We start from the raw sequence: 57,671 nt of genomic DNA on the forward strand, positions 1-57,671 counted from the left end.
TATTCTGCCCCTTTGATATTTCATGAAGAAAAAGGAAGCAGTACGGTTTCCAATTATTTTTACCTGCATAGGGATTATCTGGGAAGTATCTTATCAATTACCGATAGCAATGGTAATTTTAAGGAAAAGCGCCATTTTGATGCCTGGGGGAAAATTGTAAAACTTACCGATGGCAATAACAACAACCTTACCAGTTTTAACATATTGGACCGGGGGTATACCGGGCACGAGCATTTACTGGGGGTAGGGATCATTCATATGAACGGGCGTTTATATGATGCCATGCTCCACCGGTTCTTAAGTCCCGATAATTATATGCAGGATCCATCCAATCCCCTCAACTTTAATCGGTATTCCTATGTACTGAATAATCCGTTGAAATATATTGATCCTAGTGGGGAACTTTTTGAAGAAATAGGAAGATGGATCAAGAAAAATGCTAAAATCATTACATTTGTAGCTACGGTAGCTGTTGCCGTTGTTGCGACAGTTGCAACGGCTGGAATGGCAAGTCCTTTACTCGCAAGTGTAATTGTAGGCGGTGCAGCTGGATTTACCGCTGGGGCAGTCGGCACTTGGACAACTGGAGGGAGTTTTTGGGATGGCGTAGGCAATGGATTGATTCAAGGCGGTATTGGGGCCGCGGCCGGGGCGGCCGGGCCCTGGGCCGGGGGATGGGCTTCGAAGCATGTAAGCCAGGTCGTAATCAATGGAATCAGAGTAAATGGAGCCGCTATTAAAGGTTTTTTTGGAGGTGCAATTGGTGGAGGATTTGGAGGCTTTGCAAGTGGGACTACAGCAGGTCTTCTATCCGGAGAAAAATTTAGCGATGCCATTGCCATGGGAGCTAAAAGCGCCATGTACGGAGCCGCATTAGGCGCTGCAGCTGGTACGGCACAGGGATTTAGATATGCTAAGGACAATAATTTAAATCCTTGGAATGGCGATTTAAAAGGTGCTAGTGGAAGTAAGTATGCCTTTGGTCTTAAGAACGTAGTTTCAAAGTTTGCAGATGATATGGTTGTAATACATTTAATGAAAGATCCCAATTGGAAGAGTAGCTTTATTAAGGCTATCAATGATCCGAACAACGAGCTTCATTTTAATCTTAACGGAATAGATAGCAAGCCAATGCAGATGATTATGAGTCCTGGTCGGTCAGGTATCAACTGGGAAATGAATGCATTGTATCAGAACTCAGCTGCGTTTGAAAGAACCATATTCCATTATGGAGGTAATACTTATAAAGGATTTGATGTATTTAAAATAACTCTATAAAAGATTGACATGGCAATTTATAGTAATCAAAATCAGGAATTTCAAATTGTAGACTTTTCAGCTACTCATAGTCAGTTGCTTTTGAGAAGTTTTAAAACAAAAGATAGAGAATACAATATTGATATCATAGTTAAGGGTGTTGGGCTTTTACTTCTGCCCACATCTTTTCTTGGGATAGAGATATCTTTATTAGAAAATAAGGAGACAATATCTTTCCTTAAAGACAAATTCTCTTTCAATAATGAATACGATAATCGTATTTTTTCTATAAAAGACAATCAAGGCAGAGTGTATTATATCAATGCTTTATGCTTTGGTGTATACCACAATAAATTAGATATTCTTGAAACAAGCATTGGGCGATATGACATGGAAAGTTTGGGCGAACTTGAAAAATGGTATGCAGATTAGTCTTTAGTTATTTTAAGAATATGATGCCCTGTCAGCAATGATGGGGCTTTATCATTTTATATAAGCTCTTTTGACTTTAAAATCCTTAAAGCCCTATCAATCATATTTATATAATTAAACCTTTTCCTGTTTCATCGGGAACTTCAGCACCATATTTTTTTTCAAAGTGGTGGAGGAATTCAATATAAAACACCTTATACTATGAACCAATTAATTAAATTAGGTTACCTTAAAAAATTATAGCATTATGAATATTGAAAGTCTTAAAAATAAATTAGCATTATTAGATATACCTAAAATTTACTCTATGAACTCATTTAAACTTTTTTCTTCTTAAATTTTTTTAGTGCAATTACCACGAACGCGAGATAATTGAAGCCTTTCCAGCTTGTCACTGAACCTGTTGAGCAATGAACGGAAGCTATCCATCCATGCATTGGTGCGTTCAATTGAATATCTCTCATCGTAGAGTTCCTGGTCGAAGTAATCATCCCTGTCTTTATCGCCATTGCGCTTGTTTTGACATACATTCGCATTGATCTCCTTTTTCTCGCAAGCCCTGCGGAACTCCTTTGTGTCAAAACCTGCATCTGCATTAAGGAACAGCCCTTCTACTGGTATTTGTGCTTCTTCAAGGGTTGCTGTCACAATCTCGAACTGTACCTCAATGTCGAAGATATCGTTGTGATTACCGGCTACTGGCTCAGACATTGCTAAAGGAAGCCCTTGTCTATCAATCAAATAAAGAGCGTTGGTAGTATTACGTTTCTTCCTTCCCTGATATTCGACCTGTTCCCCACCTCTGATCGCTGGGGTATGACTGCCGTCAAGGTCGACACTGGAAAGGTCGAGATTGGATTTGTAGCGTTCCAAAAGCTTTGTCCAGCACTCATACCAGAAACCACAGAGGCACCATTTACGGTAATGATGATAGACCGATTGCCAGCTTAAATATTTCTGGCCAAAAAGGGCTTTGACAGGTAACTGGTGCCATTGCACTCCAGTCTTTAGTTTATACAAGATCCCGTTGACTATTTCAGTCAAGGGAGCCGTGGGCTGGAAACCTCTACTTGTTCTTGGAATAAATGGCACAATTTCAATTTCTATTATATCTTTGTCTAGTACTGTGTACATAAAGGGTTGTTTTGGATTGTTTTATGTTTTGCAACACAAATATCCGCAACCCTTTTTTATTTCTGGAGAAAGCTTAAATCCCTTCATCTAAAGAAGAAAATTCAAAATTTTGTTTAGTGCAAGAAAATAATTTTTGGCTTTTTTTTAAATTAGAAAACAACAATAGAAAATTCTTAAAATTTTTCGAAAACGAAATTGATACTACTACTTTTTTTTGAATTTTATGGAAGACAATTTTAAGATTGAAAAGGAAATAACTTTTATAGCCAGCGTAGCTTATAAAGACATTTTTTTAATTAATAATTTTAACATATGGAATATGGAATGGAATCAATTAAATAGATCATTTTTGGTTAAAGACCCAAAATACCATAATATGCATTTATTTAATTTTAGAATTCATAATGAAAAGTCCATAACTCTAATTGCTGGTGAATTCTCCAATAATATATGGTTTTTTTTAATTTAACATTTAATTATTAAATTTCAAATTATTGTAGTTTTAAGACATTTCGAATAGGCTGTCTAAACTATTTAGATAGCCTTTTTTAATGATAAAGTTTTGAGAAGTAGTTTTCTTTCTTAAACTAATTTCGCTCTTTTGACATTTTTTCTTAAAACTATGTAAGTGGAAAAATAGGCAAGTTTTAAACCACATAATATTTGATTAGGAGGCGCATTAGTTGGAGGCTTAGCAGGAATGATTGGCGCCGGTGTTGGAAGTGTGGTGGCTGGAGGATCATTTTTTGGAAGTTCAGTTGCTACAACCTTAGGTTTTGGTAGTGGTTTCATGTTTGGGTTTGCAGGTGGCATGGTTGGTGGCGCAGGTACAGCCTGGATAAACGGAGCGAATTTTGGTGATGGCTTAAGTGCTGGCTTGAAATCTGGAATAATTGGAGGAATTAGTGGAGGACTAATAAATGGAATCGCAAGTGGGATACGTGCCAATAAGATTGGATTAAACTTTTGGAATGGTAATGGTACCGCTGAAATGCCATTTGATAACTCATTCGCCGGTATTGGCGACAAGGTTGAATATTCTAACGAATCAGCAAGAAGTTTTTCAGATTCTCATTCGGAATTAAAGCGACTTTCCTCTAATGTAGATGATCTCTATGCAGATGGATCTGTTCCCTCCCATAAACCATATTCTAGTTCAAACGGATATTTAAGGAATCCAGATGGTAGATTAATAAATGGGGTTACGGTAAAAGCAGGAAATACTATCACCGTTTATCTTTCAAAATCTGCATTTCAAAGTTCTGCTCAGTTATATATGACAATGCATCATGAATATATGCATGCCTATTTTTTCTCCTCGAGTGGGCTAAATTTCAGTAGTGCTACACAACATAGAATAATTGATAATTGGCATTACGATCAAGCGCTTCAGTGGAGAAGTTTAGGGCCATTCCCATACGATGTATTTAATAATCCTTATTTTAACTTTTCAAAAGCATTTTTACCTGTAATGAACAATCATTACTCTAACTTCGGATTTAAATTAATAAATAACATGCCATGAGAAATTTTTTAATAATATGCATTTTTTTAAATATGACATTAAATATTCAGAGTCAGGAGACTACTTTTTTAAAAACTATTAAACTTAATGCAAAAAGAAATTTAGATAAGCCAATAGTATTTGAAGATTCTGAATCTATTACTATAGTCCTAGAGAAAGAAGAATTTATAAATGCTATAAAAAATGAACTCTCTAATTTAAATTCAGAAAATAAAATATTTGAAGCATACGCAAATTTGTTAGATTATTTTCAAGAAATAGAATATGCCAATAGCTCTACTCTACAGGAAAAATTATTATTGAAACCATTTTATTATATATTATCTCAACTAATTCAAATGGAGTGTAAATTGACTATTAACCTTAACTCTAATAGTCTTAAAACGATTGATAAATATGAAAAAAAAATATCCAACTCTAAAGAGGGGATGTATGAATCCTACTTTGTTTATAAAAGTGGTCAGATAATTCTTTTTCAAACTTTAAATTATTCAATTATTGAATAATTATTCACATTCAACCCTGATCATTATGTATCACCCCATCCAATCCCCTAAACTTTAACCGGTATTCGTATGTATTGAATAATCCGTTGAAATATAATGATCCAAGTGGGGAGTTTATTTTTGCTGTTTTGGCTGCAATCGCCTATGGTGAATTAATAGGTGCTGCTACTGCGGCAGCTGTATATACTATTAGTGCCATCGCAACAAATTCATGGAGCTGGAATGGATTAGGTACTTCAATCCTATATGGAGCTATTGGAGGTGCAATATCCGGAGGTCTAAGTATTGCAGCTACTCTTGCCAGTACAAGTACATCCTCTTTTTTGCAAAGTACAACTATGAATATGTTTTCAGAAATAGCATCACAAGTGGGCACAAGTGCAGTTATGGGCGATAAAATATCCGTTGGGTCAGTAATTGGGTCTATGGCGGGAGGATTTGTTGGAGCCAAAATTGGTAATTGGAGTGGTACAAAAGGAGGTTGGTTTAAAAATGCTATGGGTAAAATTGGATTTAACACATTAAAAGGCGGCGTTAGAGGTGCAGTAACCGGGGGTGTTGGAACAGCTATAAATGGTGGCAACATCGGGAAAAGCATGCTTCTAGGTGCTAAAAATGGAGCTACAGGCTCATTAATACAATCTTCTTTCATGATTGGAATTTTTGGAGCTACTTATAAACCATCCGGAAATCAATTGAAATATGCGAACAAAATGGCTGAGTCTTTTGGGCTCTCAACTGGTGATGTGGCTTGGCGAAAAGGGGGGCTCTATCAAGTTTTACAACCTTTTTGGACTGATGGATATGAAAGAGAAGTAACTTGGCGTAGGAACGTGGCTACTTTTTCCAGTACAGATCCTTCTACAATGGCTCATGAATATGGACATATAATACAAGTAAATCAACAAGGTTGGGCAGCTTTTCAGGGAAGAGGAATTTTTGAACAATTGATTTATGGCGCAAATGCCTATAGCTTCGGCTTACATCCAAACTCTAATGAGGTTGGTGCTCGCATAATGGCGAGAGACTTGGGAGGAGCACCTTATTATTAATCTTATAACTTTTTTATGAAAATTAAATTTCTGATAATCCTAATTTTGATGTTGGTTGGATGCTTGGTCTTGCCAGCTCCAGATTTTTATGAATATAAACCAATTTACCCAATTCATAATAAACCTCGATTGAGAGTTCATGCAACAGTTGGTAAAAATCAACTGGTAGATATTTCAACTTCTATTTCTATAATTTTGAAAAGCGATGAAAAGAAACTGATTGAAAACGATTTTATGTTGGAGACTAATTATAAAGATATTAACTTTTCAACTATCCATACAAATCCTAAAAATTACACATCTATGATTGGGATAGAAGAAATTGATACTCTAAAATTATTTTTTATATCTACACCGATGAGAAAAATCAACAAAGATGAATTTCTTAATTTATGGAGAAAGGATACATTAATTATTAATTTTAAATTTGGTGCAAAGACATATCATTATCTATTCATGGGCTATCAACCTAATAAATAGAGTGAATTTTTTTTATAATAATATGCATTTTTTCAAATATGACATTAAATAGTCAGAATCAGGAGACTACTTTTTTAAAAACTATTAAGCTTAATGCAAAAAGACATTTAAATAAGCTAATAGTATTTGAAGATTCTGAATCTATTACTATAGCCCTAGAGAAAGAAGAATTTATAAATGCTATAAAAAATGAACTCTCTAATTTAAATTCAGAAAATAAAATATTTGAAGCATACGCAAATTTGTTAGATTATTTTCAAGAAATAGAATATGCCAATAGCTCTACTCTACAGGAAAAATTATTATTGAAACCATTTTATTATATATTATCTCAACTAATTCAAATGGAGTGTAAATTGACTATTAACCTTAACTCTAATAGTCTTAAAACGATTGATAAATATGAAAAAAAAATATCCAACTCTAAAGAGGGGATGTATGAATCCTACTTTGTTTATAAAAGTGGTCAGATAATTCTTTTTCAAACTTTAAATTATTCAATTATTGAATAATTATTCACATTCAACCCTGATCATTATGTATCACCCCATCCAATCCCCTAAACTTTAACCGATATTCCTATGTATTGAATAATCCGTTGAAATATAATGATCCAAGTGGGGAGATTTTTGGTACTATTTTTACAGCAATTACTTCTGGTTTTAAAAACATTTTTAGGCACGGAGTAAATTTTGATCATTACAATTGGAATAAATTAAATAATGCCTGGCAAATTGATAAAGGTCTATTTACAGGTAATTTTGGACAAATATTATCAAAGTTCACATGGGGAAGGTTCAATACATTTGTCGGAAATTTAACTGCTCATGTTTTAAATATATCAGGAAAAGTTTCTGGAGTGTCACATTTAGAAGGTGCTGTTGCCTTATCTGGAGTTACCTCCGGGGATAACGAAGCTTTTACTTTAGATAATTATATCTTTGGCCCAAAAGGATTTAGAGCAGACTGGAAAGACCATTTATTTGTTCACGAATATGGACATTACATACAAAGCAATTGGTTTGGTCCCGCTTACCTTCCTATTGTAGCTAAAACAAGTATTATTAGCGCTGCTTTTGATCAAAACCATGAAAGCAGATGGTTTGAGGTACAGGCTAGTGCAATGGGCGCCAAATATTTTGATAAAAGGTATGGTAGCGGAGCAAGTGATTATTTTATTGGGAGTCCTGATCATTTTGACATGCAAACTTTTAGCACAGGTGGAAATACACGGTATTTGAATCCAAGAACCGGAAGTTTCGATCAAAACGACCATCCTATCAATGGAGCAGGGTTTCATTGGTTTGATCTTATCGTTCCATTTACAGGACTAGGAGAGAGTTTTACTTTAGCACTTTTATTTTAAAAACTATAAAAATGAAAAACTGTCTATTAAAATTATGTATTATTTCCATTTCTCTTTTGCTGATGGGATGTCCTGAATATGATGAGTTTGATATTAACTTCAAAATTATAAATGAGACTCCAAATAAAATTTATATTATTTACGATCATCAGGTAGATTTTAACCCAATAAGATATCGTTATCCGAGCGATAGTATTGCTGGTATGGGTATGGATACCTATGCTACACAAAGTGAATGGTTTGATCAAAATCGAATTTTGACAATATTAATTGTTCAAGAGCATATTTTTTCAAGTTACGAGTGGGAATATATTGTGAGTAAAGAACTATATACCCGTACAGATCTTACGAAAGAAGGTTTACAAAATATCGATTTTGAAATTGTTTATAATGGGGAGTAATTTATTTTAGCAGAGCAAGTGCAGCTTCCATATCGGTTCCCATTTTAGCCACTACAATTTAAGGAGCAGCCATTGCTCGAGGCTTAACTACCACCGGTTCTGTTATTAGTGGTGTAGGGCATGGTATATTTACAGGAGATTGGAGTCGTCTTGAAAATGCTGGAAAAATTGCGTTAGGGAATTTTTATCTAGATGAGAACAGAAGTTTCTTTGGTGGCGTATTACAGGGCATTAGCAGGTCGACATGGGAATTACCCCAAAATACGCTTGGATATTCTTATTCACAAATAAGAAATACGTTTGGCAAAGTAGATGATGTACGCTATTTTGGAGGAGCTACTTTTGCCATTAACGAGCATTCTCCTAAAAGAAATGGTATATCTTTTAGCAATTATATTAATGTAAATATCAGACAAGAATTGCAGGTTAATGATCCTCAAGGTTGGATGTATAGTGAAGACGGATTGTTTTGCCGTAAATATAGGCATACTTTTCAATCAGAACGTTTTGGGCTCTCTTACCTATTTGGAGTGGGTATGCCAAGTATTTTAACAGCGAAATCAGATAATCATGACTTTGAATGGTATGAACCCCAAGCCAACCGATGGGCTTGGCGATATGCAAATAAACACGGATTTATGAATAATTGGTTATATCCTAATGATAAGCCCTTACGTTGATATTATTTTTAAAATGAAATCATAGATTATGAAAAAAAGTATTTTATTGATAGTACTATCTGTTTTCTTGTGGGCTTGTCCTTCTGATATTGGAAGTGAATCAATTGCTATTAAAAACAATTCTGATCATATTATATATTTTTGGTATTCCTCCGAATATGAAAAATTCCATTTTCCAAATTCACTTCCTACTAACATTCCTTTAATAATTAATTCTATTGATGCAGGTACGGGTACTGGAGGAAGCGCTGGTCAATACCCGAGTTGGCAAAAGATATTTTCCAGATTACCGGGCGATAAATTTACCGTTTATTTTTTTGAAACTTATCCGGAAACACAGGAAGAATGGGATGAGCTTCTTGAAAACGAGCAGGAAAAAGTATATCGAAAAGATGTTACCTATGAAGAGTTACAAGCTACTGATTTCTATATATATTATCCTTAAAATATATCAAAAGAGAGATTATGAACTAAATTGGGTTATTAGATAGGTAGCAGTTTTTGTGAGACCCCGATCATTGGTTAGCATCCTTATGATATCGATTTAAGTAAATCTAAAAGACAGAGAGAAATCTTTGTATGATTTCTCTCTGTCTACACTTTGACCCAAATTACCTGCAATAATCAAGTTCAGGTTTATAACAGTGTACTTGGACAAACGTACGCTGTAACCGGAATCGTAGTTTCTTTAATCGATTTAAAGCCTCCAATAACATCGGTTAGCTGAGACCAGCCACGTTGTTGTAAAATGGATGCTGCAATCATACTTCGATATCCACCAGCACAATGCAACACAAATTCCTGTTCTTTTGGGAACTTCTCTAAATGTTGATTTATCTGGTTTAGCGGAACATTTACAACACCTTTAATATGCTCTGAATCGAATTCACTTTTCTTACGCACATCAATAATCACAATATCCTGCTTCATTTTTTGTTCCAGTTCTTCCGCAGTAATCCGATTTATGGTATCAACATCCTTACCGACTGCTTCCCAGCTTTTCATTCCGTCTGCTAAATATCCCTGCGTGTTATCGTAGCCTACTCGGCTCAATCTTGTAATCGCCTCTTCTTCTTTTCCTACTTCAGTAATCAATAAAATAGGAGTTTCCAGATCAGGTATCATTTCCCCTACCCAGGGTGCAAAACTTCCCTGTAAACCAATATTTATACTATTGGGAATATGAGATTTAGCGTACTTATCGGCTTCCCGGGTATCTAAAACCAGTGCTCCTTCTTCATTGGCCAAGAGTTCAAATTCATCAGGAGTTAAAGCTTTTGCCGCCTGCTTCATTATTTTATCAAAGCTCTTATAACCACCAATATTCAACAAAACATTTTTCGGAAAATATTTTGGTGGTGCAGTAAGCCCGGTTAAAAGTTCTTTTATAAACTCTTCTTTGGTCATATCTGCCCTTAGTGCATAATTCGTTTTTTTCTGATTGCCTAGGGTATCTGTAGTTTCTTTACTCATTTTTTTACCACAAGCCGATCCTGCACCATGATTAGGATAGACTATAAGATCATCATCTAATGGCATTATTTTATGGCGAAGGGAATCAAATAAATATCCGGCAAGTTTATCTTCAGTTAAATCTGAAATCACGTGTTGCGCAAGATCCGGTCTACCCACATCACCGATAAATAGGGTATCACCTGTAATAATCCCGTGTTCGTTACCCTTATCATCAATCAATAAGTAGGTAGTACTTTCCATCGTATGACCTGGAGTATGAATTACCTTTACCTTGTAATCACCGATCTTGAAAATCTGACCATCTTCAGCAACTAAAGCCTCATAACCTGGCTTGGCATTAGGCCCAAAAACTATTTTAGCTCCGGTTTTCTTTTGTAAATCTAAATGACCGCTTACAAAATCGGCATGAAAATGAGTTTCGAAAACATACTTGATTTTCGCATGGTCATTTTCTGCTTTTTGAATGTACGGATTAACCTCTCTTAACGGATCAAAAATTGCTGCTTCGCCTTTGCTTTCGATATAATAAGCGGCATGAGCCAGACAACCGGTATATATTTGTTCTACTTTCATAACTTATAAATTAATGAAGCGATATTGTTAATTTCTAAGTGTAAAAATAATAGAACAATAATTTTTAGACGGTAACTATTGTTACAATTTCAATATTTAATCCCTATCCCTCATTGAGGTTTTCATTACCCAAGGCTTGCCTCGAAGTTATAAAAAAGTTTTTTCGATTCATATCTCGCGGGCTTGTCCCAAGGTTCTTGATTCCAGGGTCTCATAGCTATCGCTTAACTTATGAAACGTAAAACCTCATCCCTATTTCCAGGTATCACGACAGTTCTGGATTAAGGTATCATAGCCTTTGGTGATGGCAAAATCAAATATCATTTATAAAAAATAAAAAAGGAGATTCCGTAGAACCTCCTTTATATAGTTAAGCGAAATAACCGAAAAAGCCTGTAAAACCAAGCATGTATTGCTTTTACGGTTGTAAAACTAACTAAAAACCTAGCTTAACTAATCTTATTCAGTAACATTAAAATGAGCATCTGTAGTGGCAACATTTCCCTCGTGGTCTGTTACCTCTAGTGATAAATGATATTCACCTGTTGCAGCATCTGCAGGTACATCGATATGCTCATGAAAATCTACACTGGTTACCTCTTCGTAATCAAAAGATTTTTCAAACTCCCATCCATTTTCTCCATCTTCAAAGTGAATATGTACTTCTACTGTCTCTATACCATGGTCTCCTGATATTGCAGCTTCAACGTGCAATTCTTCTCCGGCTTTTACATTTTCATCTACTGTCATGTCTGCAATTGTAATCGCATCAGCATCGTTATTTCCATCGGTAATATGAAAGTGAGCACCTTCTGCATGCGTATGTCCTTCAGCATCAACAACTGTAATCGTCATATGGTATTTTCCTAAAGCTGCATTTTCAGGAATATCGATATGCTCATGAAACTCGGCTGAAGTACCAGAGTAATCTTCATAAGTTTCATCGAAAGTCCATTCTATCTCTCCATCTTCAGGATCTAGACCGTGACCATGGATATTTACAGAAACAGAGCTTATTCCATGTTCTGCAGTTAATTGTGCTTCAGCATGCAACTCCCCTCCACGAACGGCGTCTTCACTTTCGATATCTGTGATTGAAATCCCATGTTCTTCTCCTGTATGATCTTCACCTATAATAAACTGTACATAAACCTGGTTTTCGTTACCTGACACATCGATTACAGTAATTCCCAAATGATAAGGACCTTCTGCTATGTTATCTGGTATTTCGATATGCTCGTGGGCATGATAAGTCTTAGGTGTTCCCTCTATTTGGAAACTTTGATTATAGGCCCATGGGCTAATTGTACTAGCCTGTTTTGTTCCTACAGTATTATTTAAAACACCGGAGTGTGTATGACCGTCAAAATTGTTATGAATGTCAACTTTATAAGATGCTAAAGCATCGTTATCACTTAAATCGATATCAAAATGCAATTCTCCACCTACCTGAAAAACTTCGTTTTCTACCGGATCGTTAATGGTAATTTCTGGTTTTTCACTATCCAGAATTTCATCGTCATCATTGCTACATGAAGCAAAAAAAGTAAGTGTAAAAAGTGCTATAAGTTTTATTGATAAATTCTTCATCTTAAAATTTAGTATTATAATTAATTATCCTTTCGAAGGATTCACGCCGTTGGGGCTATATTATTTAAATTTGGTAATCTGTATGTGTACTTAAAAACAACCATCGGCGGCCCCCGAACGTAAAATCTTAAGTAATAAAATGCTTTATGGCTCCTACTAATATCATAGAAAACATTCTTAACCACTATCAGTACAGATTCTTCTATATAATCTATCTTAGGAAAGATCCCGCGATATTCTGCCTGCAAAAAGTGATTACAGATATGTGGTGAGGCTATTTGCTGAAAACTAAGCTCATGAACCTCGAAGGAATTAGCATGCTCGTTTAAAATGATATGTGCGGACCATAAAATTGGACCCACCGGCAATAAAGCCAGCAAAAACAGACTACTATATTTTAACCAAAACTTTTTCATGATTGCCCAAAAGGAATTTTAATACTCAGTTGAATATTTCTTCCCATTTCTGGGATCTGCAATCGTCTGTAAAAACTGGTGTGATTAAAGTATTTAGTATTCAATAAATTATCGATCCTAAAATTAATGTTGGCTTTAAAACCATCAAATTCCAGAAGGGTTTGATAACCTACTCCCCACAGAGAATATCCTGGTGTAATTTCCTCTCCTTGCGCAATTCGATCTTGCTGCATTACCGATCTATTACTAATACTTACTTCTGTAGCATTAAAAATTTTAGAATCGGTAAAAAGCTGATATCCTACCTCTGTAAACACATTATTGGCCGGAGTAAACGGCAAAGGATAATTTCGCGACCGGTTGGAAGTGAGTTGTTGATTGTAAATATATTCTCCTGCCACACCAAAATGCCAGCGTCCAAGCTCTTTATCAACCTGAAGTTCTACTCCGCTAAGCAGCGCTTCAGATTCAGTATACTTATATAATTGGCCTGAGTGCGGTAATAAAGAAAAGGTTCCACTAGGACGCAGAAAAATATAATTATTGAAAAAATAGGCATAAGGAGTTAGATTAATATTCCAAGAATTTTCCCTGTAATTTAAACTCACATCTGCCATAAATCCCTGCTCGGGATCCAGGTTAGGATCACCCTGCTCATGTCTAAACGAACCATGATGAATACCATTGGCCCCAAGTTCTATGGCTGTGGGTAAACGAAAAGCGGTTCCCAAATTAATCTTGCTGCTAAATTGATCATTAAACTGATGGTCCCAGCCCAATCTTATATTAAAACTTGTAAAATTCCTATCAAGATCCTGACTACGTTGTGCGTAAGAAGTCGCGGTTTCTTCAGATTGATTATTTCCTATCAAAAACTCATAAAGGTTAGGATCGTAATAGCCCTTCATATCTATCGTACCGTAATCAAAACGTAGTCCTAAAGTCCATAAGTTCTCTTGCGAAGGTTCGAACTCATGGATGGCGAATATGGCATAGTTAGCCGATTGATATTCTGGTAAAAGAAAATTGAATCCTTTGATTTTGTTAGATTTCCATTGGGTATCCAGTCCTAGGCGGGTTTCATGTTTTTTGCTAAAAGTATGATGGTATGTTGCTTTGGCTCCATAAGTATCTAAATCAAAATCCAATTCCAAATTTGGATTAATTTCAGGGGGTTGCTGTCCCGCGTAATGGGTATGAAACAAACTCCATTCCTGGCGATGATTTCTTTGGAAAGAAAGATCTATATCCAATTCTCCATTCTCAAAGACAAAAGTCGAATTATTAATAATCTTAAAGTGGGTAGCACGTTGAAAGGGTTCTTCTATATTTCGAGTATCCCCATCAGGCTCTACCCTGCTTATATCAGGAATTCCGTGTGAGCCGGGAAAGAATCCCGATTTTTGATATACTTTACTTAGACTTATTGTTGAGGAAAATCGTTCTTTTACGAGCCCAATTTGGGTATACCAATCCAGCTCTTTACCTGCGGTATTTTTTAATTGCTCGTCGTAAATAGGAATATCGAAATTAAGATATGAAATTTGATCTGTAGGTAATTTATAATCTCCAAAAGAAAGCCCCGTTAGCTTTCCTTTTACAAACCAATCATCTTTCTTATAAGCGATTTGGGCAGAGCCACCTAAACTATTATTTACGCTTTTCGCAAAGGTATACACACTACCAGACAATCCCTCGTTAGGAATATTGTTGTTTTTGATACGTACTACCCCTCCTAGAGCATCACTACCATAGGCGATAGATCCTACGCCTTTAATAATTTCAAGATCCTCTACCTGTAGAGCGTCAATCTCCAAACCATGATCGGCACCCCATTGCTGTCCTTCCTGTTTCACTCCGTTTTCTGCTACTGCAACACGATTTAAGCCAAGACCACGAATAATAGGTTTTGAAGCTCCAGAACCAATTTGCATCGCATTAAATCCCGGTAATTTTTCGAGACTAGAGGCTAAAGAACCAGAAAATTGATTTTGCAAATAATCATTATCAACATATAAAACTTGCTGACTGGTCTTTTTATGCTGATGCCCCTCCAACATCACTTCATCCAGACCATTTATCGATTGCTTTAAAACAAAATCTAATGTTCTATTTTTATGAAGTTGAACTACGGTATCTACCGGTGTAAAGCCAATAATTGATACATGAACTTTATAATTCCCTTCAGGTAATTTTGCCGAATAATTGCCTTCTTCTGAAGTCCAGAAATATTGTTCACCAATTTTAACATAAGCCCCATCCAGGGCACTCCCTTTAGGCGATTTTACGTGACCTGATAACTCAAAAGTCGAGTTTTGAGCAAAAGCATTTAAATTAAATAGGGATAAGCATACAACTATCCAAAAAACTCTCATAAGATAATTCCGTAACTAAACATGTAACATGACCTGAAATAGAAGAAACAATTTTCAGGTATTTAAAACATTAATTAAGCACGGATAACCGGGGGAGCCCGTAAAGAAAAATAAGGATCTGGAAACTCCCAGATAGTTTGTGTAAGTGAAAGTGAATAAACCAATTCTTTAGTCGGAATAAAAAGATCGAAAGTGAAAAACTCGAGGCTATTAAAGCCGGAAAAATGAAAATCACAGATTTTACAATCCATACCAGACTTCACGATATTCTTGTCCATCTGAACAATGTGAGTATGATCTTTTAATCCCGAATGCTGAGCAAAGCCGTGTTCAAAAATATGAACATAGGGATATACCAACGCAAAAACAATTAAGAGCGCGGTAAGAATAACAGTATATCCTGATGCTTTTTTCATTGACCGCAAATGTAGGAACTATTTATGCGCTTACAAGAAATTTCTTCTTAAAATATATAATCGATTTACCTAATTTGGTTAAAAATCAAGATATCCTAGTTTTAAAAAAAACGAAATGCATTGACTTTCAATACTGTATGTTTTAAAATAACTTTTGTGGATTGAAACTTTTATTCGTCTTCTTTTTTCAGCCAGAGTTGTTCCATATCTTCTAGTGACCGGCCTTTGGTTTCTGGTACAAACTTCCAAACAAATACTGCAGAGATTACCGCAAAAGCACCATACACCCAATAAGAAAATCCATGATTAAAGTTTTCTACTAAAAATGGATTATTGTTCATTATTGGGAACGTCCAGGAAATAACAAGATTCGCCAACCACTGTACCGCAACCGCAACCGCCATCACTCCTTTAATCGAATTTGGGAAAATTTCTGAAAGTAATACCCAGGTTACCGGTCCCCAGGAAACCGCAAAAGCAGCAATGTAAACCAACATAAGTATTAGGGACGTAAAGCCTACGGTACCGGCAAATAAAGAAAAACCTAAACCTATCATGCTTATTCCCATCACCACACTACCTATCAGCAATAACTTTTTACGTCCAAAATTATCTACCGTCATAATAGCAATTACCGTAAAAATCATATTTATAGCTCCTACAATTATAGTTTGCAACATCGATGCATTGGTATCTACACCCATTCCTTTAAAAATCTCTGGAGCGTAATACAAAACCACGTTTATTCCTACAAATTGCTGAAAAACCGAAAGTAATAAACCAACAATAATTACCGGCCATCCATAAAATAACCAGTGTGCTTTCTTGGTTTTAAATGAGTTTTTAATCTCAATAAGAATACGATCTGAAGAAGCTTTCACATTCAATTTATCCAAAATCGACTTGGCTTTATCTTCATTTCCTTTCATAACTTCAAAACGCGGGGTTTTCGGCATAAAAAGTAAAAGCACAAAAAACAGAAAAGCAGGAATTACCTCAGATAAAAACATATAACGCCACCCCAGATCTGTAATCCACTCTTCGCTTTGTCCCTGTACGATAAAATAGTTTACAAAATATACCACCAACATACCGGTAACAATGGCGAGCTGATTACAGGAAACCATTTTTCCCCTGATATTCGCAGGAGCCATTTCAGCAATATAAAGTGGTGCCAACATACTGGCGATCCCAACACCCATTCCGCCAATAATCCTATATATGATAAATGAGGAAAGGGTCTGAATCCCAAAAATATTAAAAGCCTCAGGATATCCAGATCCTAAAGCCGATAGTAAAAACAGAACAGCCGAAATCACCAAGCCGTTTCTACGCCCAACAGAATTCGCTATAAAATCGCCGAAAGAAGCTCCTAAAATACAGCCCACTAATGCGCTGCTAGTCATAAAACCTAATATCGAATTTCTTAGATTCTCGGTTAAGACATCGGGAAGATCTAAAAAGTATATTTTAAATAACGGAATCGAAATAAGAAGAAAAATAATAATGATAGCGATGGATGTCTTTTTTTTAAAAAACTTAAACAGAAAGTAAAAAAATAAGACTAAAATTCCCATAGAAGTAATGCTAATAATACTCTTAAATTCGATAATAGCGCTAGAAGCTAAAACGTTATCGCTATCGAGCGGATTAATGAAATAAGTATTCATGGCCCCTACCGCACCAGAAATCACTGCGGTATCATACCCAAATAACAAACCTCCAAGACTTGCTACAAGTGTGATTAGGATAATAAGTTTATTGTTGAAAGAGTTATTGTTTTTCATTCTACTAATAGTTATTTAGACTACAAGTATAATCTAAATTTATATATTTTTCAATAAATAAGCTTCTTTTTTATCAGTTAATAATTTTAACTGCCGCAATTCATTCAGAGCGTCAAAAATTCATGTTTAAAATTGCCAATATTTGCTTGCCCATGCAATCCATGTACTCCAATTTGGGCCGGTACTATGGCCGCCTGCATGCTGTCTAAAGGCAATTTCTCCATCTACTAGAGCGGTACCCATTTTTGGAAATCCTGAAGTTTCAAGTCCTTTTTTCCCTAACAGTTCATACACCGGTGTGGCGTAAACACTAGACAAAAACATTCCTTTGGCGTCTACCCACTGTCCTTCGATAAGATGTGAACCAGCACTTATAAATACTGGTCTTGGTGCACAAAGAGCAATTAATTGATGGGCATCTACAGGTAAATCTTGGGTTTCCATTACCGAGGCATATTTTATAAAATTTCCGCAAAACCAATGATACTCACCTGGGCTTGCAAGATTTTCTACTTGTTCTCCAAAATTTCTACGTAGCAACGAAATTCCTCCCGCCCCGGCCGAACCAAAGAAACCAAGAGAAATTCTTTGGTCGAAAGCCATACTAACTATGGCAGCTTTACCATATCTGGATACGCCTTCTACTGCAATTCGGTTTTCATCTATTTTTGGGTTCGTTTCAAAATAATCGATGGCTCGACTTGCGCCCCACGCCCAGGCTCTTAAAACTCCCCATTCATCGGGTTTTCTTTGCTTACCATGATTTACCAATCCTATGATTCCGGAAGTCAGCCCTGCACCATTATCAGCCTGAATACTACTAGGCACTAATATAGCATACCCCATATTTTGCGATAATAATTGCTGTTTCCATTTAGGCTCATAGGAAGAAAAGAAGTAGCTGTCTGGTTCATCATTAGCCCTCATGAAAGGAGATTTTATAAACCCGAATTCCATAGCTAATGGCACTGCTTTTTTTGCGCTTTTAGGTATCCCAACTAACAGCTCGATTTTCACCTCAACTGCCGGATAGGCAGAATTATCCACAAGCCCTTCTAAAAGAAGCTCGCTTACCGGATAAGAGTTTATAAGAGTATCTTTTTTAGAAACAATATTCCATTTTACATCTGGAATATGATCGGGTAAATGACCATAGATTGAAGTTTCAAAATCTTCAACAATTTCGGGTCTTCGGATTTCCCACCATTCCCTGGAAGTATTTATTTGTTTACCTTCATTGCTAACTAATACTTCAGGTAAAACATAAGATCTTACTTTACTTTCATCAAAATTGGCAGCATTTGGATCAGTTGGATCTCCAGAAGGCCCCTGTCTATTTTTAGCAGTGATTCCTAACTGATGTTTCATCTGCATAAAATGCTGATAGTTTAGTTTATGAATACTATCCTGAGAAGATTTTCCATCCTGAGCTTCCGCACAAAGACTTAACAGAAAAATACTAAGTATAAAAATATCGGATACTGACCTTAGTTTGCTCATAAGCTTATGAATACTAGATAGAAAAACAGCCTAAAACTGCTTTCTTTATATTTTCTAATTCCTTTGTTAAACCAATTAGGAGCACTCATTATTCCATTTAAATTATAAGAATTGGTCGAGTTCTGGTTTTATTTTTTAAACAAAGACAAATCAACAGCCTCCCCCATCACCTCATATCCTTTTTCGTTGGGATGCAAATAATCACCAGATTGTAAATTCTTAGCTATTACATTGGGTTCTTCTGGGCTTTCCAAAACTTTAGCAAAATCGATCACAGCATCAAATGCTCCGCTATTTCTAATCCAGTTATTTACTTTTTGCCGGGCCTGTTCTCTAAAGTCTTTATAATAGAAAGATTTTTGAATGGGAGTAATGGTACCACCGTAAACCTTTATATTTTGAGCATGTGCTTTTTTAATCATCGTTTTATAGGCTTCAATTAATTTATTCGCTACTTTAAAGGCAGCGGTACTATCTGGTGTTGCACCAAGATCATTTACACCTTCCAGAATGATCAAATACTTTATTGAACTTTGATTTAAAATATCACGATCAAATCGGTTTAATCCTGTGGGTCCCAAACCACCTCGCAACACAGCATTTCCACCAATTCCCATATTAAGCACTCCTATATTTTTTGTTCTGGAATGCTGAATTAACCTTTCGGCTAAAATATCCGGCCAGCGATTTTGTTTATTGATGCCTGACCCACGGCCATCGGTGATCGAATTTCCCAAAATTGCAACGGCTGAAGCCTCTTTTCCGGCCATAACATCAAGTGTATTTATTATATACCAGTGGTCTGTAGTTATCGCATTCTCAAAAGCATTTTCTTTAATATTCTCGTTTCCTTCGACTAAATAGGAAGTTGTTCTAGAACCGGGGTGCCCCGTAATTTTTTCTGCAGTTTTGCCGAATTTTATAGTAATCGCTAATCTGTCGCTTGCCTCAAATTCAAAGGCCAGTGCATCCGAGAATACGGCTTCTCCGGCAGGCATAGTTACTTCAGGGCTTCCATTAAATTTCAATGTTTTTACCGTTGAAGTTTTAACCAAGGGCTGCTCTGTCACTATAGCAATCTCTACAGATATCATTTCCACCGGGAGATCACTAAACGCATTAGAAAATTTTAAGCGAATGCTTTTCCCTCCCAGAGACGGCCTAATAATTTGCCGCAAAGTATTACCAGTTAATCCCGGTGCCGGCGGAACGTTTCTTGGCTCTACCAATTGTGGAGCCGTACTCCAACTCCCAACCCACTTTTGTTGATTTTTAGAATCGTTTTGAACGATAGAGGAGGAAGTTCCACAAGACGCTAAAAGCATTAGAAAAAGTACAAAAATCACATTACGCTTTCCTATAAAACCTTTTACGAATCTATATTTTAAATGTCTTGACATTCTAAAATCTTATTTGTTAAAGCTGAATTTGATATTCCCTATTTATCTTCCCTTGCTTTTACTGAAAATTGATACACTGTTGTTGAAGAAAACTCTTCTCCTGCCTTTATAACCACTGAGGGAAAAGCGGGTTGATTTGGTGAATCGGGGAAATGCTGTGTTTCAAAACAAAACCCGGAACGTTTTTCATAATTCCCTGGCTCATTGGGAATTTTCAAGCTTCCATCTAAAGAATTACCGGTGTAAAACTGCATTCCCGGCTCGGTTGTAAATACCTCTAAAAACCGACCGCTCCCCTCATCATAAGCGGTGGCAGCTAAAGTCAAATCGGAATGATCTCTATTTAAAACGAAACAATGATCATAACCTCCGGCTGTATTTAACTGGTCATCATTTACATCGATAGCTAAGCCTATTCTTTTTGGAATCCTAAAATCAAAAACACCATCTTTTACAGGTCTAATTTCCCCTGTTGGTATGTTTCCTGAAGTTGGCAAAAAAGCATCGGCATTAATGAACACCTCATGATCAGTGATTTTCTTGTTAAAATCTGCTGTTAGATTAAAATAAGAATGCTGAGTGAGATTAATCACCGTTTCTTGATCTGAAACTGCATAATAATCAATCTTTAACTCATTCGCATTGGTAAGTTCGTAATACACTTTCACTTTTAAATTCCCGGGGAATCCCATTTCCAAATGCGGACTATCATAGGTTAAAAGCACTTTAGTATCACTTAGTTTTTTTACAGTCCAAAAAACGGCATCAAAACCTCCAATACCGCCATGCAGACAATTTGTCCCTTCATTATTATTAATCCTGAATGATTGCCCATTCAATTTAAAGCAGGCATTTGCTATTCGGTTAGCATATCTCCCGATTAAAGCACCGATAAATGGATTGGATTTTAGATAATCTTTTGTATTTAAATGTAAAACCACATTCTCAAAATTTCCATTTCGGTCGGGAACTTCAAGATTGGTAATTCGTCCTCCATAATTAATTAAATGAAGCTTTAATCCATTTGCATTTTTAAGGAGATAAGTCTCAGTTTTAAATTCCGTATTAATACTCATTGCTATTTTTTAACAGGTAGCCCAGGCTTTATTTTTAAGATAAAACACAGGTTCATAAAATTTACCGTAACTATCTTCGGGGCACGCCCACGAAGCATTTAATTTAAACAAGAAATTTTTAAAACGAGACATCCCGATAACTATCTGGATCAAAGCATTTGATATCGATTATCGAGGAAAATTTTATCTGTTTTGTTTCCATTGGTCTGTTCTAAATGGTGATGCCGGAAGGTCTTCTTTATTATATAAGTTCGCATTCTCCGGGTTATCGGCCCACGCGTATCTTACCGCCACGGGATGCTTTACCTGCGGGCTATAAACTATGACCTTGTCTCCTTCAATTTTCGCTTTAGCCCAAACAAATTGCTTATCGTTTCCGGCTATGGCAAAACCTTTTAATTCTTGATTATTTTTTATTTTTAATCCGCTGCCTACAGCATCAAAATGTAGGATAATTGAATCATTTTTTATTTCTGAGGAAGTGTAAATGGGGCCAGAAGGCACTACTGAAGCATCTCCATAAGCCAGGTGTTTTGCTGCAGTGGCCAGGCGGTCACTTACCGTTTTTTTATCTAAAGGATGGATATCATTCCATTCCCCAACATCAATAGTTACTGCCATACCGGTCTTGGGTACATTTAGGGCTGCCTTTTGAGCTTCACGAAGTCTCGCCCAATTCGTGTCTGTCGGATTTTCTCTACTTTCCATAAAATTAGCCAGCTGAACAAAAAGAAAAGGGAAATTTGAAGCCTCCTGATGCCAGTTTTCTCGCCAGCTCTCAATCATCTTTGGAAATAATTCACTGTATTTTTCAGGTTCACTGGTGTTTGACTCTCCCTGGTACCAAATGGCTCCTTTAATAGAATATTTAAGCAAAGGATGGATCATCGCATTGTAAAGACCTGTTGGTTTCCAGCGATAAAAAGTTTGTGGTTGCAAAGCTTCTGTCGCTTTCCCCACTTTATATTTCCAGGCTCCTTTAAGGTCAATGCGTTTTTCTGGAAAATTAAACTCATAAGGTTTATCTGTTACAAATCCGCCCCGTCCCCTTTCACTAATTAGTTTTACCGTGATAGTATTTTCACCTTCGCGAAGAATATTTTCAGGAATTTGATACCTTCTTGGCGGGTATTGATAGGTGGTGTTCCCTACAAAAGTTCCGTTTACAAAAACCGAATCTGCATCTACGATCCTCCCCATTAAAAGTTCTGCTGGTTTTCCCGAAAATTCACTTTTTAAATCAAATTTCTTACGAAACCAAACCACTCCGTTTATCGGTTGTTTCAGTAAACCTGGTAATTCAAATTCTTCCCAGTCGCTATCATCAAAATTAGCAGTTTTCCAACCTGATTTTAAACCAGCATCTTCAGCAGTAACAGTGGTGTACCAGTTGCGAATCCGGTTTTGATCTAACTGCTCCAGACTATCAATTACGCCTTCTGGTTTTAGTTTTTCGACTTCAGCAATTGCTTCAGGGAAATTTTTAAGGGCCTTTTCACTCATCCATGCTTCTACCGGTGAGCCACCAAGGCTAGCATCGATTAAACCAATTGGTATTTGATATTCTTCATAAAGATTTTTAGCAAAAAAATAAGGAATTGCCGCAAAACCTTCAATGGTATTTTGGTTTACCGAAATCCAGTTTCCGCCAGAAAAATCGTCTAACTTCTTCGTTAGATTATATTCTTTGGGTACCTGAAAATATCGAATTTCTGCATTATCAGCCGATTTTATTTCTTCAGGATATTTAGGTGCTACACGAGACATTGGTAACTCCATATTCGACTGGCCAGAACATAACCAAACATCACCTACATAAATTGAATCAAGCTGAATGCTGTTTTTTCCGGAAATTAGCATGGTATAAGGCCCACCAATGTTTGGATTTTCCAGCAAAATCTCCCATTTCCCATTTTTGGTACTGGTATTATAGTTTCTTTGCTGAAAACTGACTTCGATATCTTCCCCTTCTGAAGCCCAGCCCCAAATGCGTACATTACTATTACGCTGTAAAACCATCCCATCGCTTACCAGTTTTGGCAAGCGAACCTGGGCAAACAGCGTATTAGCAAATAAAAAAATAAAAATGTAAAAAAAACGCATTGTTTAATTGATTGAATCCTGAACTGCAGCGTTTATAGTTTGGATTGAGCCATCTTCATTAAAAGTAAGTTCGGTCATTTTCACGCTTCTTAAATATGTTTTTCCTTTGGAAAGTGAACTATCATGGAAAAATAAATACCATTTTCCATTAAACTTAACGATAGAATGATGATTAGTCCAACCTAAAACCGGTTCTAATATCACGCCCTGATAAGTAAACGGACCATAAGGACTATCTGAAGTTGCGTATACAATTTTATGGGTATCGCCAGTCGAATAAGATAAATAATAAGTATCATCCATCTTATGCACCCATGCTGCCTCAAAAAATCGACGATCGTTATCCCCGGTAAGAAGATCATTACCCTCTTTGTCTAAAATTCGTATCCTTTTAGGTTCTTCGCTAAATGAGGCCATATCATCAGCCAATTTTGCAATTCTTGGCTCAATAGCCTTTATGCTATCTGCAGGATATTTGTCTTCATCAGCAAAACTTCCGGTTTCCCAACGTTGCAATTGGCCACCCCAAATTCCTCCAAAATACATATAATATTCACCATTGGTATCTTCAAAGACTGCAGGATCTATACTAAAAGATCCTTTAATATAATCGGGCATCGGTTTAAAAGGGCCTTCTGGCTGATCGGCTACCGCAACCCCTATTCTAAAAATATCATTCTTGTCTTTTGCAGGGAAATAAAGGTAATATTTCCCGTCTTTCTCTGCCGCATCGGGCGCCCACATTTGCCGTGCTGCCCATGCTACATCATCTACGTCTAAAACTACTCCGTGATCTGTAACTTCTCCACCTGCACTATCCATAGAATACACATGGTAATCTCTCATATTAAAGTGATTTCCAAGGTCATCTTCAGGCACTCCAGAATCAAAATCGTGACTAGGGTAAATATAGATTTTATCGTTAAATACATGAGCAGAAGGATCTGCGGTAAAATCTTTGGTTACGAGGGGCTCGGTTTCTACTTTTCGAACCTGATTAGTTTGATCTGTTTGTGGAACTTCAGACTTTTCTTCTACTTTCTCGTTTTCCGCATTATTTTTACAGGATGTCAAAATTAAAGTGGCTAAAATTGTAGAATACAAAGAGAGCTTATTCATTTTCAGTTAAGTTTTTAAATTACGATTATAAATATATAAAAATTAACTCAATCGTATTCGTAAATTAAAAATAGCATAAAGTTTTGATTTAAAATGTTTTACACTTTAAACGAAATAAAAATTTTTGCTTAACATTATAAACAAAAAGCAATCGGTTGCGTAAACCATAGAAAAGACTAAATTTGTTAAATCGTTTAAGCTCTAAAGTAGAGCAAAATTCGTATTTTGCTAATGATGTTGAAAACATCACTAAGCAAAGCATACACCACACCATTAGCTGAAAGAACTAAAATAATGAGCAAAAAGAAAAATAAAGTCGTTACCATTTACGACATTGCCAATCAGTTGAATTATTCTCCCAGCACCATTTCCAGAGCGCTTAAGAATCATAAGAGTATAGGAAAAGATACTACAAAGCAAATACAGGAGACGGCTAAAAAACTTGGATACCGACCTAATTCTTTAGCTGCAAGCCTTAGAAATAACAGGAGTAACAATATTGGTATCCTGATTGCGAGAATTAATCGCCCCTTTATTTCCTCATTAATTAGCGGTGTAGAAAACTCAGCCCGGGCCGCAGGATATAATGTTCTTATTAGCCAATCTGATGATAACTATAAAAATGAAGTAGCCAATGCAAAGGCGCTTTACGATAGTCGCGTTTGCGGAATTGTAGCCTCTCTTAGTATGGAAACTAAAAATGTTGATCATTTCAAGCAATTTATTGAACAGGATATTCCGGTTGTTTTTGTAGACCGTGTACCTTCAGATCTTAATAGCTATCGGGTTATTATCGATAATTATTCGGCTGCCTATAAAGCTACCGAGCATTTAATCCAGCAAGGATGTAAAAGAATCGCACATTTTGCGGGAGCACAACATCTTAATGTTTATAAATTAAGAAAAAATGGCTATATCGATGCATTAAAAGCTCACGATATCGCTCCAGATAAAGACTTACTGATTTATATGAATACCTTGAGTTTTGAAGAAGGTAAAGAGGCGACTTCTAAACTCCTAAACATGAAAAATCCACCAGATGGTATTTTTTCTTCTAATGATACCGCGGCAGTAAGTGCTATCATGCAGGCAAAAGAAAAAGGCGTTAAAATCCCTGATGAACTAGCGGTTATAGGATTTAACGATGATCCTTTAGCTTCTATAGTAGAACCTGCCCTTTCTACAATTTCCCATCCCGCAATGAAGATGGGTGAATTATCTACCAAACGTATTTTAGAACATGCCGATAAAGAAATGGAAAAAGGAGTTTCTGAAATTACCATTCTGGACACCGAAGTCATAATAAGAGCTTCCAGCCAACGCATAAAATAAGTGTATCCTATAACAATATAAAAAGGCTTCCCGAAAAGAGCTTAAAGGCCAAATAATTCAGGTAACCACAAGCTTAACTTCGGGAATAAAATAACCAGCATTAAAGAAATTAGCATTCCTACAAAAAGCGGCATCAAAGGCTTGATCACTTTTTTGATACTGGTATTGGCCACTCCTACTCCTATAAACAAAACCGACCCTACCGGTGGTGTACATAAACCAATGCATAAATTTAATACCATGATTACCCCAAAATGAACTGGATCTATTCCTAAAGCTGTTACTACGGGTAGAAAAATAGGAGTAAATATAAGCACAGCGGGGGTCATATCCATAAAAATCCCTATCACCAGTAGAATCAAATTAATCATAATCATCACGACAATGGGGTTATCACTGTACCCTAATAATGCTGAGGTTACCTGCTCTGGAATATCTGCATAAGACATTACCCAGGACATGGCTATACTCAAAGCAATAAGGATCATGACCAACGCAATGGTTTCAGCTGATTTTATCAGAATTCCTTTTAATTTATCTAAACTTAGCTCTTTATAAATCAAACCAAGAATTAAGCAATATACTACTGCTACCGATGAGGCTTCTGTTGCCGTAAAAATACCACCAACTATTCCGCCAATAATCACTAATAATAACATCAAACTTGGTAAGGCATCCAAAAAACTTTTTAACACCTCACTGACCGAAGCTCGTTTAGCCGTAGGAAAACCTTTTCGTTTTGCCCAAATTAAGGCAATGATCATCAAGATCAAACCCGTTAAAATCCCAGGAATATAACCTGCTAAGAATAATGCGCCTATACTCACCCCTCCGCTGGCTAAAGAATAGATTATAAAAATATTACTGGGTGGAATCAATAATCCCGTGGTTGCAGAGGTTACATTTACGGCCACACCATATTCTTTGGTATATCCTTCTTCTTCCATTTTCGAACTCATAAAACTTCCGATTGCCGCCGCAGCTGCACCGGCTGAACCGGCAATAGCGCCAAACAGCATAGCTGCCACAATATTAACATGGGCCAAACCGCCAGGTAAACTACCAACTAGTGACTTTGCGAAAACAATAAGACGCCTGGCAATCCCACCGCTATTCATTAAGTGCCCTGCCAAAATGAAAAACGGAATGGCTAATAATGAAAAGCTATCCAGCCCGGTAACCATACGCTGAGCTATAGTTGCCACTGCTGGTAAAGAATCGATACTAAACAGCAGGGTGATTAAAGAAGCAATACCTATACTCCAGGCAACCGGGACTCTTATCCCAACTAGAATAATAAAACTAATAGCAAGTATAAATATTTCCATCCTTATCGTTTTAAATCTTTAATTAGAAAACTTATCCGGTAAAAAAGTATACAGAAGCCTGTTATTGGCAAAATAAGGTAGATATACCCCATGGGAATTTCTAAAGCTGCTGAAGTTTGCCAAAGTTTAAAAGAAACATAAATATATCTAAAGCCACCTACTATAAAAATCGCGAACACAAATAAAACAATAAGCAAACTAACGATCAGGTCCATAAGCCTACCGTATTTTTTAATCATCTTCTCTGGCCATAAATCGATAACAATATGCCCTTTTTTCCCCGAAACATATGCCGCTCCTAACATGCTCACCCAAATAAGCAGAAACCGGGCAAGCTCTTCCGTCCAGGAACTTGGGCTATCCATTATATAACGCGCACCTACTCCCCATAATACCGTAATAAGCATTATGCTTAGTAAAACAACAATGATCCAGCCCAGATAAAAATCAAGTTTCTTCATGGTTGTATCGCTTTTATTTTCTGGATTAAATCGTATAAATCGGGATCTTCAGATTGCAGATCGGTAATAATCTGCTTACTTTCTTTTTTGAATACTTCAATATCCGGTCGAGTAACTTTCACTCCTGCCTGTGTGACAGCTTCAAGCGATTCTTTTTCGGCCGTTTCCCACAATTTGCGCTGTTCTATCGCTGCTTCCTGAGCACTGATGCTTAGCACTTCTTTTTCTTCTTCTGATAATTCTGAATAAATAATAGAACTCATGACCAAAATATCTGGCAACGAACTATGCTCATCTAAGCATAGATTCTTACAGATTTCATAATGCTTAGAAGAATAGAAGCTGGGCAGATTATTTTCGGCAGCATCCACCACGCCCTGCTGTAAAGACGTATACAGTTCTCCCCAGGAAACCGGTGTTGGTGAACCTCCCAGTGCACTAACCAGCTTAATGGCCGTTGGGCTCTGCATCACCCTCACCTTTAATCCTTTTAAGTCTGAAGGTTCCCTGATTGGAGTATCTTTAGTATAAAAGCTACGGCTACCGGCATCAAAATAAGTTAATCCATGTAACCAGTATTTTTCTCCATCAGCCAAGAGATCTTTCCCTAAATCACTATCATATAAAGCGTAGCGTTGTTCTTTCGATTCAAATAGATAAGGATACCCAAAAACCTTGAGTTTTGGTGAAAAATTTTCCATTACTGCTGAGGAAACTTTGGTCATGGCCAAACTTCCCAGTTGCAGTAATTCTAAACATTCCCGCTCTGATCCTAACTGACTGCTGGGATATATCTTTATTTTCATTTTACCGTCAGAATGAAAAGCCACTCTTTCGGCAAAATATTGCATTGCTTTGTGCACAGGATGATTATTACTGAGACTATGGGCAAGTTTTAATTCTTTTACTGAAGAATCTACATTACATCCAAATAGTAATAATAATCCGAAAACAAAAAACAATCTTTTAATCATCATTGTAATGATTTCGCTTTATAACTTTCATCTCTAAAACTTAAAATAATCCTTGGCATTGACATAACAAATATTGGCAATGGTACTTCCTACCAAATCCATATCCTGGGGTAATTCACCCGAAGCCATTTCTTTTCCGAAGAGGTTACACAACACCCTTCTAAAATATTCGTGCCTTGGGAACGAAAGAAAGCTTCTGGAATCGGTTAACATCCCAATAAAACAGCTAATTAAACCCATATTGGAAAGCGCATTCATTTGCTTTTCCATTCCGTCTTTCTGGTCCAAAAACCACCAACCCGAGCCCCATTGTACTTTGCCTTTTACGCTGCCATCGTTAAAGTTACCAATCATGGTGGCAAATACTTCATTATCGGCAGGATTCAGGTTATATAAAATAGTTTTGGTCAGTTTATCTTTTCCATCTAAGGTATTCAAAAATCGGGACAATTTTTCGGCCTGACTATAATCGCCTATCGAATCCCAACCGGTATCGGGCCCTAATTGCGCTAACATTCGTTTGTTGTTATTCCGAAGCGCACCTAAATGGAATTGTTGCACCCATCCAAATTGATGGTAGGTTTCACTTAAAAACAGTAAAATCGCAGTTTTAAATTTTTCAGCATCTGTGGCTGAAACCTCTTTTCCGGAAAGCTTGTTTTTAAAAATCGCATTGATTTCAGCTTCAGTAAATTCAGCAAAAGACATTGCGTTTAATCCGTGATCACACAATTTACAGCCATTTTCATCAAAATACTCGATACGCTTCTGTAACGCATCTTTTAAATCTTGAAAACTCTGAATATCAACCTCAGCAACTTTTCCTAATTCTTGTAGATAATCGGTGTAGCCTTCTGCATCAATCAAGATGGATTTATCGGGACGAAAAGCGGTACTTACTTTAATGCCAATATTTTGTTGCTTGATGCTTTGGTGATGTTTTAAATCGTCTGTAGGATCTTCAGTAGTACAAAGCGTTTCCACATTCATCTGCTTTAACAATCCTCTACACGAATTTTCTTGTTGCTGCAATTGTGCATTTACGTTTTTATAAATGGTAGAAGCATTGTTTTCATTCAGCAATTCATCAATCCCGAAATAACGTTTTAATTCTAAATGCGTCCAATGATACAATGGATTGCGAAGCGTGTGCGGAACGGTTTTCCCCCAGGCTTCAAATTTTTCTTGATCACTGGCATCACCGGTAATGTATTTTTCATTGACCCCCAAGGTTCGCATCGCACGCCATTTGTAATGATCGCCATTAAGCCAAACACGAGAAATATTTTCGAATTGTGTATCGGCCTCAATTTGCGCGGGAGGTAGGTGGTTATGATAATCGATAATCGGTTGGTTTTTGGCATACTGATGGTATAATTCTTCAGCATATTTATTTTCCAACAAAAAATTATCTGTTATAAAGGTTTTCATATTCTTATTTTAGCTGAAATTGGATCTTTTTTAGCGCTTTTTTTCCTAGTTCTTCATTTCTCTTCAACGGACTGCTACCACCTATATAAATTTCAAAAGCTCCTTTTTCCAGCTTTTCCTTTCCGTTGTCATCAATAAAACTCAACATTTCAGGAGTAATTTCAAAAGTCAGTTCTTTTGATTCCCCTCTTTTAAGATGAATATTTTTAAAAGCTACCAGTTCGAAATTAGGTACACGAGAAGAAGCTTTTACATCCTTTAAGTATACCTGCACCACTTCATCGGCTTCAAAATCACCAGTATTTGTTACACTAATACGAGCTTCTACTGATTCTTTTTTCTTTATTTTATCCTTAGATAATTTAATTTCAGAATACTCAAAATCGGTATAACTTAAACCATAACCAAAGGGATACATGGGTACTACATCCATATATTTATAAGTTCTACCCTCCATCGTATAATCTTCGTAGGCGGGAAGATCTTCAATAGTCATTGGGAAAGTGATTGGCAATCTACCTGAAGGTGAATTTTTACCGAAAATGATATCGGCAACAGCGTTCCCGCCTTCTTCCCCAGGGTACCAAACCAGTAATACCGCATCTGCAAGTTTATGTACTTCAGTTAAGTTCATCGGACTACCACCGGTTACAATAGCAACTACCGGGCGATCTTCTGCCGCCTCGCTAACTTTTTGTAAATAATCGATCTGGTTTTGCGGTAAATTATAATCCATACGATCACCAAACGTTGGGGAAGCAATAGATTCTCCTTCTTCACCTTCTAAAAGTCCAGAAATTCCCATCACCACAAAGGTAGCATCGCTATTTCCGGCATTCGGCGAAGCCCAGTCCTGTGGATTTTCATTGGGAAGATTAAGCCTTGTTCCCATTCTGTATTGTAACTGACTCTCAGGTTTTATAGCTTTTGCGATGCCTTCTAAAACGGTTACCATATCCGGGTTTACTCCGTGATAATTGCCTAACAACACCTCAATATTCGTAGCATTTGGACCTGTTATAAAGTATTTTGAAAGATTGTTCTTTAACGGAAGAACTCCGTCATTTTTAAGAAGAACGATAGACTTTCGAGCCGTTTCCCTGGCTAAAGCTCTATGCTCGTCACTATTCATCACCTCAACCCCAATTTTATTATAAGGATTGCTTTCTTCAGGGTCAAACAAACCTAATTTAAACCGGGTTTCTAATAATTTATGCAAACGTTTATCAACCAATTCTTCTGAAACCAAACCGTCTTCTACCGCTTTTGCTAAAAAATTATAGGTATCTCCACAATTTAATTCTATACCTACTTCTACGGCTAAAGCAGCAGCAGCTTCTGGTGATTCTACAATATCGTGACCGCTTACAAAATCCTGTAGCGCCCAGCAATCACTCACCACATGGCCATTAAAGCCCCATTTATCTCTAAGAATATCATTTATTAGGCGGTTATTCGCGCAACAAGGTTCGCCATTCGTGCTGTTATAAGCGCACATGATCGTTTCTACATTGGCATCTACCAAAGTTTTAAAAGCCGGCAGATAAGTTTCCCAAAGATCTTTTTCACTTACATCTGCATTAAACTCATGCCTTAATTTCTCTGGCCCACTGTGCACTGCATAATGTTTTGCCGCAGCAGCCGTTTTTAGATATTTATCATTATCACCCTGTAAACCTTTTACAAAGGCTTCTCCCAATTTGGAAGTTAAATAAGGATCTTCACCATAAGTTTCCTGACCTCTACCCCATCGCGGATCCCTAAATATATTCACGTTAGGCGTCCAAAATGTTAGTCCGCCATATTTTCTATGATAACCATGTTTTACCGCATTATTGAAATTAGCACGTGCTTCATCTGAAATCGCTGTAGATACTTTTAAAATTAAATCGTCATCAAAAGTAGCCCCCATCCCGATAGCCTGAGGAAATACAGTAGCTACCCCAGATCTTCCCAAACCGTGTAAAGCTTCATTCCACCAATCATAAGCAGGAATTCCCAATCTTTCAATGGCGGGACTGGCATTTAGCATTTGCTGTGCTTTCTCTTCTAACGTAAGCCGACTTATTAAATCGTCTATTCTCTCGTCCATTGATAAATCTGTATCGTAAAAATCAAATTCAGATTTATCGATTTTGGTCTGCTGGGCATGCATGATTGCCGTTAAAAATAGCATTAACATGATAGCAAAGAGCTGTCTATATTTTTTCATTATTGATAATATTTACAGTTTAATTTTAACATAAATCGATTAATGAGGTGAGTTAACAAATAAAACATAAAATCAAATTAAAAACAACCGATTGCGTAAATTATTTTGTTTACACTCTTTTTTTACATAATTTTCAATCCGCAATCGTTTGTTTAGTTAAATCAAGGTCTCAAAATGAAAAAAAACATACTCTGCTTATTTCTAATAGTGATTAGCTCCCTTTCTTTTAGTCAAAATCCTTATGATCTGTGGCTGCAATATGATAATATTGAAGAACAGCATATTCTTGAAACCTATAAAAATCAGGTTTCTAATATCTACTTAAGTTTAAATTCGGCTACCGGCACTGTTATTAAGGAAGAAATCCAAAAAGCTTTTAAAGGTTTATTGGGTATTGAACCAAAATTCGATTCCAAAACACCTAATATTATCATTTCTACGCTCGACAAGTTAGATCCCTCGTTACAAAAAAAGCTACCTGAAATCTCCAAAATGAATGATGAAGCTTATGTTATCCAATATATTTCAGATAGCAAAGATGCACAAATCATCATTTCAGCTATTACAGAGAAGGGCTTATTATATGGCGTTTTCAACTTCATTAAGCAAATGCAATTGCGCAATGACTTATCAAAATTATCAATATCGGATTCGCCTAAAATTCAAAAAAGACTTTTAAATCATTGGGATAATCTGGATAGAAGTGTGGAACGCGGATATGCCGGATTCTCTATCTGGGATTGGTATTTATTACCTGAATTGATAAAACAGGAATATATCGATTATGCCAGAGCCAACGCCTCTATAGGGATTAACGGTACTGTACTCACTAACGTAAACTCTAATGCTTTGGTATTAAGCCCAAGATATATTCAAAAACTAAAAGCGCTGGCTGATGTTTTTAGACCTTATGGCATTCAGGTTTATCTAACCGCAAGATTTTCGGCACCTATAGAAACCGGTGATTTAGAAACGGCCGATCCTCTTAATGCTGAAGTTAAGCAATGGTGGAAAAATAAAGCTGACGAGATTTATGCTGCAATCCCCGATTTTGGAGGCTTTTTAGTAAAGGCGAACTCTGAAGGACAGCCAGGTCCAAATAACTACGGAAGGTCTCACGTAGATGGTGCAAATATGCTTGCTGAAGCTGTTGCTCCTCACAATGGGATTATCATGTGGCGTGCTTTTGTATATTCTGAAGAAAAACCTGAAGACCGCGCAAAACAGGCCTATTCAGAATTTAAACCTTTTGATGGAAAATTTAAGGATAATGTGTTGGTTCAGGTAAAAAATGGAGCTATCGATTTTCAGCCACGAGAACCTTTCCATCCTTTATTTGGTGCCATGCCAAACACTCCTTTAATGATGGAATTTCAGATCACACAGGAATATCTGGGCGGAATGTCTCATTTGGTCTTCCTACCTCAACTTTTTGAAGAAGTTTTAGAAGAAGACACCTATACACAAGGCAAAGGAAGCACAGTAGCCAAAATAATAGATGGACAACTAAGCAATAAAAAGCTTACCGGGATGGCGGGTGTAGCTAATATAGGAACGGCAAAAAACTGGACGGGCCATCCTTTTGGTCAGGCAAACTGGTATGGCTTCGGCAGGCTTGCCTGGGATCCGGAAACCAGTGCTAAAACCATAGCACAAGATTGGCTTAAAATGACCTTTACGAATGATAGCGATTTTGTAGATCCTATGACCAGATTATTACTAGAATCCAGAGAAGCGGTCGTTAATTATATGACGCCGCTTGGATTACATCATATTATGGCAGCAAATCATCATCAGGGCCCCGGGCCATGGGTTAAAGATATGCCCAGACCAGATTGGACATCAGTATATTATCATAAAGCAGCCGCAGACGGAATTGGCTTTGACAGAACTTCAAGCGGAAGTAATGCCTTAGAGCAATACGCCCCGGAAATTCAGAAAAAATATAGTGATCCCGCAACAACTCCAGACAAATATCTGCTTTGGTTTCATCATTTACCCTGGGACTATAAAATGAAAAGTGGAAAAACACTTTGGTATGAAATTGCAGCGCATTATCAAAAAGGAGTTGAACAGGTTGAGGGTATGCAGAAAACCTGGCAAAAAATGCAGAAATATGTAAATCCGCAGGTTTTCGAAAAAACAAATATGCTCTTGAACATCCAGTTAAAAGAAGCTAAACAATGGAGAAATGCTTGCCTGCTTTATTTTCAGCAATTTTCGAAAATGGATTTCCCGGATTTCATTCCTGAAATGACAAAAGACCTAAACTATTATAAATCATTGAAGCTGCCTTATGCTCCCGGTATAAGCCCTTCATGGAATTAAAAATGATATGAACTCGAATTTAACTGCTATAGTAACCGGTGGTAACGCCGGACTAGGATTTGCCACAGCTAAAAAACTTTGTAATGAAGGAATAACTACATACGTTATTGGCCGAAACAAAGAAAAAACTTTAAAAGCCTGCGAAGAAATTGGCGAATACGCAAAACCATTTATTTTAGATTTAACCGATTTGGATAAAATCCCTGCGGCGATTACCGAAATTGCTAAAGAAGCAGGCAGAATCGACATCCTGGTTAATAATGCAGGAATCAACATGAAAAAAGAATTTCTGGAAGTCGAAAATGATGAATTTCAGAACATCTTGCATACAAATGTTACCAGCGTTTTTGCTATAAGCCGGGAAGTTGCAAAAGTGATGAAGGAAAACGGCAAAGGAAGTATTATCAACATCAGTTCAATGGCTGCGCAATACGGAATTCCACATGTTATTGCCTATTCTGCAAGTAAGACTGCGGTAGAAGGTATGACCAGAGCTATGGCAGTAGATTTGGCGAAGTTTGGCATACGGGTAAATTGCGTGGCTCCCGGATTTATTAAAACAAATATGTCCAGCAAAGCTTTAGATAGTGATCCCGAAAGAAAAAATAAAGTACTGGGAAGAACTCCTATGGGTAAATTAGGCGAACCGGCAGATATCGGTGACGCTGTTTTTTATTATGCCACAGATCTTTCAAAATTCACTACAGGAACAGTGTTACCTATCGATGGTGGTAATTCAATTGGCTTTTAAGCATACAAAGTAAACGATCCTGAGCCAAGGCTCGGAGCTTTTAATTTCGATGATCGAACAAAACAATAAAAGAATTAACCAGACCTGAACCTGGTATACATAATGCGTAAAAAATGAAACATAAAAAACAACTGCACTATCTTTTGATCTTATTGCTTTTTGGCATTATTTCGTGTAAGGATCAGCAAAAAACAAAGGATATTACTGCTAAAGAAGACCCAAAGAAAGAAAAAGGACTCAAAGATTATTTTGCCGAAGATTTCCCTATGGGCGTTGCGGTTTCACCGGCTTCACTTGAAGGAAAATCAAAAGAATTAATTTTAGCGGAATATAACAGCTTAACTCCTGAAAACGTAATGAAAATGGGGGTAATTCATCCAAAAAAAGATGAATTTAACTGGGCACCAGCCGATAAAATAGTAGCATTTGCTCAGGAAAACGGGCTTAAAGTACGCGGTCACGCCCTGGTTTGGCATCAACAAACCGGTGACTGGATTTTTAAAGATGACAAGGGCAATGATGTTAGCAGGGAGGTCTTACTAGACCGAATGAAAGCTCATATCGACTCGGTTGTTGGTCGATACAAAGGAAAAATATATGCCTGGGATGTGGTGAATGAAGCAATTGACGATAATCCGCAGAACTTTCTAAGAAATTCAAAGTGGCTTGAAATCATCGGAGATGATTTTCTTACCAAAGCATTTGAATTTGCTCACGCAGCCGATCCCAATGCCAAGTTATTTTATAATGATTACAATATTATTATTCCGGAAAAAAGAGACCGCGTTTTAAAACTAATCGATAAATTGAAAGCGGAAGGAGCGCCGATAAACGGAATCGGAATACAGGGACACTGGTCTGTTTTTAATCCAAGTGAAGAGGAGTTACAACAGGCTTTAAAAATGTATACGGAAACCGGTCTGGATGTGCAGATTACCGAACTGGATGTGTCTCTGTATAAATGGGAAAAAGAACAACGGGAACGACGCCCGGGCGATTCAGATGAGTTTACCGAAGAACGTAAACTTGCCCAAATAGAAGCCTATCAAAAGTTCTTTAAAGTATTTAGGGAATATCGAGATAAGCTTACCGGGATCACTTTTTGGAATATTGCAGATCGCTATTCCTGGTTGGATCACTATCCTGTAGAAGGACGAAAAAACTATCCATTATTATTTGATGAAAATTACCAGAGAAAACAAGTTTATGATTCAGTTATCAAATTCAGTAAAAAGTAGCAAGCATTTATTTTCAGCGCTTTGTATTCTGTTAAGTGGCTTGGTATATGGACAAAATAATATTGTCTCACATACATCTGGCGAGGGCAGTTTCGGTTTAGTAACCAGCAAAAAGACTTCAAAATTAGTATTGGACACTTCAGATTTTGAAGGGGTAAATATTGCCGCAAAAAACCTTCAAAAAGATATTGAACGAGTTACCGGAAAATTACCTGAGTTTATTTCCGAAGTAAAAGGAAACGGAAATGTAATTATTGGGACTATTGGTAGAAATAAAATGATCGATAGCCTGATTCAGCATCAAAACATCGACGTTTCTAAAATTCAGGGAAAATGGGAAGCCTATAGCATTCAAAAAATAGGGGAAGATCTTTTGATTATTGGTAGCGATAAACGCGGAACTATTTTCGGTATATACGAACTGTCAAAGCAAATTGGTGTTTCTCCCTGGTACTGGTGGGCGGATGTGCCGGCAAAAAAAGCAGATGAATTGTATATTGACAACGCTGGCTTAACCAGTACCGGTCCTAAAGTTCAGTATCGTGGGATTTTTATTAACGACGAAGCTCCTGCCCTATCCAGTTGGGTTACCGAAAATTACGGTAAGTTTAATCATGAATTCTATGAGCCGGTTTTTGAACTTATTCTACGCTTAAAAGGAAATTATATGTGGCCTGCAATGTGGGGAAAAGCTTTTTATGATGATGATCCTGAAAATGGTGTTTTAGCAGATAAATATGGCATCGTTATGGGAACCTCTCACCACGAACCACTGATGCGCGCCCAGGCTGAATGGGGACGCTATGGTAGCGGTGACTGGAATTATGAAACCAACGCAGATACTTTAAAAAGCTTTTGGCGCAAGGGGATTGAACGAATGGGCGACCGTGAAAGCCTGGTTACCATTGGCATGCGTGGCGATGGGGATGAACCAATGACTGAAGGCACCGCCATTAGCTTACTGGAACGTATTGTTAAAGATCAGCGCGAGATTATAAGCGATGTGACCCAAAAACCAGCTGAAAAAACACCGCAAGTCTGGGCACTTTATAAGGAAGTTCAGGATTATTACGATCAGGGAATGCGCGTACCTGATGATGTAACCTTACTACTTGCCGATGATAACTGGGGAAATATCAGAAAGCTGCCTAAACTTAAAGATAGTACTAGAAGCGGAGGTTATGGGATCTATTATCACTTTGACTATGTTGGCGGGCCAAGAAGTTATAAATGGATAAATACCACTCAAATTTCCAGAGTTTACGAGCAGATGTCGCTTGCTTACGCCTATCATGCCCGTAAGGTTTGGATTGTAAATGTTGGTGATTTAAAACCTATGGAGTACCCTATTAGTTTCTTTTTAGATTATGCGTGGAATCCGGAAGCTATTAAAATTGAAGAACTAAAGGCTTATCCTGAACAATGGGCTGCCGCTCAATTTGGAGAAAAGTATGCGCCTGAAATTGGAGAATTGCTACAAAAATATACCACGTATAACAGCCGAAGAAAACCCGAATTGCTATCTGAAAGAACCTATAGTCTAACGCAGTTTAATGAAGCTGAAGAAATCCTAAATGAATTTAATACATTAGAAAAAAAAGCAGATGAAATTGCTGAAAAATTGGCTCCAAAGTATCAATCGGCTTATTTTCAACTGGTGTTACACCCGGTAAAAGCTTCCGCAAATCTAAACAGAATGTATATCGCAGTGGCTAAAAACAAGCTTTATGCGGAACAACAAAGAAATACCACTAATACTCTTGCAGAAAAGGTTTCAGAATATTTTGATAAAGATGAAGCATTGACTTCAGCCTATCATACTATTGAAGATGGCAAGTGGAACCATATGATTTTTCAGCCTCATATTGGTTATTCTTCCTGGAGCGATCCTAAGCAAAATATCAAGCCGGAAACGATTAATATTGAAGTTCCCGAAGCAGCTGGTTTAGGTGTGGCTATACCGAATAGCAAAGATTATTTTCCAAAAAACACGGATCTTAGCTTACCAATATTCGATAAAAACAATACTGAATCTTATGTTGAAATTTTTAACCGCGGAAATGAAAAATTAGAAGTTAAACTAAAGAAATTGCCTAAATGGCTAAAAGCTTCTAAAACTAAAGCTGAAATTGGTGAACAGGAGCGTATCGTTTTAGCATTAGTTTCTGAAAAATTACCTAAGAACAGTACCAAAGAAAGTTTTGTAATTCAATCTGATAATGAAAAAGTAAACATAGAGGTTTCTTACCAGCCATTTAGTTTTGCTCCTAAAGGTTTTGTGGCTAAAAACGGAATTATAAGTCTCCCTGCAAACAAATTTTTGGAAAACAAAGGCTGGGAAATAATTCCTGATTTAGGGCGAAGAGACATTGCCTTAAGACCAGAGAGCAGTTTTAGTCAGGAAGCTTCTGAAAATGCAAGCCTAACGTATCAATTTACGATTAAAGAAAATACTACAGCAAAAATGAGCTTTTTAATCTCACCAAGCTTAGATTTCCTCGATAATGGCGGACTCAAATTTGCTTACTCCATAGATGGTGGTACGCTAAAAACCCTGAATTTGCTTAAGGATACTAAAGATCACTGGGGCATTGCTGTAAGTAATAATGTCACTAAAGTTGTTCAGGATCTAAGCTTAGAAAAAGGGGTGCATCAACTAAAGATTTATGCGGTAGATCCGGGAGTTGTGTTACAGCAAATTATTATTGAAACCAATACCTCAAATCCGTTACAGACTTACTTAGCGCCAAAAGAATAATTGTATGTTCCATATACAATTAGTTTAGTTTAATTAGAGTAAAGCCGGGTGGTACCCGGCTTTTTGTTACTCTTCTTTCTATCTAAAAATTCTGTTTAAAATATCATAGAATATCAAAAAGAAAATCCTGGGATAAGCAAGGAGATTGGCGCTTATAAGTGAAGTCAGTAATTGAAAGTTAAGTGTGGATCACTATTAATAAGCGTTTAAATTTAAAAGCAAAGAATAAAAATAGGGTAGTGATAATTGATAAATTAATTATCCCGATCCAGGCCGCATGGATCCTATATTTACAGGACACAAGGCTCAATTAGTTTATTTACTATAAACTATAGGAGAATTTCTTCTCAAGAAAATCCACACCATATTCCAGAGAAAAACTTATTACAGCCAAAAATCCAGAAACGAATTAAAACCTGTATTTAGCTGTAAAAAACAAAAAAGAGAGCTTTAAAGCTCTCTTTTCTATATTATTTAAAAAGTTCAATTCTATTGATAGCCAGGGTTCTGGTAAGCATCTTTTTCTGCTTGTGATACATCCAGATTATCTAATTGTCCGCGAGGTATTGGTCTTAAATAATGATAAGGCTCAATATTCCTATTCGTTACGGTTGGGGTATGATCTGTGGCATCATTGCCACCAATCATATAAGATCCAGCTAATTCGTTCCATTTTTGAGTACGTACCAGGTCATACCAACGATAGCCTTCACCAAAGTATTCCCGGGAACGCTCTGCCAAAATAAAATCGATATCTATAACATCTGGCGTCGCTGCTATCATGGCCGCACTATTATCCTCGATACGTTCTTCCTGTTCGCCGTTATCATAACACCATTTGCCGGCTCGCGCCCTAATAACATTAATTAAATCATAAGCACTATAACTTCCTGTTGCTCCTTTTACGGCTGCTTCAGCCGCCAGGAAATAAAATTCAGAATATTTTGCTATTGGAAAAGGACGGGTTAGTGCTCCATTAGGAGATCCTAAACCACCTCCGTTATCCGTGCGGTAAGTCCCTAATTTCCATAAACCTGGATAAAACCTTCTATTAATTTCATCTGGGTTTATAACATAATCTGATCTTCCTGGAAGTTCTCCCCCTCCGATGTTAGCACCATTTACATAAACAACATTATCATTATGTTCATCTAAAAATGATATCACCGCATCACCTGGGGCTATTTCCATACCATTGGCTGCCGTTAATGTAGGTTCAGTTGCACCACCTTTATCCCAGTTTCCTCTATAACTGGTGACAAATGTAGCATCATAGCGAGAATCTAATTCTTTCTCTTCAAAAGTTTCTGTTAATACACCAATAGGTGGTGCCATTCTTGTCCAAGGCCTACCATAACTTTGAGCAGCTTCTCTTTGTACTGCAGAAACGCCATCCACACTTATACTGGTGTAGTTAGATGTTACCATCCAAACTGCTGTATTAGCACTACCCTCTGGACCACTATATCCTAAATCTGCCCCGTTATAAAGTTGGCTATCTTCAGTACGATCTGCATATAACATCATTTCATCATGACGATCGTTCGTGGCCACATGTACATTATAAAAACAATCTAGTAAACGATAAGGGCCTGGATTCTCAATTCCCTCAACAGCTAGATCATAGGCTTTTTGGAAATAATAAGAAGCATCCTGACCATCCGGATCTGTTCTTGGCGTTTCAGGATAGGTAGGAATATTATTAGGATTCTCTAACCACCAGGCATAGGTTAAATAAGCTTTTGATAAAAACAGCCGAGCTACGTTCTTGGTTACTGCTCCGGTTAAACGCGGATTATCAGGTAAATCGTTTACAGCTGTTTGTAAATCTGGCAAAATAGCCCTGGTATAAACTTCAGGTACTGTATTACGCACAGAAGTCCTAACGGCAGAATTATTAAATGCTAATTCACCAGAACCCAAATCTAGTGGTACACCACCATAATTTTGCACTAATAAAAAGTAATTAAATGCCCTAAAAAACCTTGCTTCTGCAATTAGCAAATTATCGAGTCCTACCCCTTCAGCATTTTCAATAATACCGCTAGCCGTATTTATTGCGGGAAAAGCATTTCCCCAAACAACACCTACTGAAAATCCACTTTCTGAACTTAAATTACCTTGCCCGGCAAGATCTAAATCATAAAAGTTATTATTGGCACTTTGGGCGGCAACATATTCATCTGTACCTGTTTCTGTTAAGTTTAAATAATATGCAAATCCAAAGACGTTTCGCATATTCTGATATAAATATGTTAATCCTCCCTGAACCCCAGTTTCTGTAGTAAAAAAATCTGGAGTAAATACTCCTCTTGTTTCTTCTTTCAGTATATCATCTGTACAAGATTTTAAACCGAATACCGACACCATTGAAAATATGGCTATAGGTATAATTCTAAATTTTCTCATATTTTCTATTTAAAATGAAATGTTTAAGCCTATCAAATAATTTCTTGTAGAAGGAATGTTAGTTCCAATAGTTGGTATACCCCTGGAAATATTACTAGTATTTACAGCGGAATTTTGACGATTACCATTACCATCAACTCCTGAATTTGTAATCTCTGGATCTAAACCAGATTCATCATGAAAAGGTGAAAAAAGTACGAACGGGTTTTGTGCAGATGCATAAACACGTAACCTCTGCAGTCCAATATTGGTAATAAAATCTTGTTCAAAATTGTATCCCAAAGTAATTGAACGAACTTTTAAATACGAACCATCAAAATACCCTAACGTACTTGCATACTCCTGGTTATCTCCACTTTGAAGTCCTCCCGGAGCAGGATATCTTGCATCTGTATTGGTTGGCGTCCAATAATCTACCGCAACGTTATTTTGTCTACCGGTTAGCAAATTAAGATAACTACTGGATGAATAGAGTGTACTCACCAAAGTACCACCGTGCTGGAAGGTTCCAACCATACTCAAGTCGATATTTTTATAAGCTAAACGCGTATTAAAACCACCCTGAAAATCTGGAGTTGGATCTATAATTACCCTGTCATCAGCTCCTATGGGGCGTACCGGAGATCCATCTGCATTATATTCCCCGGTATATCGTACTTTGATCATCCCTGCAGCACTGGCACCCGGCTCATATTGTTGCAAGTACTGAAAATCCGGATCAGACTCATTCCAAAGTCCTACATATTCATAATCATAAATTACATTAATAGGAGAGCCAACAAACCAAAGGTTTCCTTCATCTCGTTGTTGTCCCGAAGCTAGAGCAGTAATTTTGTTTTGATTGCTGTAAAGATTGATTCCGGCATCCCAAGTAAAACCATCTGGATTATCAATTATAGTTCCGTTTAATGAGATTTCAACTCCCTTATTCTCGGTTTTACCTATGTTACTGGTTATATTTCCTACACCAGATGATGCAGGAAGTCCCAGTGCGTATAAAATATCATTGGTTTTGGTTATATAATATTCAACCGTACCAGATAAGCGGTTATTAAACAGTCCAAAATCAAGACCATAGTTATACGTCTGAGAAAATTCCCATCCCAGGTTGGCATTAGGTACCTGATCTATAAAGTAACCGGTAGCAAATGTACTACCAAAGTTATAATTTACCGTACCGAGTCTACCCTGAACGGAATAAGGGGCTATTGCCTGGTTGGAAGTCTCACCGTAACCGGCACGTATTTTCAATTGGTTTAGCCAACTTACATTGTCCATAAATTTTTCGTTACCAATATTCCATCCTACAGATACTGCAGGATAGGTCACCCACTTATTACCCGGGGCTAATCTAGATGAACCATCGGCACGTATGGTCGCTGTCATCAAATAACGATTGTCGTATTGATACATTACCCTCCCCATATAGGACAGTAATCCAGTAGCAGAATATCCGGTTCCGTAATTTGTTATATCCTCAGAAATTGCTGAATCCAGATTATACCATAAAGAAGACTCATCAGGAATATTCCTTGCTGTTAAGCCTACATTGTCATACTGTGTATTTTGAGCAGAAAATAATCCCACGAAGTTTACTTTGTGTTTCTCAGCAAATGTTCTATCGTATAGTATTTGATTTTCTACAACATAATCTCTTGTTATAGAACTATTATAGCTTCCAGATGAGGGGTTTTGTTCGTTATAATTAAAAACGCCCTGCCCTGTGAAGTCTCCATCTCTATCAGTTCTAAAATTTAAACCAAGATTAAGTCGATATTTCAATCCTTCAATCCATGGTATTTTAACTTCAGCATAAATATTATTATAAGAGCCGTAATCCAATTGTTCATTTTTCCTTCTATCTCCTATTCGGTTTACTTCATTCCTGGTAGGAATCCAAAGGTTATCAGCTTCTGTTTGAAGCCTCACAGATTCTAAAAAATTTCCATTTTCATCATACGGACTTAAGAGCGGCGAGGCGGCTAATGCACCAAATACTCCTACAATACTACTGCTTTTGTTGAAGTTCATTACTGAATTCAAACCAAATTTAAATAAAGAACCTACTTCCTGATCAACCTGAGCTCTTAAAGAATATCTCTGGAAAGAATCTTCTGGCACCACCGATGTTTCTTTAAAATACCCCATTCCTATATTAAAAGAGCCTTTTTCAGAACCTCCTTTTACGCTAATATCATGAGTTGTTTGAAGTCCGGTTCCGTATAAAAGATCCTGCCAGTCTGTATCATTAGCAAGATCTTCATCGCCACCCAAACCATAAATTGGGCTACCACCCTGATTAGGATGAGCTGCAACATCTGCACGTAATTGGGTAAGTTGCGCTGCATTCATCATTGGATATTTCGCAAACACGTCTTTTACTGCATAGTATGTATTATAAGAAAATGTAGCTTTTTGCCCCTGTCTTCCCGACTTTGTAGTGATAAGGATAACACCATTGGCACCCCGTGAGCCGTAAATAGCTGTGGCAGATGCATCTTTAAGTATATCAAGACTTTCAATATCATTAGGACTGATATCACTTAGACCACCAGAAAAAGGAATCCCATTAAGTACAATTAAAGGATCATTATTACCAGAAAGCGATCGGGTACCACGAATTCGAACCTGCGGGGATGCCCCTGGCCTGGTACTGTTGGTAGAAATATTAACACCAGCGGCACGTCCTATAAGTGCTTCTTGAAAGTTAGCCGTCTTTACTTCGTTTAATTCTTCTCCTTTTACTGAAACCACTGATCCAGTAACAGATTCCCTACTTTGTGTACCATACCCCACCACGACCACTTCGCTCAAAGCTTCGGTATCGTCTTGCATGGTTACGTTAATCTGTGTTCGCCCGTTAACTGCGATATCCTGAGCTCGATAGCCCATAAAGCTATAACTAAGGGTAGCATCTGATGGCACATTATTTAACGTATAGTTACCATCAAAATCGGTTGTTGTTCCCTGACTGGTTCCTACAATGAAAACATTTACTCCCGGCAGTGGTAATCCATCTGCGTCAACCACTTCTCCACTTACTGTTGTATTTTGGGCGTACGCACCAGTAAATACCAACAAGAAAAACAGAAGTGAAAATTTGGGCATCCTGCCCAAACTCCTTACATAGTTAGTAATTTTTTCCTCCATATTAATAAATTTTAAATTAAGAGATTTAAATCATATTAGAATGACAAAAATTAATAGGTTAATTTTTTGATATGATAAATATATTATAAAATTACCAATTACGAAATCGGTTGCGTTAATTTTTATATTCAAAATGACTATAAGCAATGCGATTTATATTTAAATAACTGTAATACAGTATTTTAAAATTTTATAAATAATTTAAAAAGATGGATTATAAGTAAAATTACTCTCCTTTTTCAACTATATAAATTGTTAATATCAACTATAAATAGTAAAAAAATACTTCATTAAAGATTAAATTATAGTTAATGAGGATAAAATATTAATAATGCTTCAATTTTAAGCGTAAAAATTACATATAAAATGAATACGCAATCGGTTGCTTTAAAAATCATGAAAAAGACAATAAAAACTGCGTCTAAAAAATATAAGGAATTACCTGAAGAAAGATTTTGGGTACAGGAGAATAGAATTGAAAATAAAATAGAAGTTATTGGAGTTGATGATATGGAGATTCCACTATTTATATACTACACCAATTTTAATTTATTAAGCGTAAACTGTTGAAGTAAATAAAGCAGATACCCGTATAATGTCCCAAAAATGGCCCCTACAATGATATCACCGGGATAATGAACGCCAAGATAAACCCGACTATAGGCTACAAAAGCGGCCCAAATTAATAAATACCAAATAAGTCCAGGAATTTTCTTTTTAAAAATAGATCCTAAAAAAATTGCTACAGCAAACGTACTTGAAGCATGAGCCGAGTAAAATCCATATTTACCGCAGCGCTCTGCCACGATCCTGGCAAATTGGGTTACGCCTTCCTGCCTGCAAGGACGCGGACGCATAAAAAAGTCTTTAAATACGTTGGCCATTTGATCGGTACAGGTGATTAAGAGTGCAATAAAAATCATTGTGATCACACTATACTTCCAGCCAAATTTCTTAAAAAGAAGGAATAACAGAAAAGCATAAAGTGGGATCGCCATCCATTTATTACTAATAGCAATCCACATCCAATCCCAGGTTGCAGAACCAAGATTGTTTAAATAAAGAAATAATTTGTGATCTAATTCAATTAATTCTTCCATACTTTTTTTATTCCATAATCGAGATTAAATGCTCCGTTACAGTGTGGACACGGTAGCTTTCGAGACTGAGATCGCGATACCTCGAAATTAAAATCATTACTAATAAATACCTTGTGCATGTGCCCAAAAGCACATAACTGGTTTAGTCCTCCTCGTATCTGGATACTTCGCGATCATAAAAGTCATTCGCCTGCTGAATCAAACTTTCGGCTTCATTCGCCAGTTCTTCTTCATCTGCTTTATCAAAATCTTCAAGCCATTCCACCTCATCATTTTCAAGATTAATAATGAAACGGGGGAACTCTGTGTGAATCACAAAAATCGCATCTGAATAGTCGGTATTATCACCCAATAAAAATTTAGGAAATTCCATGGTATATATTTTTAAACAGTTTCGGTTTTAATTTCTTTCGGTTTATTTGCAATCAATTTATGGCTTAAATAATTGAATCTAAAATACAACATTAATGCAGAAGCCGTTAATCCTGCCAGTAAGCCCATCCAGATTCCCATACTTCCCATATTTTCAGCTTTTCCAAAATACCAGGACACCGGAAAACCAATCATCCAGTACGCAACAAAACAAATCGCAGTTGGGACTTTTACATCTTGTAAACCTCGTAAGGCCCCCAGAATTACTACCTGCATTCCGTCACTTAACTGAAATAAGGCCGCTACAATTAATAATTGTGACGATAAAAGTACAACTTCGGCATTGTCTATATAAAAAGTAGGCAACCAGTCTTTCAACAAAATAAAACCTACTGCGAATACAGCTTCAATAATAAAGACAAGTAGGAATACCGACATGGCAATTCGTCTCAAATCTTTATAATGATGTAATCCTTTTTGATTTCCAACGCGTATGGTTGCAGTAACCCCAAGGCCTACCGCGATCATAAAGGTCATCGAGGCTAAATTTAAAGCAATTTGATTTGCTGCCTGCTGATTTGTTCCTAAAAGTCCTGCCAGGAAGACGGTCGCTGTAAAAATAGCTACTTCAAATAACATCTGTAAGGCAGTTGGCAGACCAAGATTTAAAATCTTCTTAAAAATATCTATATTGAATAATTCTTTTTTAGACCAAACGAAGTAGGGTTTAAATTTAGATTTTCGTCTTAAAATTTCCCACACAAACCAAAGCATAAAGAACCTTGAAATCAATGTTCCTATCGCTGCACCTTCTAAACCCAACTCTGGAAAAACCCAAATTCCGTAAATTAATAAATAGTTGAATAATACGTTAACCACATTAGCTAATATAGTAGCATACATTGAATATTTGGTTTGAGATAAACCATCGGCAAATTGTTTATAGGCCTGAAATATCATTAAAGGGAGCATCGAAAAAGCTACAATTTCAAGATAAGGCATAGCATACTCTACTACTTCAGGAGGTTGATCAAGATAATATAAAAGTGGTTTTGCCAGTAATAGCAGTAGAAAAAGAAGTATACCGTTTATACCACAAAGAATAATCCCGTGATGAAAATAACTTCTTCCCTTTTCGATGTCTCCAGAACCATCGGCCTCAGCAATAAGCGGAGTAATCGCAAAAGAAAATCCAATCCCTAAAGAAAGTGCAATAAACACCAAACTATTTCCTAAGGAAACTGCGGCAAGGGGCGCAGCACCTAATCGTCCTACCATTAGATTATCAGCGAGACCAACAAGTACATGTCCCAATTGACCTAACATCACCGGATAGGCTATGTTTAGATTTTTCCTGAATTCTTTTGTGTAATCTGAAAGCTGCAAAACCAAAAATTTAGTGCGCAAAGATAATGGCTTTTATCCGGCTTCAAATTGATTTATCATTAAAAAATCCAATTTAAGAATCTGAAAAATAGAAGATACTTAGTTTTGTTTTCCTAAAATTAATTCTTCATAAGATTTTGCTTTCTGGAGCTCCAGAATCCACTTTACTTCAAACTTGCCATAACCCAAAGTTTTTATTCTTTCAATCATAAAATCTCGAAGATCATCTAATGTTATATATTCATTCGTAGCTTCAAAAATCAATTCTACCTTATAGATATTGGGCAAAAAGAAAAAAAGCTTTCTAAAAATCGATTTTGGTTGTTTTTTGCCTGTGATCTTAAAAATCTTTCCGTGACTATCACAAAACAATTCCTCATTTAAATATTCCTGAAAATAACTTTCAGTATCATTATAGATAAAGGCATCTAAAAGCAAAAAGGAAGTGAGATCTTCCTCTTTGTTAAAATTCGGATTTGATATGTTAATCGCCGGGAACCTTATCAATTATAAACCGTATTTATCTACCAGATAAATTAAAGATGTCATGCTAGCTGCACCTAACTCGAGTTCTCTTTTATTGATTTTATCGAAAGTATCTGTAGCAGCATGGTGATAATCAAAATAACGTTGAGAATCTGGTTGTAAACCCGCTAAAACCGTTCCATCACCTTTAAGCGGACCAATATCTGCACCTCCTTCTCCTTCTTTAAAAATATGTAAATAATACGGTGCAAATAAGCGAGACCAGTTTTGTAGTTTTTCAAGTTGGACATCATCAGCATGAAACGTAAAGCCCCGTGGTGTAAAACCACCCGAATCGCTTTCTAAGGCAAAGATATGATCTTCGCTTTTTTCCCTGGCAACCTCAGCGTATTTTAATCCGCCTCGCAATCCATTTTCTTCATTCATAAACAAGACTACGCGTATACTCCTTTTTGGCTTATACCCCATCTCTTTAAACAGTCGTAATACTTCCATCGATTGTACACAGCCCGCTCCATCATCGTGAGAGCCATCTCCTAAATCCCAAGAATCTAAATGCCCTCCTACAACAATATATTCATCGGGATACTGACTTCCCGTAATTTCTCCAATAACATTATAGCTTTTTACATCCGGATGGGTTTCACAATTCATTTTAAAATAGACCTTAAGATCTTTTTGCAACTTTAAAACCGAGCTTAAATATTCAGCATCCTTAGTACTAATGGCCGCAGCCGGAATTTTTTGATCTTCAGCAATATCACCGTAATACATACTACCGGCATGTGGATATTCATCGATGCTAAGGTTCATCGATCTAACCAGTACACCCACGGCCCCATATTTTGAAGCTTCAGCAGCTCCATTAGCACGTTGATCTACTGCGCCTCCGTAAGCTTTAAACGTATGGATATTTGTAGCATTCATTGGTCGATTAAAAAAGACAATTTTACCTTTAATTTTATTTTCGCCAAGTGCGGAAAGTTCTTCAATGCCCTTCACTTCGATAACCTCAGCTTTGGTTCCTCCTTCAGGGGTAGCAATAGAACCTCCCAAAGCGCAGATATTAACAGGTGTAGCACTTCCCGGAATCGTTTCGATATACGCGTATTCACGAACCCCTCGGGTCCATTTTGGCACCATCACTTCCTGTAGCCAAACCTTATCTAAGCCAAGACTATCCAACTCTTTTTTAGTGTAGTCTACCGCAAGTTGCGCATTGTAGGATCCAGAAAGGCGACCACCGATACTATTGGATAAATGCCTTAACCAATCATAGCTTTTACCATTGGTTAATGCAATGTTATAAATTTCTCTGATTTTTATGGAATCACTTTCTATCGAAGATTGCCCAAAAACCGGCAATAAGAAAAGTAGCAAGAGGGGGAAAAGGATTTTCTTCATCATTGGGATAAATTTAAGCTTAAATTAACTACAAAATCAGTCAATATAAAAATTAAGTGGACTTAAAGCATAATTTGAACTAATGCTAAACAGAAATTAAGAAAGGAAAACTAAAAATTACCATAGCATTACCAAATAAAAAAACCTTTGATTTTTGTTATATTCGCAGTCTAAAAGATCGAATTTTGACTCAGGAAGAAAAAGCAGATATTATTAAAAAAGTGACCATCCTTTTAAAAGAAATCCCATCATCTATGGATGTGGTTAAAAAGGGAGGAAACGAGCACAAAAGATATAAATATCTTGCTGAACACATGGTGAATAAAGCTATTGAAAAAGATGCTCTTATTGTAAGTGAAGATGGAAATGGGATTGCTATTTTATTTAAAACCAGTAAAAAAGATGAAAACTTCTGGAAAAATGCCTGGTCAGAATTAGGCTTAGTTTTTAATGTTACGGGTATAAAAAATGCCTATAAAATTTTAAAAACCCAGAATTATATCAAGAAACAGCGTCCACAGGAAGGTGAATATTTGTACTGCTGGTTTTGGGGAATCCTCAAAGAATCCCGTGGCCCCGGCACACAGGTTGGTGTACAAATGAAAAATGAGTTTTACAGACGCGCTAAGCTTTATAATTTACCGCTTTATGCGGAAACAAGAATGCGAAAAAACGCGATTGTGTATCAAAAATTCGGATTTCAACTTTTCAATAAATGGGATCATCCCAGTGGAGATACCATGTATTTTTTAAGATATATTCCTGAAGAAAAGGGCGAATAACTTAAGATTTAAAACCCTGGAAATAAAAAGAAAGCCGAATCTTATAATTCGGCTTTCTTTTTTTAACTAACTAAATAACCTAAACTTAAGATATTTCTATCATTCTTTTAGCCTGCACTTTAGCTTCTTCCTTTTTTGGAAGTGCAATTTCTAAAACCCCGTTATTGTAATTCGCAGAAATTTTAGAATTATCTACTGTTTCAGGTAAACTAAATGCTCTTTTAAAAGTACTATAGCTAAATTCTTTACGAGTATATTTTCCGCTTTTTTCTGAAGTTTCTTTTTCTAATTTTTCTTCAGCTGAAATGGTTAATACATCGTTATCCAATTCAATCTTAAAATCTTCTTTGGATTTTCCAGGAGCTGCAACTTCAACGATAAAATTCTCGTCTGATTCGTGAATATTAACCGCTGGAATCCTTGTTCCTATATTATTCACGTTTGTAGTTCCTCCTAACCAATCTGTTTTAAACATATCGTCAAATACAGATGGCAACCAGTTTTCATTTCTCTTAATTAGACTCATAACATTTATATTTTTTGTTAAACTTTATTTCTTTTAAGAACACTTACCTAATAGCAATTTAAATTCCAATTAAATTTTAACGTCATTTTGGCAGTTATAACGGTTTTTAACATGACTTTTTAACATGTTTAGGGTTTTTACAGCTATATTAGCTTCATATTAACTGTCAAATGAAAAAACTATTTACCCGGCTACTTTCTTTTTTTAATGCTATTCGCAGTCGGATCGCATTTTATCCAACCGTAATCGCTTTATTAGGGTTTCTATTTACATTTCTAACCTTATTCTTGGAAGAACATGGAGCTTCAGGTCTTTTAAGAAAAAACTTTCCGTCTCTTATTGTTAATAGCGGAGATACGGCACTAAGCGTTTTAGGAGCAATAATTACGGGACTCATCTCGATGATGGTGTTTAGCTTTTCTATGGTAATGGTATTGCTTAATCAGGCCACCAATAATTATTCTCCAAGATTACTGCCCGGCTTAATTTCAGATCGTAAACACCAAACAGTCTTAGGGATTTATCTTGCAACCATACTCTATTGTATTTTTATCATGGTTGCTATAGATCCGGACGCACCCCCAAAAGATTTACCCGGATTTTCAGTATTTTTGGGTATTCTTTTTACAGTGATCTGTATGGGAGCATTTATCTATTTTATCCATACCATTTCCCAAAGCATTCAAATAAGTAATATCCTCGAGTATATTTATCATGAATCCAGAAACAGGCTTTATAAATTATTGGACAGTGAGCGAAATCAAACGGACAGTTTCCCTGATACGGATAGCTGGCATGTCTATGAAGCAAAAAAAAGTGGGTATTTTCAAAACCTATCGATTGCGAACATGCTTGATCTTTGTGAAGAAATAGAAACCAAATTTCATGTTTTACCTATAAAAGGTATTTTTATTCTTAAAGGCACCCCAATTCTTCGGTCAGAAAAAGAACTGGATGATGAAAAATTAGATGAAATTTTAGCGAATTTCAATTTTGCACGTAAAGAACTGGTTGCCGATAATTACGTGTTGGCTTTTAAACAAATTACTGAAATTATTGCCAAAGCAATGTCTCCCGGGATTAATGATCCCGGTACCGCGGTAAATGCTATCGATTATTTAACCGAATTACTGGCCCTTAGAATGCTAAAAAAGGATTCGAGTATTATAAACCGCAACGATAAGTGCCTTTTAAAATTGAATACCGTAGATTTTAAAGATTTACTCTATAATATACTGGTAACCATTAGAACCTACTGCTCACACGATCTAATTATCATTCAAAAAATTGGCGTGATGTTCCACTATTTACTTCAGCAAGAACAAAAAGAAGATTACTATAAAGATATAATTCTTTCCGAAGCTAAGTGCTTTTTCAGTAGTGCTTTGGAAGCCGTAGAAACTAAAAATGATATCGAAACGATAAAGAATTATGCTGAAAACTTAAAAATTAAGCTGAAAACCGACTAATTTCAGAATTATTCAAAAAATACCTGTCATTGGGTATTTATCCTTCAATCTATTTAGCTAATTTTATTTTCACCTCCAATCCACTGAAAATTAATGTGCTAAACAAGTATTTTCTTATTATTTGCTTTCTTCTCGCATTTTCTGTAAATGCTTCAGAAGACGATACACTTTTTGTAAAAGGAGTGTACTCACAGCATATTGTTGACTTTTTCCAAAGATTTGAGGACTGCAAGGCAGAATCTAAAGAAGAAATAATTCAGCATTTCAACAAAGGAGAATTCCAGGATATGGCTCCTAGCCGAATCGTAAATCTAGGGTTTACCAGTTGCTTAAATTATTTTTCATTAAAGGTTACAAACGATCAGGCTTTCGCAGAGGACTATTATTGGAGCTTTTATAATGACGGAATTTTATTCACTTTATACGAATTGAAAAATGGCCGGCTCATAGAAATTGGAGAAACCTCTGTAGCTCAAAAACTTGAAGAAAGACCAACGCCAATTCGATGTCTTTCTTTTAAGGTTGAAATGCAAGCTTTCGAGACCAAAACTTTGATTTTAAAAACTAAATTACAGGGACACTCTAATTTATATTTTCCTACAGATTTTACTACGGTGGAAGATATTCTTATTTATGAGGCTAATAATTCATTCCTTTTAGGCCGGTACTTTGGCTACTTTACTTTCACCGCTTTATTCAATCTATTCCTGTTTATCCTTATACGAAGAAAACTGTATGGTTTTATGTTTGGCTATATTTTAAGCATGATGGCCTTTAATGCCATAGAATATATGTACGATGTGCATTTGGTTCCCGATTTTCTTCATCGCTTTTGGACACACTTCCCAAAAATGTTTTTTGTGCTGCTATCGTCATATTTTCACACAAAAGTATTTCAATACTTTACCGCTCACAAAGAGCATTTCCCAAAATGGAATTCGATATTAAACCTTATCAATAATTTCATCTTGTTTATTCTTATTCTTTTTGTAGTGATCAAGATCGTTATTCCGCAAAACACCGCTTTTTTTGACCAATATCGGCTTTTGCTATTTCTTTTATTTTTAATCAATTTAACGGTATTGGTGATCAACCTGTTTTATTCGATTTACAAAAAGAATAAACAATCCGTTTACTACATCTGCTGTAACTTTTTACTTATTCTTTCGCTACTTTTTTATATCACCAATACTTTTCAGGTAGGGGGCGCAACCATTTACATGCCACCAGGGAACATCATTAACAGCGTTGCTTTTGAAATTTTAAGTTTAACGATTGCTTTCTTATTGAATTATAGAAAAGAGCTTAATGAAATGAACCAAAATCTAGCCGCTGCTAAATTAAAAAGTGAAAAACTAAGCGAAGAACTCATTGAAGTACAGGAAAATGAACGCCAGATCATTGCAAGAAATCTTCATGACGGATTAGGAAATACTATGAATGCCTTGCGTCTTTTACTGGAAGCTCCCTATAAGAATGAAAAGCAAATTACAGGAATATTCAATCTTGCAAAAGACCAGTTTCGCAATTTAATCTACCAAATATCACCTAAAGAAATAGAAAAAATTGGTTTATACACAACTATTCAGCAGGACTTAGAGCTTTTTAAGAATACTTCAATAGCAGTGAATCTTACCCTATTGGGAGACGACCATACCATAGAAAACATTAAAGCGGTTAATATCTATCGAATCTTTCAGGAGCTTATTTCCAATATCATAAAACATTCGAAGGCAACGATTGTTGACATTACCCTAAATTGTGATGAAAGTACCTGCAGCCTTCAGATAGAAGATAATGGTATAGGCTTAAAAAAAGAAAACACTAATGGTATGGGAATAAAAAATATAAAATCCAGGGTTTCTTATCACCAAGGAATATTTCATATAGAGAATACCGGGAAAGGCATGATAAGTATCATCGAAATACCTATTTAAAATGAAAGCAATAAAAATCGTACTGGTTGATGATCATTCCTTATTTACAGAAGGACTCATGCAAATTTTAGACGCTATCGACGATTTACAGGTTATCGCCACATTTAGGGATGGGGAAACCATGCTGAAAAGCGACGAAATCCATAAAGCCGATGTGCTGTTACTCGATATAAATCTGCCTGGGAATTCTGGAATTAGTATTGCTGAAAAAATGAAGCCTTATTTCGCTTCTCTAAAAATCATCTGTTTATCTATGCTTTTTGAAAAAAACATTCTGGATAAACTTAAATTTATAGGTGTTGCTGGTTATCTGCCAAAATTTGTCCATACTAACGAGCTTATTGAAGCCATAAGAAAAGTAAGGATTGGAGAGACTGCTTTTTATGAAGAACACACAAAAGCGGTAAGCAATATTAAAATATGGACCAGCGATTTTAAATTGACTAATCGGGAGTTAGAAATCCTTCAATTAATTAAAGATGGAAAAAGCACCAAGGAAATTTCGGAAATCCTGCACCGTAGCCAGTTTACTATCGAAACCCATCGTAAAAACATGATTAGAAAACTAAACCTTAAAAATTCAAGCGGACTTCTTCATTTTGCCATGAAAAATCTTACCTCTTAACTACATAAAATCAATAGAAGCAGTATAAAAAAAGGCTCCGTTAAGGAGCCTTATAGGGTATGACTATCTGGTTAATTTTTTATATTTAATTCGTTTTGGCATTACGTCACCGCCAAGACGTTTTTTCTTGTTCTCTTCATAATCAGAGAAACTACCTTCAAAGAAATATACTTGCGAGTCGCCTTCAAAAGCAAGAATATGCGTACAAACCCTATCCAGGAACCAACGGTCGTGGGAAATGACCACAGCACAACCTGCAAAGTTATCCAAGCCTTCTTCTAAAGCTCTTAGGGTATTCACATCAAGATCGTTGGTAGGCTCATCCAGTAGCAATACGTTCCCTTCTTCTTTTAATGTCATGGCCAGGTGAAGCCTGTTTCGCTCACCACCCGATAGCATATTCACTTTCTTATTTTGCTCGCTCCCGCTAAAGTTAAATCGGCTTAGATAAGCTCGTGAATTTACCTGTCTGCCTCCCATCATGATAAGCTCCTGCTCATCACTAAAGTTTTGCCAGATGGTTTTTTCAGGATCAATATCAGAGTGACTTTGATCTACGTAAGCGATCTTTGCCGTTTCACCAACATCAAAAGTTCCTTTGTCAGGCTGCTCTTCACCCATTATCATTTTAAAAATTGTGGTTTTACCGGCACCGTTTGGTCCTATAATTCCTACAATTCCTGCTTGCGGCAAACTAAAATTAAGATCCTCATAAAGCAATTTATCTCCAAATGCTTTACTAACACCGTTCGCGTCGATTACGTTTGTTCCTAATCTTGGCCCATTTGGGATGTAAATCTCAAGCTTTTCATCCATTTGTTTTTGGTCCTGACTCAGCAGCTTGTCGTAATTTTTAAGACGTGCTTTTTGCTTAGACTGGCGACCTTTTGGATTCATTTTCGCCCATTCCAGTTCGCGTTCTAAAGTTTTCTGGCGCTTGCTTGCCTGTTTTTGCTCTTGCGCCAATCGCTTGGATTTTTGATCTAACCAGGAGGAATAGTTTCCTTTCCATGGGATTCCTTCACCACGATCTAATTCTAAGATCCAACCGGCAACATTATCTAAGAAATAACGGTCGTGCGTCACTGCAATCACCGTTCCCTTATATTGTGCTAAATGGTGTTCTAACCAATGTACAGATTCGGCATCCAGGTGGTTGGTTGGCTCATCTAAAAGTAGAATATCTGGCTCTTTTAGTAATAAGCGACAAAGCGCTACTCGCCTTCTTTCCCCACCAGATAATACTGAAATTTTCTTATCAGCTTCCGGAGTTCTTAAGGCATCCATCGCAATTTCCAGCTTGGTATCTAATTCCCATGCATTGCTGGCATCAATCTTATCCTGAAGTTCTGCCTGCTTATCCATAAGCTTTTGCATCTTATCAGCATCTTCATAAACCTCAGGCAAACCAAACATGTCGTTAATTTTGTTGTACTCATCCAGTACTGCAACAGTTTCAGCAACACCTTCTTTTACAACCTCAAGAACAGTTTTATCTTCATCTAACTCCGGCTCCTGCTCTAAATAACCAATACTATATCCTGAAGAAAATACTACATCTCCCTGGTAGTTTGTATCTCTACCTGCGATAATTTTTAATAGGGTAGATTTACCAGAACCGTTAAGACCAAGAATCCCGATTTTTGCTCCATAGAAAAAACTCAGGTATATATTTTTTAAAACCGGTGTATTCGCAGATTTGTAGGTTTTAGTAACCCCACTCATCGAGAATATCACTTTTTTATCATCTGCCATGTAATCGTAATTTTTTGGTTGAATTAATCTTATTAATACGGTTCCAAATGATCAAAAATGCATTTGAAACCGCGCAAAAATACAAATAAAGAAATACAAAATATTAGTGATCTCCTAAAAGTCGAAGTAAAAGAATCAACTGCCCGGTATGATACGCATTATGCTCTACTACAAGTAATAGCTCTCGTAATAAGGTATGATCTTCACTATTTTTTACCGGTTTGTTTAAATCGTTATTTTCATTTAAAATATACGCTGCTAAATCCTGCCTTTCTTTAAAAAAGTTAGACTTTAACTCCTCCCACTCTTCTTTAGTTTTTGGAGATCGTTTTTTATCCCAATAGCCTTCTGGCCATTTTGGCGTTTTATAATCATCTAAAGTGATATAATCGAGAATGTCTTTTTGCGTATAGGTAATATGATAGAATACCTCATAAAAAGAATACGGTAATCCATGTAATCTCTCGCCAATCTTGTCGAATGACACTTCTTTTAAAACTTTATCAATAGGCATAAAAGCCTCACCACCCATAAGATGTTTTACCAGCTGTGCTCTCTCCATAAACCTTTCTTTTTTAAATTATAAAATCAAATTCGGCCTTTCAACGCATTAAAAACCCAGGAAATGGCAAAAAAACCAATTCCTACAACAGAAAAACCTATTGCGTGATCTCTATATTTTAAGACACCCAGTAGTACGATCGCCGTGGCTACTAAAAAAATAATAAATGAGGCCCAGGCGAAAATGGTGTTCTTATTTAATCCCATAAAATCTTGTTTAAGACACAAATAT

47 protein-coding genes and 1 pseudogene are annotated in these 57,671 nt (G+C 36.6%); 20 read left to right on the forward strand and 28 right to left on the reverse strand.

Going from position 1 to position 57,671, the window contains the following annotated elements; translation table 11 throughout:
• The first annotated feature begins 12 nt into the window (after positions 1-12).
• Both ZPR_RS14220 and ZPR_RS14225 read left to right on the forward strand, forming a co-directional pair.
• Complete coding sequence (locus tag ZPR_RS14220; protein ID WP_013072419.1) at positions 13-1,278, forward strand: RHS repeat domain-containing protein; 1,266 nt, start codon at positions 13-15, stop codon at positions 1,276-1,278.
• Between the two features lie 9 nt (positions 1,279-1,287).
• Positions 1,288-1,689 carry a hypothetical protein gene (locus tag ZPR_RS14225; RefSeq protein ID WP_013072420.1) on the forward strand — a complete coding sequence of 134 codons (402 nt, stop codon included), beginning with the start codon at positions 1,288-1,290 and terminating at the stop codon, positions 1,687-1,689.
• Positions 1,690-2,006: 317 nt separating this feature from the next.
• Here ZPR_RS14225 and ZPR_RS14230 read toward each other — a convergent pair.
• A pseudogene (locus tag ZPR_RS14230) lies at positions 2,007-2,823 on the reverse strand (IS5 family transposase).
• 700 nt (positions 2,824-3,523) lie between these two features.
• On the opposite strand from ZPR_RS14230, the gene ZPR_RS14240 reads away from it, so the two are divergent.
• The 8 genes from ZPR_RS14240 to ZPR_RS14280 all read left to right on the forward strand — a co-directional run bounded on the left by ZPR_RS14240 (position 3,524) and on the right by ZPR_RS14280 (position 9,278).
• Positions 3,524-4,348, forward strand: a complete 825-nt coding sequence (locus ZPR_RS14240) for a hypothetical protein (RefSeq protein WP_013072425.1) — start codon at positions 3,524-3,526, stop codon at positions 4,346-4,348.
• 32 nt (positions 4,349-4,380) lie between these two features.
• Positions 4,381-4,854 carry a hypothetical protein gene (locus ZPR_RS14245; protein WP_013072426.1) on the forward strand — a complete coding sequence of 158 codons (474 nt, stop codon included), beginning with the start codon at positions 4,381-4,383 and terminating at the stop codon, positions 4,852-4,854.
• A gap of 74 nt (positions 4,855-4,928) precedes the next feature.
• Complete coding sequence (locus ZPR_RS14250; protein ID WP_148211736.1) at positions 4,929-5,906, forward strand: phage tail tape measure protein; 978 nt, start codon at positions 4,929-4,931, stop codon at positions 5,904-5,906.
• Between the two features lie 15 nt (positions 5,907-5,921).
• A complete protein-coding gene (locus ZPR_RS14255) occupies positions 5,922-6,386 on the forward strand; it encodes a hypothetical protein (RefSeq protein WP_041578956.1) in 465 nt (154 codons plus the stop codon).
• A gap of 38 nt (positions 6,387-6,424) precedes the next feature.
• On the forward strand, positions 6,425-6,898 hold the full coding sequence (locus tag ZPR_RS14260; protein WP_013072430.1) for a hypothetical protein: 474 nt from the start codon (positions 6,425-6,427) through the stop codon (positions 6,896-6,898).
• Between the two features lie 74 nt (positions 6,899-6,972).
• On the forward strand, positions 6,973-7,752 hold the full coding sequence (locus ZPR_RS14265; protein WP_148211737.1) for a hypothetical protein: 780 nt from the start codon (positions 6,973-6,975) through the stop codon (positions 7,750-7,752).
• A gap of 11 nt (positions 7,753-7,763) precedes the next feature.
• The gene (locus ZPR_RS14270; protein WP_148211738.1) at positions 7,764-8,153 is read left to right on the forward strand and encodes a hypothetical protein; all 390 of its coding nucleotides are present in this window, start codon (positions 7,764-7,766) and stop codon (positions 8,151-8,153) included.
• Positions 8,154-8,861: 708 nt separating this feature from the next.
• Positions 8,862-9,278, forward strand: a complete 417-nt coding sequence (locus ZPR_RS14280) for a hypothetical protein (RefSeq protein WP_013072434.1) — start codon at positions 8,862-8,864, stop codon at positions 9,276-9,278.
• 191 nt (positions 9,279-9,469) lie between these two features.
• Here ZPR_RS14280 and ZPR_RS14285 read toward each other — a convergent pair whose 3' ends face one another.
• The 11 genes from ZPR_RS14285 to ZPR_RS14340 all read right to left on the reverse strand — a co-directional run bounded on the left by ZPR_RS14285 (position 9,470) and on the right by ZPR_RS14340 (position 24,664).
• Entirely contained in the window at positions 9,470-10,882 is a 1,413-nt protein-coding gene (locus tag ZPR_RS14285; protein ID WP_013072435.1) for an MBL fold metallo-hydrolase, read from the reverse strand.
• Between the two features lie 459 nt (positions 10,883-11,341).
• Entirely contained in the window at positions 11,342-12,472 is a 1,131-nt protein-coding gene (locus tag ZPR_RS22600; protein WP_013072436.1) for a DUF4625 domain-containing protein, read from the reverse strand.
• A 41-nt stretch (positions 12,473-12,513) separates the two neighbouring features.
• The gene (locus tag ZPR_RS14300) at positions 12,514-12,888 is read right to left on the reverse strand and encodes a hypothetical protein (protein ID WP_013072437.1); all 375 of its coding nucleotides are present in this window, start codon (positions 12,886-12,888) and stop codon (positions 12,514-12,516) included.
• Entirely contained in the window at positions 12,885-15,263 is a 2,379-nt protein-coding gene (locus ZPR_RS14305) for a TonB-dependent receptor (RefSeq protein WP_013072438.1), read from the reverse strand. The genes ZPR_RS14300 and ZPR_RS14305 overlap by 4 nt, the downstream gene beginning before the upstream one ends.
• 74 nt (positions 15,264-15,337) lie before the next feature.
• Positions 15,338-15,679 (reverse strand): hypothetical protein, encoded by a 342-nt coding sequence (locus tag ZPR_RS14310; protein ID WP_013072439.1) that lies wholly within the window; start codon positions 15,677-15,679, stop codon positions 15,338-15,340.
• 170 nt (positions 15,680-15,849) lie between these two features.
• On the reverse strand, positions 15,850-17,466 hold the full coding sequence (gene xylE / locus ZPR_RS14315) for a D-xylose transporter XylE (RefSeq protein WP_013072440.1): 1,617 nt from the start codon (positions 17,464-17,466) through the stop codon (positions 15,850-15,852).
• A 126-nt stretch (positions 17,467-17,592) separates the two neighbouring features.
• On the reverse strand, positions 17,593-18,966 hold the full coding sequence (locus tag ZPR_RS14320; RefSeq protein WP_013072441.1) for a glucuronyl esterase domain-containing protein: 1,374 nt from the start codon (positions 18,964-18,966) through the stop codon (positions 17,593-17,595).
• A gap of 128 nt (positions 18,967-19,094) precedes the next feature.
• Positions 19,095-20,366: an SGNH/GDSL hydrolase family protein gene (locus ZPR_RS14325; protein ID WP_013072442.1), complete on the reverse strand. Its 1,272-nt coding sequence runs from the start codon at positions 20,364-20,366 to the stop codon at positions 19,095-19,097.
• A gap of 38 nt (positions 20,367-20,404) precedes the next feature.
• Positions 20,405-21,442 (reverse strand): aldose epimerase family protein, encoded by a 1,038-nt coding sequence (locus tag ZPR_RS14330; protein ID WP_013072443.1) that lies wholly within the window; start codon positions 21,440-21,442, stop codon positions 20,405-20,407.
• A 183-nt stretch (positions 21,443-21,625) separates the two neighbouring features.
• The gene (locus tag ZPR_RS14335) at positions 21,626-23,545 is read right to left on the reverse strand and encodes a sialate O-acetylesterase (RefSeq protein ID WP_013072445.1); all 1,920 of its coding nucleotides are present in this window, start codon (positions 23,543-23,545) and stop codon (positions 21,626-21,628) included.
• Positions 23,546-23,548: 3 nt separating this feature from the next.
• Entirely contained in the window at positions 23,549-24,664 is a 1,116-nt protein-coding gene (locus ZPR_RS14340) for a glycoside hydrolase family 43 protein (protein WP_013072446.1), read from the reverse strand.
• Positions 24,665-24,895: 231 nt separating this feature from the next.
• On the opposite strand from ZPR_RS14340, the gene ZPR_RS14345 reads away from it, so the two are divergent.
• Positions 24,896-25,996, forward strand: a complete 1,101-nt coding sequence (locus ZPR_RS14345) for a LacI family DNA-binding transcriptional regulator (protein ID WP_233421305.1) — start codon at positions 24,896-24,898, stop codon at positions 25,994-25,996.
• Between the two features lie 41 nt (positions 25,997-26,037).
• Here the strand turns inward: ZPR_RS14345 and ZPR_RS14350 are convergent, their stop codons facing one another.
• From ZPR_RS14350 to ZPR_RS14370, 5 genes are read right to left on the reverse strand one after another with little or no spacing between them, the layout of a single operon-like run.
• Positions 26,038-27,324, reverse strand: coding sequence for a TRAP transporter large permease (locus ZPR_RS14350; protein ID WP_013072448.1), 1,287 nt, complete (start codon positions 27,322-27,324; stop codon positions 26,038-26,040).
• A gap of 2 nt (positions 27,325-27,326) precedes the next feature.
• Complete coding sequence (locus ZPR_RS14355; protein ID WP_013072449.1) at positions 27,327-27,785, reverse strand: TRAP transporter small permease; 459 nt, start codon at positions 27,783-27,785, stop codon at positions 27,327-27,329.
• Positions 27,782-28,762 carry a TRAP transporter substrate-binding protein gene (locus tag ZPR_RS14360; RefSeq protein ID WP_013072450.1) on the reverse strand — a complete coding sequence of 327 codons (981 nt, stop codon included), beginning with the start codon at positions 28,760-28,762 and terminating at the stop codon, positions 27,782-27,784. Before ZPR_RS14360 ends, ZPR_RS14355 begins: the two co-directional genes overlap by 4 nt.
• Positions 28,763-28,792: 30 nt before the next feature.
• Positions 28,793-30,190, reverse strand: a complete 1,398-nt coding sequence (gene uxaC / locus ZPR_RS14365; protein WP_013072451.1) for a glucuronate isomerase — start codon at positions 30,188-30,190, stop codon at positions 28,793-28,795.
• A gap of 4 nt (positions 30,191-30,194) precedes the next feature.
• Positions 30,195-32,402, reverse strand: a complete 2,208-nt coding sequence (locus tag ZPR_RS14370; protein ID WP_013072452.1) for a glycoside hydrolase family 3 N-terminal domain-containing protein — start codon at positions 32,400-32,402, stop codon at positions 30,195-30,197.
• Between the two features lie 174 nt (positions 32,403-32,576).
• Between ZPR_RS14370 and ZPR_RS14375 the strand changes: the two genes are divergently transcribed.
• The 4 genes from ZPR_RS14375 to ZPR_RS14390 all read left to right on the forward strand — a co-directional run bounded on the left by ZPR_RS14375 (position 32,577) and on the right by ZPR_RS14390 (position 39,477).
• Positions 32,577-34,730, forward strand: coding sequence for an alpha-glucuronidase family glycosyl hydrolase (locus tag ZPR_RS14375; RefSeq protein ID WP_041578958.1), 2,154 nt, complete (start codon positions 32,577-32,579; stop codon positions 34,728-34,730).
• Between the two features lie 7 nt (positions 34,731-34,737).
• Positions 34,738-35,481, forward strand: a complete 744-nt coding sequence (locus ZPR_RS14380; protein ID WP_013072454.1) for an SDR family NAD(P)-dependent oxidoreductase — start codon at positions 34,738-34,740, stop codon at positions 35,479-35,481.
• 113 nt (positions 35,482-35,594) lie between these two features.
• Positions 35,595-36,719, forward strand: coding sequence for an endo-1,4-beta-xylanase (locus tag ZPR_RS14385; protein WP_013072455.1), 1,125 nt, complete (start codon positions 35,595-35,597; stop codon positions 36,717-36,719).
• Positions 36,661-39,477, forward strand: coding sequence for a glycosyl hydrolase 115 family protein (locus ZPR_RS14390; RefSeq protein WP_233421306.1), 2,817 nt, complete (start codon positions 36,661-36,663; stop codon positions 39,475-39,477). Before ZPR_RS14385 ends, ZPR_RS14390 begins: the two co-directional genes overlap by 59 nt.
• Before the next feature lie 489 nt (positions 39,478-39,966).
• Here the strand turns inward: ZPR_RS14390 and ZPR_RS14395 are convergent, their stop codons facing one another.
• Both ZPR_RS14395 and ZPR_RS14400 read right to left on the reverse strand, forming a co-directional pair.
• The gene (locus tag ZPR_RS14395; RefSeq protein ID WP_041578959.1) at positions 39,967-41,886 is read right to left on the reverse strand and encodes a RagB/SusD family nutrient uptake outer membrane protein; all 1,920 of its coding nucleotides are present in this window, start codon (positions 41,884-41,886) and stop codon (positions 39,967-39,969) included.
• Positions 41,887-41,895: 9 nt separating this feature from the next.
• Positions 41,896-45,036: a SusC/RagA family TonB-linked outer membrane protein gene (locus ZPR_RS14400; protein WP_013072458.1), complete on the reverse strand. Its 3,141-nt coding sequence runs from the start codon at positions 45,034-45,036 to the stop codon at positions 41,896-41,898.
• A gap of 366 nt (positions 45,037-45,402) precedes the next feature.
• Here ZPR_RS14400 and ZPR_RS23440 point away from each other — a divergent pair, with 366 nt between their 5' ends.
• Entirely contained in the window at positions 45,403-45,606 is a 204-nt protein-coding gene (locus ZPR_RS23440) for a hypothetical protein (RefSeq protein WP_041578960.1), read from the forward strand.
• Here the strand turns inward: ZPR_RS23440 and ZPR_RS14410 are convergent.
• The 5 genes from ZPR_RS14410 to ZPR_RS14430 all read right to left on the reverse strand — a co-directional run bounded on the left by ZPR_RS14410 (position 45,570) and on the right by ZPR_RS14430 (position 49,784).
• The gene (locus ZPR_RS14410; RefSeq protein ID WP_013072459.1) at positions 45,570-46,136 is read right to left on the reverse strand and encodes a phosphatase PAP2 family protein; all 567 of its coding nucleotides are present in this window, start codon (positions 46,134-46,136) and stop codon (positions 45,570-45,572) included. The genes ZPR_RS23440 and ZPR_RS14410 overlap by 37 nt on opposite strands.
• Before the next feature lie 142 nt (positions 46,137-46,278).
• Positions 46,279-46,509, reverse strand: a complete 231-nt coding sequence (locus ZPR_RS14415) for a hypothetical protein (RefSeq protein WP_013072460.1) — start codon at positions 46,507-46,509, stop codon at positions 46,279-46,281.
• A gap of 11 nt (positions 46,510-46,520) precedes the next feature.
• Complete coding sequence (locus ZPR_RS14420) at positions 46,521-47,894, reverse strand: MATE family efflux transporter (protein WP_013072461.1); 1,374 nt, start codon at positions 47,892-47,894, stop codon at positions 46,521-46,523.
• A gap of 99 nt (positions 47,895-47,993) precedes the next feature.
• Positions 47,994-48,401, reverse strand: a complete 408-nt coding sequence (locus tag ZPR_RS14425) for a hypothetical protein (RefSeq protein ID WP_041578961.1) — start codon at positions 48,399-48,401, stop codon at positions 47,994-47,996.
• Positions 48,402-49,784, reverse strand: a complete 1,383-nt coding sequence (locus tag ZPR_RS14430; RefSeq protein WP_041580027.1) for a M20/M25/M40 family metallo-hydrolase — start codon at positions 49,782-49,784, stop codon at positions 48,402-48,404.
• 185 nt (positions 49,785-49,969) lie between these two features.
• Between ZPR_RS14430 and ZPR_RS14435 the strand changes: the two genes are divergently transcribed.
• Positions 49,970-50,566 (forward strand): hypothetical protein, encoded by a 597-nt coding sequence (locus ZPR_RS14435; protein ID WP_013072464.1) that lies wholly within the window; start codon positions 49,970-49,972, stop codon positions 50,564-50,566.
• Positions 50,567-50,651: 85 nt separating this feature from the next.
• Here the strand turns inward: ZPR_RS14435 and ZPR_RS14440 are convergent, their stop codons facing one another.
• Positions 50,652-51,092, reverse strand: a complete 441-nt coding sequence (locus ZPR_RS14440) for an Hsp20/alpha crystallin family protein (RefSeq protein ID WP_013072465.1) — start codon at positions 51,090-51,092, stop codon at positions 50,652-50,654.
• Positions 51,093-51,262: 170 nt separating this feature from the next.
• Between ZPR_RS14440 and ZPR_RS14445 the strand changes: the two genes are divergently transcribed.
• From ZPR_RS14445 to ZPR_RS14455, 3 genes are all read left to right on the forward strand, one after another.
• Entirely contained in the window at positions 51,263-52,561 is a 1,299-nt protein-coding gene (locus tag ZPR_RS14445; protein WP_013072466.1) for a DUF2254 domain-containing protein, read from the forward strand.
• A gap of 95 nt (positions 52,562-52,656) precedes the next feature.
• Complete coding sequence (locus ZPR_RS14450; RefSeq protein WP_148211739.1) at positions 52,657-54,498, forward strand: sensor histidine kinase; 1,842 nt, start codon at positions 52,657-52,659, stop codon at positions 54,496-54,498.
• Position 54,499: 1 nt separating this feature from the next.
• Complete coding sequence (locus ZPR_RS14455; protein ID WP_013072468.1) at positions 54,500-55,123, forward strand: response regulator transcription factor; 624 nt, start codon at positions 54,500-54,502, stop codon at positions 55,121-55,123.
• Positions 55,124-55,186: 63 nt separating this feature from the next.
• On the opposite strand, the gene ettA is transcribed toward ZPR_RS14455, so the two are convergent.
• The 3 genes from ettA to ZPR_RS14470 all read right to left on the reverse strand — a co-directional run bounded on the left by ettA (position 55,187) and on the right by ZPR_RS14470 (position 57,646).
• The gene (ettA, locus tag ZPR_RS14460) at positions 55,187-56,878 is read right to left on the reverse strand and encodes an energy-dependent translational throttle protein EttA (protein WP_013072469.1); all 1,692 of its coding nucleotides are present in this window, start codon (positions 56,876-56,878) and stop codon (positions 55,187-55,189) included.
• A gap of 103 nt (positions 56,879-56,981) precedes the next feature.
• Positions 56,982-57,440, reverse strand: a complete 459-nt coding sequence (locus ZPR_RS14465; protein WP_013072470.1) for a DinB family protein — start codon at positions 57,438-57,440, stop codon at positions 56,982-56,984.
• 26 nt (positions 57,441-57,466) lie between these two features.
• Positions 57,467-57,646 (reverse strand): CAL67264 family membrane protein, encoded by a 180-nt coding sequence (locus ZPR_RS14470; RefSeq protein WP_013072471.1) that lies wholly within the window; start codon positions 57,644-57,646, stop codon positions 57,467-57,469.
• Positions 57,647-57,671: the final 25 nt, after the last annotated feature.

Source organism: Zunongwangia profunda SM-A87, assembly GCF_000023465.1.
Lineage (GTDB): Bacteria > Bacteroidota > Bacteroidia > Flavobacteriales > Flavobacteriaceae > Zunongwangia > Zunongwangia profunda.

Bases quoted from the DNA above. Each gene is read 5' to 3' on its own strand.
- ZPR_RS14350 (WP_013072448.1), bottom strand. From the start codon at position 27,324: ATGGAAATATTTATACTTGCTATTAGTTTTATTATTCTAGTTGGGATA.
- ZPR_RS14445 (WP_013072466.1), top strand. From the start codon at position 51,263: ATGAAAAAACTATTTACCCGGCTACTTTCTTTTTTTAATGCTATTCGC.
- ZPR_RS14285 (WP_013072435.1), bottom strand. From the start codon at position 10,882: ATGAAAGTAGAACAAATATATACCGGTTGTCTGGCTCATGCCGCTTAT.
- ZPR_RS14260 (WP_013072430.1), top strand. From the start codon at position 6,425: ATGACATTAAATAGTCAGAATCAGGAGACTACTTTTTTAAAAACTATT.
- ZPR_RS14270 (WP_148211738.1), top strand. From the start codon at position 7,764: ATGAAAAACTGTCTATTAAAATTATGTATTATTTCCATTTCTCTTTTG.
- ZPR_RS14470 (WP_013072471.1), bottom strand. From the start codon at position 57,646: ATGGGATTAAATAAGAACACCATTTTCGCCTGGGCCTCATTTATTATT.
- ZPR_RS14395 (WP_041578959.1), bottom strand. From the start codon at position 41,886: ATGAGAAAATTTAGAATTATACCTATAGCCATATTTTCAATGGTGTCG.
- ZPR_RS14390 (WP_233421306.1), top strand. From the start codon at position 36,661: ATGAAAATTACCAGAGAAAACAAGTTTATGATTCAGTTATCAAATTCA.
- ZPR_RS14255 (WP_041578956.1), top strand. From the start codon at position 5,922: ATGAAAATTAAATTTCTGATAATCCTAATTTTGATGTTGGTTGGATGC.
- ZPR_RS14300 (WP_013072437.1), bottom strand. From the start codon at position 12,888: ATGAAAAAGTTTTGGTTAAAATATAGTAGTCTGTTTTTGCTGGCTTTA.
- ZPR_RS14465 (WP_013072470.1), bottom strand. From the start codon at position 57,440: ATGGAGAGAGCACAGCTGGTAAAACATCTTATGGGTGGTGAGGCTTTT.
- ZPR_RS14345 (WP_233421305.1), top strand. From the start codon at position 24,896: ATGATGTTGAAAACATCACTAAGCAAAGCATACACCACACCATTAGCT.
- ZPR_RS14335 (WP_013072445.1), bottom strand. From the start codon at position 23,545: ATGCGTTTTTTTTACATTTTTATTTTTTTATTTGCTAATACGCTGTTT.
- ZPR_RS14280 (WP_013072434.1), top strand. From the start codon at position 8,862: ATGAAAAAAAGTATTTTATTGATAGTACTATCTGTTTTCTTGTGGGCT.
- ZPR_RS14360 (WP_013072450.1), bottom strand. From the start codon at position 28,762: ATGATGATTAAAAGATTGTTTTTTGTTTTCGGATTATTATTACTATTT.
- xylE (WP_013072440.1), bottom strand. From the start codon at position 17,466: ATGAAAAACAATAACTCTTTCAACAATAAACTTATTATCCTAATCACA.
- ZPR_RS14355 (WP_013072449.1), bottom strand. From the start codon at position 27,785: ATGAAGAAACTTGATTTTTATCTGGGCTGGATCATTGTTGTTTTACTA.
- ZPR_RS23440 (WP_041578960.1), top strand. From the start codon at position 45,403: ATGAATACGCAATCGGTTGCTTTAAAAATCATGAAAAAGACAATAAAA.
- ZPR_RS14375 (WP_041578958.1), top strand. From the start codon at position 32,577: ATGAAAAAAAACATACTCTGCTTATTTCTAATAGTGATTAGCTCCCTT.
- ZPR_RS14430 (WP_041580027.1), bottom strand. From the start codon at position 49,784: ATGAAGAAAATCCTTTTCCCCCTCTTGCTACTTTTCTTATTGCCGGTT.
- ZPR_RS14305 (WP_013072438.1), bottom strand. From the start codon at position 15,263: ATGAGAGTTTTTTGGATAGTTGTATGCTTATCCCTATTTAATTTAAAT.
- ZPR_RS14380 (WP_013072454.1), top strand. From the start codon at position 34,738: ATGAACTCGAATTTAACTGCTATAGTAACCGGTGGTAACGCCGGACTA.
- ZPR_RS22600 (WP_013072436.1), bottom strand. From the start codon at position 12,472: ATGAAGAATTTATCAATAAAACTTATAGCACTTTTTACACTTACTTTT.
- ZPR_RS14415 (WP_013072460.1), bottom strand. From the start codon at position 46,509: ATGGAATTTCCTAAATTTTTATTGGGTGATAATACCGACTATTCAGAT.
- ZPR_RS14410 (WP_013072459.1), bottom strand. From the start codon at position 46,136: ATGGAAGAATTAATTGAATTAGATCACAAATTATTTCTTTATTTAAAC.
- ZPR_RS14400 (WP_013072458.1), bottom strand. From the start codon at position 45,036: ATGGAGGAAAAAATTACTAACTATGTAAGGAGTTTGGGCAGGATGCCC.
- ZPR_RS14225 (WP_013072420.1), top strand. From the start codon at position 1,288: ATGGCAATTTATAGTAATCAAAATCAGGAATTTCAAATTGTAGACTTT.
- ettA (WP_013072469.1), bottom strand. From the start codon at position 56,878: ATGGCAGATGATAAAAAAGTGATATTCTCGATGAGTGGGGTTACTAAA.
- uxaC (WP_013072451.1), bottom strand. From the start codon at position 30,190: ATGAAAACCTTTATAACAGATAATTTTTTGTTGGAAAATAAATATGCT.
- ZPR_RS14330 (WP_013072443.1), bottom strand. From the start codon at position 21,442: ATGAGTATTAATACGGAATTTAAAACTGAGACTTATCTCCTTAAAAAT.
- ZPR_RS14385 (WP_013072455.1), top strand. From the start codon at position 35,595: ATGAAACATAAAAAACAACTGCACTATCTTTTGATCTTATTGCTTTTT.
- ZPR_RS14245 (WP_013072426.1), top strand. From the start codon at position 4,381: ATGACATTAAATATTCAGAGTCAGGAGACTACTTTTTTAAAAACTATT.
- ZPR_RS14310 (WP_013072439.1), bottom strand. From the start codon at position 15,679: ATGAAAAAAGCATCAGGATATACTGTTATTCTTACCGCGCTCTTAATT.
- ZPR_RS14440 (WP_013072465.1), bottom strand. From the start codon at position 51,092: ATGAGTCTAATTAAGAGAAATGAAAACTGGTTGCCATCTGTATTTGAC.
- ZPR_RS14320 (WP_013072441.1), bottom strand. From the start codon at position 18,966: ATGAGCAAACTAAGGTCAGTATCCGATATTTTTATACTTAGTATTTTT.
- ZPR_RS14240 (WP_013072425.1), top strand. From the start codon at position 3,524: ATGATTGGCGCCGGTGTTGGAAGTGTGGTGGCTGGAGGATCATTTTTT.
- ZPR_RS14340 (WP_013072446.1), bottom strand. From the start codon at position 24,664: ATGAATAAGCTCTCTTTGTATTCTACAATTTTAGCCACTTTAATTTTG.
- ZPR_RS14370 (WP_013072452.1), bottom strand. From the start codon at position 32,402: ATGAAAAAATATAGACAGCTCTTTGCTATCATGTTAATGCTATTTTTA.
- ZPR_RS14455 (WP_013072468.1), top strand. From the start codon at position 54,500: ATGAAAGCAATAAAAATCGTACTGGTTGATGATCATTCCTTATTTACA.
- ZPR_RS14325 (WP_013072442.1), bottom strand. From the start codon at position 20,366: ATGTCAAGACATTTAAAATATAGATTCGTAAAAGGTTTTATAGGAAAG.